The 49,016-nt window shown below is 73.1% G+C and carries 42 protein-coding genes and 1 pseudogene; 16 read left to right on the top strand and 27 right to left on the bottom strand.

Features of this window, described 5'->3' with window-relative positions:
- Positions 1-242: 242 nt before the first annotated feature.
- From AB0B40_RS32065 to AB0B40_RS32045, 5 genes are all read right to left on the bottom strand, one after another.
- Positions 243-1,202, bottom strand: coding sequence for a pyridoxal-phosphate dependent enzyme (locus AB0B40_RS32065; protein ID WP_345048621.1), 960 nt, complete (start codon positions 1,200-1,202; stop codon positions 243-245).
- Between the two features lie 99 nt (positions 1,203-1,301).
- Positions 1,302-2,324 (bottom strand): polyprenyl synthetase family protein, encoded by a 1,023-nt coding sequence (locus tag AB0B40_RS32060; RefSeq protein ID WP_362267013.1) that lies wholly within the window; start codon positions 2,322-2,324, stop codon positions 1,302-1,304.
- Positions 2,321-3,361 (bottom strand): tetratricopeptide repeat protein, encoded by a 1,041-nt coding sequence (locus tag AB0B40_RS32055; RefSeq protein WP_345048618.1) that lies wholly within the window; start codon positions 3,359-3,361, stop codon positions 2,321-2,323. Before AB0B40_RS32055 ends, AB0B40_RS32060 begins: the two co-directional genes overlap by 4 nt.
- Before the next feature lie 154 nt (positions 3,362-3,515).
- Complete coding sequence (locus AB0B40_RS32050; protein ID WP_362267011.1) at positions 3,516-4,193, bottom strand: AIM24 family protein; 678 nt, start codon at positions 4,191-4,193, stop codon at positions 3,516-3,518.
- A 97-nt stretch (positions 4,194-4,290) separates the two neighbouring features.
- Positions 4,291-5,454 (bottom strand): serine hydrolase domain-containing protein, encoded by a 1,164-nt coding sequence (locus AB0B40_RS32045; protein ID WP_362267009.1) that lies wholly within the window; start codon positions 5,452-5,454, stop codon positions 4,291-4,293.
- Between the two features lie 311 nt (positions 5,455-5,765).
- Between AB0B40_RS32045 and AB0B40_RS32040 the strand changes: the two genes are divergently transcribed.
- From AB0B40_RS32040 to AB0B40_RS32025, 4 genes are all read left to right on the top strand, one after another.
- Positions 5,766-7,559 (top strand): M4 family metallopeptidase, encoded by a 1,794-nt coding sequence (locus tag AB0B40_RS32040; protein ID WP_362267007.1) that lies wholly within the window; start codon positions 5,766-5,768, stop codon positions 7,557-7,559.
- A 169-nt stretch (positions 7,560-7,728) separates the two neighbouring features.
- Positions 7,729-9,534, top strand: coding sequence for a carbohydrate-binding protein (locus AB0B40_RS32035; protein WP_362267006.1), 1,806 nt, complete (start codon positions 7,729-7,731; stop codon positions 9,532-9,534).
- 12 nt (positions 9,535-9,546) lie between these two features.
- A complete protein-coding gene (locus AB0B40_RS32030) occupies positions 9,547-9,792 on the top strand; it encodes a hypothetical protein (protein WP_362267004.1) in 246 nt (81 codons plus the stop codon).
- Positions 9,789-11,003 carry an SGNH/GDSL hydrolase family protein gene (locus AB0B40_RS32025; RefSeq protein ID WP_345048611.1) on the top strand — a complete coding sequence of 405 codons (1,215 nt, stop codon included), beginning with the start codon at positions 9,789-9,791 and terminating at the stop codon, positions 11,001-11,003. Before AB0B40_RS32030 ends, AB0B40_RS32025 begins: the two co-directional genes overlap by 4 nt.
- Positions 11,004-11,043: 40 nt before the next feature.
- On the opposite strand, the gene AB0B40_RS32020 is transcribed toward AB0B40_RS32025, so the two are convergent.
- The 4 genes from AB0B40_RS32020 to AB0B40_RS32005 all read right to left on the bottom strand — a co-directional run bounded on the left by AB0B40_RS32020 (position 11,044) and on the right by AB0B40_RS32005 (position 17,606).
- Positions 11,044-14,049 carry an AAA family ATPase gene (locus AB0B40_RS32020; protein WP_362267002.1) on the bottom strand — a complete coding sequence of 1,002 codons (3,006 nt, stop codon included), beginning with the start codon at positions 14,047-14,049 and terminating at the stop codon, positions 11,044-11,046.
- An 85-nt stretch (positions 14,050-14,134) separates the two neighbouring features.
- Positions 14,135-14,485 (bottom strand): UBP-type zinc finger domain-containing protein, encoded by a 351-nt coding sequence (locus AB0B40_RS32015; protein WP_345048608.1) that lies wholly within the window; start codon positions 14,483-14,485, stop codon positions 14,135-14,137.
- On the bottom strand, positions 14,482-15,933 hold the full coding sequence (locus AB0B40_RS32010) for an ATP-binding protein (protein WP_345048606.1): 1,452 nt from the start codon (positions 15,931-15,933) through the stop codon (positions 14,482-14,484). The genes AB0B40_RS32015 and AB0B40_RS32010 overlap by 4 nt, the downstream gene beginning before the upstream one ends.
- Positions 15,930-17,606 (bottom strand): FAD-dependent oxidoreductase, encoded by a 1,677-nt coding sequence (locus AB0B40_RS32005; protein WP_362266999.1) that lies wholly within the window; start codon positions 17,604-17,606, stop codon positions 15,930-15,932. The genes AB0B40_RS32010 and AB0B40_RS32005 overlap by 4 nt, the downstream gene beginning before the upstream one ends.
- A gap of 306 nt (positions 17,607-17,912) precedes the next feature.
- On the opposite strand from AB0B40_RS32005, the gene AB0B40_RS32000 reads away from it, so the two are divergent.
- On the top strand, positions 17,913-18,779 hold the full coding sequence (locus AB0B40_RS32000; protein WP_362266997.1) for a universal stress protein: 867 nt from the start codon (positions 17,913-17,915) through the stop codon (positions 18,777-18,779).
- Positions 18,780-18,806: 27 nt separating this feature from the next.
- Here AB0B40_RS32000 and AB0B40_RS31995 read toward each other — a convergent pair.
- From AB0B40_RS31995 to AB0B40_RS31985, 3 genes and pseudogenes are all read right to left on the bottom strand, one after another.
- A pseudogene (locus AB0B40_RS31995) lies at positions 18,807-18,932 on the bottom strand (DUF4032 domain-containing protein); the annotation flags it as partial.
- 80 nt (positions 18,933-19,012) lie between these two features.
- A complete protein-coding gene (locus AB0B40_RS31990; protein ID WP_362266995.1) occupies positions 19,013-19,759 on the bottom strand; it encodes an MBL fold metallo-hydrolase in 747 nt (248 codons plus the stop codon).
- 224 nt (positions 19,760-19,983) lie between these two features.
- Positions 19,984-20,613, bottom strand: a complete 630-nt coding sequence (locus tag AB0B40_RS31985; RefSeq protein WP_345048600.1) for an alpha-ketoglutarate-dependent dioxygenase AlkB — start codon at positions 20,611-20,613, stop codon at positions 19,984-19,986.
- A gap of 135 nt (positions 20,614-20,748) precedes the next feature.
- Between AB0B40_RS31985 and AB0B40_RS31980 the strand changes: the two genes are divergently transcribed.
- Both AB0B40_RS31980 and AB0B40_RS31975 read left to right on the top strand, forming a co-directional pair.
- Positions 20,749-21,441: a TetR/AcrR family transcriptional regulator gene (locus tag AB0B40_RS31980; protein ID WP_362266993.1), complete on the top strand. Its 693-nt coding sequence runs from the start codon at positions 20,749-20,751 to the stop codon at positions 21,439-21,441.
- 47 nt (positions 21,442-21,488) lie between these two features.
- The gene (locus AB0B40_RS31975) at positions 21,489-23,162 is read left to right on the top strand and encodes an FAD-binding dehydrogenase (RefSeq protein WP_362266991.1); all 1,674 of its coding nucleotides are present in this window, start codon (positions 21,489-21,491) and stop codon (positions 23,160-23,162) included.
- 3 nt (positions 23,163-23,165) lie between these two features.
- Here the strand turns inward: AB0B40_RS31975 and AB0B40_RS31970 are convergent, their stop codons facing one another.
- The gene (locus AB0B40_RS31970) at positions 23,166-23,513 is read right to left on the bottom strand and encodes a DUF488 family protein (RefSeq protein WP_345048596.1); all 348 of its coding nucleotides are present in this window, start codon (positions 23,511-23,513) and stop codon (positions 23,166-23,168) included.
- Between the two features lie 183 nt (positions 23,514-23,696).
- On the opposite strand from AB0B40_RS31970, the gene AB0B40_RS31965 reads away from it, so the two are divergent.
- From AB0B40_RS31965 to AB0B40_RS31950, 4 genes are all read left to right on the top strand, one after another.
- The gene (locus AB0B40_RS31965) at positions 23,697-25,106 is read left to right on the top strand and encodes a M1 family metallopeptidase (RefSeq protein ID WP_362266990.1); all 1,410 of its coding nucleotides are present in this window, start codon (positions 23,697-23,699) and stop codon (positions 25,104-25,106) included.
- Between the two features lie 93 nt (positions 25,107-25,199).
- The gene (locus AB0B40_RS31960; protein WP_345048593.1) at positions 25,200-25,934 is read left to right on the top strand and encodes a L,D-transpeptidase family protein; all 735 of its coding nucleotides are present in this window, start codon (positions 25,200-25,202) and stop codon (positions 25,932-25,934) included.
- A gap of 20 nt (positions 25,935-25,954) precedes the next feature.
- On the top strand, positions 25,955-26,662 hold the full coding sequence (locus tag AB0B40_RS31955) for a response regulator transcription factor (protein WP_345048592.1): 708 nt from the start codon (positions 25,955-25,957) through the stop codon (positions 26,660-26,662).
- 73 nt (positions 26,663-26,735) lie between these two features.
- Positions 26,736-28,571, top strand: coding sequence for a HAMP domain-containing sensor histidine kinase (locus AB0B40_RS31950; protein WP_345048590.1), 1,836 nt, complete (start codon positions 26,736-26,738; stop codon positions 28,569-28,571).
- Between the two features lie 286 nt (positions 28,572-28,857).
- Here AB0B40_RS31950 and AB0B40_RS31945 read toward each other — a convergent pair whose 3' ends face one another.
- The gene (locus tag AB0B40_RS31945; RefSeq protein WP_345048589.1) at positions 28,858-29,109 is read right to left on the bottom strand and encodes a WhiB family transcriptional regulator; all 252 of its coding nucleotides are present in this window, start codon (positions 29,107-29,109) and stop codon (positions 28,858-28,860) included.
- Positions 29,110-29,407: 298 nt separating this feature from the next.
- Positions 29,408-30,295, bottom strand: coding sequence for a LysR family transcriptional regulator ArgP (locus AB0B40_RS31940; protein ID WP_345048587.1), 888 nt, complete (start codon positions 30,293-30,295; stop codon positions 29,408-29,410).
- A gap of 67 nt (positions 30,296-30,362) precedes the next feature.
- Between AB0B40_RS31940 and AB0B40_RS31935 the strand changes: the two genes are divergently transcribed.
- Together AB0B40_RS31935 and AB0B40_RS31930 are read left to right on the top strand one after the other, a co-directional pair.
- A complete protein-coding gene (locus AB0B40_RS31935; RefSeq protein WP_345048585.1) occupies positions 30,363-30,980 on the top strand; it encodes a LysE family transporter in 618 nt (205 codons plus the stop codon).
- An 81-nt stretch (positions 30,981-31,061) separates the two neighbouring features.
- Positions 31,062-32,363, top strand: coding sequence for an MFS transporter (locus AB0B40_RS31930; protein ID WP_345048584.1), 1,302 nt, complete (start codon positions 31,062-31,064; stop codon positions 32,361-32,363).
- 4 nt (positions 32,364-32,367) lie between these two features.
- Here AB0B40_RS31930 and AB0B40_RS31925 read toward each other — a convergent pair whose 3' ends face one another.
- The gene (locus AB0B40_RS31925; RefSeq protein WP_345048582.1) at positions 32,368-32,826 is read right to left on the bottom strand and encodes a cyclic nucleotide-binding domain-containing protein; all 459 of its coding nucleotides are present in this window, start codon (positions 32,824-32,826) and stop codon (positions 32,368-32,370) included.
- Positions 32,827-33,097: 271 nt separating this feature from the next.
- Positions 33,098-33,340, bottom strand: coding sequence for a hypothetical protein (locus AB0B40_RS31920; RefSeq protein WP_345048581.1), 243 nt, complete (start codon positions 33,338-33,340; stop codon positions 33,098-33,100).
- A 124-nt stretch (positions 33,341-33,464) separates the two neighbouring features.
- On the opposite strand from AB0B40_RS31920, the gene AB0B40_RS31915 reads away from it, so the two are divergent.
- Positions 33,465-33,902, top strand: coding sequence for an ATP-binding protein (locus AB0B40_RS31915; protein ID WP_345048579.1), 438 nt, complete (start codon positions 33,465-33,467; stop codon positions 33,900-33,902).
- Between the two features lie 235 nt (positions 33,903-34,137).
- Complete coding sequence (locus AB0B40_RS31910) at positions 34,138-35,004, top strand: RNA polymerase sigma factor SigF (protein WP_345048578.1); 867 nt, start codon at positions 34,138-34,140, stop codon at positions 35,002-35,004.
- A gap of 19 nt (positions 35,005-35,023) precedes the next feature.
- Here AB0B40_RS31910 and AB0B40_RS31905 read toward each other — a convergent pair whose 3' ends face one another.
- From AB0B40_RS31905 to AB0B40_RS31885, 5 genes are all read right to left on the bottom strand, one after another.
- Entirely contained in the window at positions 35,024-37,246 is a 2,223-nt protein-coding gene (locus AB0B40_RS31905) for an FUSC family protein (protein ID WP_362267014.1), read from the bottom strand.
- A 96-nt stretch (positions 37,247-37,342) separates the two neighbouring features.
- Positions 37,343-37,552, bottom strand: coding sequence for a DUF4287 domain-containing protein (locus AB0B40_RS31900; RefSeq protein ID WP_345048576.1), 210 nt, complete (start codon positions 37,550-37,552; stop codon positions 37,343-37,345).
- Between the two features lie 95 nt (positions 37,553-37,647).
- Positions 37,648-39,024 carry an NAD(P)/FAD-dependent oxidoreductase gene (locus AB0B40_RS31895; RefSeq protein WP_345048813.1) on the bottom strand — a complete coding sequence of 459 codons (1,377 nt, stop codon included), beginning with the start codon at positions 39,022-39,024 and terminating at the stop codon, positions 37,648-37,650.
- A gap of 207 nt (positions 39,025-39,231) precedes the next feature.
- Positions 39,232-39,666, bottom strand: a complete 435-nt coding sequence (locus tag AB0B40_RS31890; protein WP_345048575.1) for an ATP-binding protein — start codon at positions 39,664-39,666, stop codon at positions 39,232-39,234.
- A 151-nt stretch (positions 39,667-39,817) separates the two neighbouring features.
- Positions 39,818-41,716 (bottom strand): AMP-dependent synthetase/ligase, encoded by a 1,899-nt coding sequence (locus AB0B40_RS31885; protein ID WP_345048574.1) that lies wholly within the window; start codon positions 41,714-41,716, stop codon positions 39,818-39,820.
- A gap of 149 nt (positions 41,717-41,865) precedes the next feature.
- Here AB0B40_RS31885 and AB0B40_RS31880 point away from each other — a divergent pair, with 149 nt between their 5' ends.
- Positions 41,866-42,099: a DUF6480 family protein gene (locus tag AB0B40_RS31880; protein WP_345048572.1), complete on the top strand. Its 234-nt coding sequence runs from the start codon at positions 41,866-41,868 to the stop codon at positions 42,097-42,099.
- 19 nt (positions 42,100-42,118) lie between these two features.
- Here AB0B40_RS31880 and AB0B40_RS31875 read toward each other — a convergent pair whose 3' ends face one another.
- The 5 genes from AB0B40_RS31875 to AB0B40_RS31855 form a co-directional block, all read right to left on the bottom strand.
- On the bottom strand, positions 42,119-43,207 hold the full coding sequence (locus tag AB0B40_RS31875; protein WP_362266986.1) for a glutamate--cysteine ligase: 1,089 nt from the start codon (positions 43,205-43,207) through the stop codon (positions 42,119-42,121).
- Positions 43,208-43,299: 92 nt separating this feature from the next.
- Positions 43,300-45,501 carry a 1,4-alpha-glucan branching enzyme gene (glgB, locus tag AB0B40_RS31870; protein WP_362266985.1) on the bottom strand — a complete coding sequence of 734 codons (2,202 nt, stop codon included), beginning with the start codon at positions 45,499-45,501 and terminating at the stop codon, positions 43,300-43,302.
- Between the two features lie 3 nt (positions 45,502-45,504).
- Positions 45,505-46,869, bottom strand: a complete 1,365-nt coding sequence (locus tag AB0B40_RS31865) for a maltokinase (protein WP_345048567.1) — start codon at positions 46,867-46,869, stop codon at positions 45,505-45,507.
- A 32-nt stretch (positions 46,870-46,901) separates the two neighbouring features.
- Positions 46,902-48,620: a maltose alpha-D-glucosyltransferase gene (gene treS, locus AB0B40_RS31860; protein WP_362266983.1), complete on the bottom strand. Its 1,719-nt coding sequence runs from the start codon at positions 48,618-48,620 to the stop codon at positions 46,902-46,904.
- Positions 48,617-49,016 (bottom strand): DUF3459 domain-containing protein (locus AB0B40_RS31855; protein WP_362266982.1); only part of this gene is annotated, 400 nt, incomplete at its 5' end. The genes AB0B40_RS31855 and treS, both read right to left, overlap by 4 nt.

Raw genomic sequence — 49,016 nt, 5'->3', positions numbered from 1 at the left:
CGCGGCCCCCGCCCCGGGCTGTCGGGGCGGCCCGCCCCCGGGGCCGGGTGGGCGGCCGCGGGGGGGTGACCGCAACCCCGGCCGGCCCGCCGAGGATTGACCTCGGCGGGCCGCCCGACGGAACCGGTGGTCACCCGGTGTTCGTCGACGTGCTCACCCGGCACGGACGGTGTCCTCGTCACCCGGCCCCGGGCGCTGGAGTCGGACGCCGAAGTGCCGGCTGCCGGGCGCGCCGCCGTGGCTCACAGCAGCCCGAACCTGTCGGCCCAGCCGGTGAGTTCGCGGGGCGTCGTGTTGCCGCCGCACACCACGAGGCCGATCCGCGCGCCCGCGCCGGCCCGGGCCGCGACCTGCCGGGCAGCGGGCAGCAGACAGCCGGCGGCCGGCTCGGCCCACACCTTGGCGTGGTCGGCGAGGTCCAGGCAGCCCTGCACCGCATCCCGGTCCGGCACCACCAGGACCTCCTCGACCAGCGCGGACACATGGTCGTACGTCAGCCGTGACACCGAGGGCGCGCTCAACGTGGTGACCAGGGAGGACAGCGGTACCGGGACCGGGCCGCCGGACCTGAGCGCGCCGGACATCGCCTCCGCGCCCTCGGTCTCCACGCCCCACACGCGCACCCCCGGACGCCGGGCGCGCAGGGCCGCCGCGACGCCGGCGACCAGCCCTCCGCCGCCGACACTCACGACGACGTCCGTCAGTTCCTCCGCGTCCTCGGCCAACTCCAGCCCCACGGTGCCCTGTCCGGCGATCACCACCGGGTCGTCGAAGGGGTGGACCAGGGTGAGGCCCTCGTCCCGCAACCGCGTCACCAGCTGGAAGGCGCTGTCCATGCCGTCGGTCAGCCGCACCGACGCCCCGGCGTCCTCGGCGAGCGCGAGGGAGCGCGCGGGCGCGGTGCGCGGCATGACGACGGTGGCCTTCACGTCGAGGGCCGCCGCCATCACCGCGACCGCGATGCCGTGGTTGCCGCCGCTGACCGCGACCACACCCGCCGCCCGCTCGGCCTCGCTCAGCGACAGCAGCTTGGCCGTGGCCCCGCGGACCTTGAAGGAACCGGTGCGCTGGAGCAGTTCGAGTTTGGCGGTGACCGAAACGCCGAGCAGCGCGCTGAGGCCGGGGCTCGGCACCGTCGGCGTCCGTACGACGTGTCCGGCGATCCGCTGGGCGGTGGCTTCGATCTCCGAGATGTCGATCAACGTTCTGCGTCCTTCCGGCGCGGGGCGGGAGCCGCGCCCTTCGCACCTTGGCCCGCGGGGTGACCGGCGGTCAACGCCGTTCCGGATCTTGGAACCCGGTTACAGCGCGCGGCCCGCCAGGTGGTCCAGCAACCGGGTCAGCTCCTCGGCCGGCCCCGGAGCCAGCCGCGCGGTGCCGAGCAGCCGCCGGGCGGCGGCCGTGTGGGTGCGGGCCTCGGCCAGCGCCTCGGTACGGCCGCCCGCCGTCTCGATCAGCGCGGCGGCCCGGGCGTGCTCGCAGGAGCCGAGCAGCGCGGGCAGCCGCCGGGCCGCCGGGGAACCGAGCGCGGCCAGCACCGGGAAGGTCTTCTTGCCCTCCCGTAGATCGCCGCCCACGGGCTTGCCGGTGACGGCCGGGTCGCCCCAGATGCCGAGTACGTCGTCGACGAGCTGGAAGGCGACCCCGAGGTGCCGGCCGGCCCGGTCCAGCGCGTCGACCGTGTCCCGGGGTGCCCCGCCGAGCGTGGCGCCCAGTGCGAGGGCGCAGCCCAGCAGCGCGCCGGTCTTGCCTTCGGCCATCGTCCGGTACTCCCGCGGTGTCACCCGGTCCGGTCCGGTCCAGGGCCGGGTGGCGAACAGCAGGTCGTCGGCCTGCCCGCGCACCAGATCCGCGAGGGCCGAGGAGAGCAGCCGTACGGCGCCGGGGCCCTCCGGCGCGGCGGCGAGGGTGTCCACCGCCAGCGCGAACAGCGCGTCGCCGGCCAGTACGGCCGGGCCCGTTCCGTACGCCTGCCACACGGCGGGGCGGCGGCGCCGGGTCGCGTCGCCGTCCATGATGTCGTCGTGCAGCAGTGAGAAGGCGTGCACCAGTTCCACCGCGACCGCGGCCGGGACACCGGCGTGCCCGCCGGCACCGGCGGCCTCGGCGCCGAGGACCGCCAACGCCTGCCGCACGCCCTTGCCGCCCGGCGCGGCGGCGGGCGCCCCGCCGACCTCGCACCAGCCGAAGGAGTACGCGGCCATCTCGGCCATCCAGGGGTGCAGTCGCTCCACCGCTTCGCGCAGCCGAGGCCGCACCAGCTCCCGGCACCGGTCGAGGGTCCGGGGGGCGGACGGCCGCACCGGCGAGGTGACCGCCGTCACCGGACCACCTCCGCGTCGAGGCCGAACTCCCGTTGGGCCCGGGCCACCATCTCCCGTGCGTGCCGCAGCCCGCTGTGCTCCAGCGACCGGGCCAGGTCGGCGAGTTCGGCCGCGGTCTCGGCACGGTCGCGGCCGAGCCGGGCGAGGGACTTGGCCAGGCCCAGCCGGGACAGCGCCTCGCCGCGCGGTTCGCTCATCGCCCGGAACTCCGTCAGCGCCAGCTCGTACCGGTCGCGGGCCTCGGCGTGCCGGCCGGCCCGGTACAGGACGTTGCCCTGCATCTTGTGGTTGTAGGCGAGCGCGCTGGAGAGCTTCATCTCGCGGCAGGTCGCCTCCGCCTCGGCCAGCAGCTCCAGCGCCCGCTCGGTGGCGCCGTCGCGCACCGACAGGACGTCCGCGAGTCCGCGCAGCGCCCAGGCGTGCCCGCGCCGGTCGTCGGCCCGGCCGGCTATCTGTGCCGCCTCCTCGAACAGGGCGTACGCCCGGTCGTGGTCGCCGGTGTTGCGGTGCATCTGGGCGATGCCCTCCAGTGCCCAGACCGTGTGCCGGGCCTCGCCCCGCTTGCGCGCCTCGGCCAGCAACTGCTCGTGCAGCCGGCCGACCGCCGCGTAGTCGCCCTGGATCCGGCCGGTCTCCGCGAGGCCGGCCAGCGAGTAGCCGCGGACGACGACGTCCCCGCCCCGCTCGCCGAGTTCGGCCGCGAGCTTCAGCAGCCGCCAGGCCAGCGGGAACGCCCCGCGCTGCCGGGCCAGTGTGCCGCCGCTCCACAGTGCCCAGGCCATCGCGGCGGTGTCGTCGGCCTGCCGGGCGGCGCGGTAACTGGCCTTCCAGGCCCGGTCGGCCTCCCGCACGTCGCCGAGCCGCCGGTGCGCCTCGGCGACGGCGAGCCCGCAGCGTGCCGCCTCGCCGGAGTGCCCGGCGCGTTCGGCCTCGCGCAGTCGCTCGGTGGCCTCGGCCAGCACGTCGGCCAGCGAGGAGTTCACGGACAGGGTGGTGAGGGCGCCCTGGTACTCCGGGGCGGAAGCCTTGCCGTACATGCGTACCCTTCTATACACGAAGTGTATACATATCGTGTATAGCATCTCGAAGATATGCCCCGGCCCGTGAGGGGCCGGGGCCCGGTCTGTTGACGATCAAGACGCCGGTACGGCGGCGGGGGTTGCCCCTGAGGGGCGGATCACGTGTGAAGGTTCAGTGCTGCTGGGCCTTCTGGGGTGTCACCTCGCTCGGCCGGACGACGACGAACCCCTCGCCCTGGAGCATCAGTTGCACGGCCTCGCCGGAGCCGCCGCGCAGCATCGAGCCGACGGACTGCGAGCGGTGCAGCGAGGTCTGCAGGTGTGCGGTCCAGCCCACCACCGCGTCGGTGTCGACGTACACCGGCGTCTGCGCGGACACGGGGATGACCAGCGGGTTGCCCTCGCAGACCAGGCCGAGCCGGCCCTGCCCGCTGAAGACGCTGTTGAACAGGCCGCCGCCGGCGATGCCCGAGCCCTTCACCATCTTGATCTCGTACGCCAGCGAGGCGTCGAAACACAGGACGTTGCGGCCGTTGACGGTGAACTGGTCACCGGGCTCGACGTCGACGATGAAACAGTTCTGCGCCTCGTGCGCGAACCAGGCCTCGCCCCGCCCGCTCACCGTCATGAGGGGCAGTCCCTCACCCGTGACCGCACGCTTGAGCATGCCGCCGACGCCCTGCCCCTTGCGCTCGAACTTCAGGTCGCCGCGGTAGGCGACCATGGCGCCCTGCCGGGCGTACATCTCGCCGTCGACCGTGTACTTGAGGCACTTGGCGTTCTCGACGGACATCCCCGGCTGTACGGCCGGCTGCACCACGTGCTGACTGGAAAAGAGATCACCCTTCATACGGGGCATGGTGTCCCGGACGCCGGCATTCCGCCAAGATCACGCACCGTACCGGTCCGGCCACCGCGCAGCCGTGTCCCGCCCGCGCCCCCGGCCCCTACCGTTTCCCCGCCACCGGCTTCCCGCAGAACGCCGCCTCCAGGGTGCCCGCCAACGTGCGCAGCACCTTCCCGTTGTTCGAGGTGTTGGCGACCGCCGTAAGGCTGCGCCCCCCGTCCTTCGTGGCGAACGCGTACGAGTAGTACCCCTGCACCGCCCCCGTGTGCCCGTACACCGACACCCCGCAGGACAGGTCGCGCCGCCGCAGCCCGAGCCCGTACGCCGTCGTGCCGTCGACCTTGGTGAACCGCTCCATCTCCGCGAGCAGTGCGGGCGGCAGCAGTTTCCCCGCGAGCAGCGCGCTGTAGAAGACGTCGAGGTCCCGCGCGCTGGAGATGACGGCCCCGGCGCTCTGCGCCCAGGACACGGTCTGCGCGGTCGCGTCGACCAGAGGGGCGCCCGCGGTGTCCGGGGTCAGGTAGCCGCGGGCGTACCGGCCCGGGATCGCGGTGTCCGGATGCACGTAGAAGGTGTCCGTCAGCCCCAGCGGCTCGATGACGCGCTGCTGGTACGCGGTCCTCACGGACTGGCCGGTGAGCTTCTCGATGAGCAGACCGGCGACGACGAAGTTGGTGTTGGAGTACGAGTAGGCGGCGCCGGGCGCGTTGGTGCGGGGCTTCTTCAGCGAGAGGGCGACGAGCTGCCGGTAGGTGAAGACCTTGTTCCGGACCGCCTCGAAGCCCGAGACGCTGTCGGCGAACATGTCGTTCGTGTAGTCGTACAGGCCGCTGCGGTGGCTCAGCACCTGGCGGACCGTGATCCGGTCGTCCGGCAGCAGCTTCGGCAGGTAGCGGTTGACCGGGGCGTCGAGCGCCAGCCGGTGTTCGGCGACGAGCTGCAGCAGCACGACGGCCGAGAAGGTCTTGGTGATGCTGCCGACCCGGAACCGGTCGTCCGCGGAGACGGACCGCCCGGTGCCGCGGTCGGCGACGCCGTGGGTGACCCGGTAGGTCCGGCCGTGGTCGTCGATCCGGGCCAGTGCGCCGGGTGCCCCCTGGGACACCGCCGACCGCAGCACCGCGGCCAGGCCCACGGTGTCGGGCGCCGGGAGGGTCGTCGCCGGGGTGTCCGGCTCCCGGTTCGCGGCGTGCGCCGGGACCGCGAGGAGCGACAGAGCGACCGCTCCGAGAACCGCTCCCCGTCCTACCGTTGCTGCGACCATCCCCTGTCACTCCTGTCAGCTCGGCTTCTGATGCGATTTCAGTCACATTCCGTCCAGGGAACCTAGGGGATGCGGGCTACGTCTCCCCAGCCGACACACAGTTGGTCACCTCGCGATCACTCCATGGCTCCCATTCGTAAAGGATTGTCATAGAAGTTCGCGAAATGGATCATTCCGGCTTTACGTGTCCATGACTGATCAGCAAGGGTTGCCCCCCGGGGCCGGACCGGCCCCCGTGGCGCCCCAACGGCGCCGCGTCGCAAGGCGGTTGGAGATTCCTGCCGCCTTCGAACGAAGGAACCCTGATCAGATTGCGTAGACCGCACATACGCACCGTGGCGGTCGCCGTCGCGGTGACCACGGCTGCCACAGGCCTGGCCGGTACGGCCTTCGCGGGTCCCTCCACGAAGGTGGAGCGGCCCGCCGCGTCCGCCGCCCCGAACGCCACGGCCGTGGTGGAGGCGGCGCGCACCGCGGCCTTCGCGCACGCCTCGGCGACCGGCGTCTCGAAGGGCGATGCACTGCACGCCCAGGACGTCATGATCGACCCCGAGGGTGCCCGGCACGTCCGTTTCGTTCGCACCCACAACGACCTGCCGGTGCTCGGTGGCGACCTCATCGTCCACCTCGACCGGGGACTGGCCTACACGGGCGTGACCCGTGCGGCCGGCCACGCCGTCAAGCCGGCCGCCGCCGAGGCCAGGCTGACCCCGGCCCAGGCCGCCGCCAGGGCCGCCCAGGCCGCCAAGGGTGCCGCGAGCGGCGCCCGGCTCGTGGTGGACGCCCGTGGCGGCGCCGCCACCCTCGCCTACCAGGTGACGGTCACCCACAAGGACAGCCCCCGCACGGTCGTCGTCGACGCCGTCACCGGCGAGGTGCGCAGCAGCACGCCCGACCGGGACGAGTTCCTGTCGCCCAAGCTGCTCGACACCCTGCGCGAGCGCGGCGAGACCCTCGACCCGGAAACCGGCGTCGGCTCCGACGCCTCCGGCTCCGCTGTCTCCGGCCTGGCCGGCTCGGGCCTGTCCGGCGTCACGCGCTACCCGACGTCCGCCAGGGGTACCGGCAAGTCGCTCTTCGTCGGCAATGTCGCCCTCACCACCACGGCGACCTCGCGGGGCCACTACCAGCTCAAGGACCCGAGCCGGTACGGCACCGAGACGCGGGACGCCAAGGGTTCGGACACGGAGAAGTTCAGCGCCGGCTCGAAGTTCACCAGCACGACCAACGTGTGGGGCAACGGCAGGACCACCAGCCGGGTCAGTGCCGCGGCCGACGCGCAGTACGGCGTGACCAAGACGCTGGACTTCTACAAGAACACCCTCAAGCGCAAGGGCATCGCGGGCAACAGCACGGCCGCCCGGGCGATGGTCCACTGGGGCCAGAAGGTCGCCAACGCCTTCTGGGATCCGACCTGCAACTGCATGCTGTACGGCGACGGTGACGGCGTGTCGGCCAAGAAGCCGTTCGTCATGCTGGACGTCACCGGTCACGAGCTGACCCACGGTGTGGTCGAGGCGACCGCCAACCTCCAGCCGACCTTCGTCGACTCCGAGTACAACCAGTACGGTGAGCCGGGCTCGCTCAACGAGTCGCTCGCGGACATCTTCGGCTCGAACGTCGAGTTCTACGCCAAGAACGCGAAGGACCCGGCGGACTACCTCATCGGTGAGAACCTGGGCCTGTCGCAGAAGTTCCTGCGCCGCCTGGACCACCCGTCGCTGGACAAGATCGAGGGCACCGTCGACTACTGGTCGCCGCGGGTGTACTCCACCGAGGTGCACGCCGGTTCCGGTGTCTCCTCGCACGCCTACTACCTCCTCGCGGAGGGCAGCGGCAAGAAGAAGATCGGCAGTGTCACCTACAACTCGCCGACCTACCACAACATCGCGGTCAAGGGCATCGGCCGCACCAAGGCGACGGCCATCTACTACCGTGCGCTCACCCGCTACATGGTCTCCACGACCGACTTCCACCAGGCGCGCCTCGCGACCCTGAAGGCGGCCAAGGACCTGTACGGCGCGAACAGCACCGAGTACAAGACGGTCGACAGGTCATGGGCCGCGGTCAACGTCACCGCCGCCAACACGCCGCGCGCCCACTGACGTACGGCAGCGTGCACCAGCACGACCGGATGCCCCGCCTCGCGCGGGGCATCCGCATGTCCGGGTCCGGGCAGGGCTCTCCCGGGGGGCGCACGGGCCGCGACCGCCTCCGTAACAGCCGCTGTCGCATTTATTGACAGCGGAAAATAAGGCCCCTAGTTTCCCGGCCATGCGGTCACCCTCCTCACCTTCCGTCCTCCCCGCGCGCGGCCTCACCGCCGCCGTCGTCCTGACCCTCACGGCGGGCCTCGCCACAGCCGTCCCGGCCACCGCGCACGCCGGCACCGCGCCGGCCGTGGCCGCCAAGCCCTACATGGGCTGGTCCAGTTGGAGCATGCAGTCGTCCAAGTACCCCGGCCTCAACCCGGACGGCGACTACAGCTACCTCACCGAGGCGAACGTCCTGCGGCAGGCCGACGCGCTGGCCGCCCGGCTGAAGCGGTACGGCTACGAGTACGTCAACATCGACTCCGGCTGGTGGCGGGACAAGGACTGGAAGCCGCGCTACGACGGCCACGGACTCCAGCAGGCCGACCCGGTCCGCTTCCCGCACGGCATGAAGGCGGTCGCCGACCACATCCACCGACTCGGCCTCAAGGCCGGCATCTATCTGCCGGTCGGCCTGGAGAAGGAGGCGTACGGCAACGGCAAGGTGCCGGTGCGCGACGCCGACGGATGCACCACCGCCGACATCGTCCATGACGACCTGCGCACCACCAACGGCTGGGACAGCGCCTACAAACTGGACTTCTCCCGACCCTGCGCCCAGAAGTACGTCGATTCCCAGGCCCGGTTGCTCGCGGACTGGGGCTACGACTTCCTCAAGCTCGACGGCGTCGGCCCCGGCTCCTTCAAGAGCGGTGACAACTACGACAACACCGCCGACGTCGCCGCCTGGCAGCGGGCGATCGCCGCCACCGGCCGGCCGATCCACCTGGAACTGTCCTGGTCCCTGGACATCGGCCACGCCGCCGACTGGAAGAGGTACTCCCAGGGCTGGCGCGTCGACACCGACGTCGAGTGCTACTGCAACACCCTCGTCGGCTGGGAGAACTCCGTCGACGACCGCTTCACCGACACCCCCGGCTGGACGAGGCACGCCGGTCCCGGCGGCTGGAACGACCTGGACTCCCTCGACGTCGGCAACGGCGCCATGGACGGCCTGACCAAGGCCGAACGGCAGACCTACGCCACGCTGTGGGCCATCGCCAAGTCCCCGCTCTACACCGGCGACGACCTCACCCGGCTCGACGACTACGGCGTGCGGCTGCTCACCAACCGCGAGGTCATCGCCGTCGACCAGGGCGACACCCCGCCCGCCCGGCCGGTCACGCCCTCCGACCCCCAGCAGGTGTGGGCCGCGAAGAACCCGAACGGCACCTACACGGTCGCGCTGTTCAACCTCGCCGACGCCCCCGCCGCGGTCACCGCCGACTTCTCGTCCCTCGGCTTCACCGGCCGGGCCTCCGTCCGCGACCTGTGGAACCACGAGGACCTCGGCAGCCGCAGGAACGCGATCACCGAGGCGCTTCCCGCCCACGGCTCCCGCCTGTTCACCGTCACACCGCGCGGCGGCGCCCTCGCCACCACCGGCCACGAGGCCGAGGCCGGCGCCAACACCCTGGGCGGCCGGGCCTCGATCGCCGACTGCCCGGCCTGCTCCGGCGGCAAGAAGGTCGGCGACCTCTACACCGGCGGCTCGCTCCGCTTCAACGACATCGTCGTGAACCGCCCCGGCACCTATCTGATCAAGGTGGCCTACGTCAGCGGCGACCCCCGCCCTGTGACCATCGCCGCCAACTCCGGCGCCGGCACCCGCCACACCTTCCCCTCCACCGGCGACTGGGGCACCGTCGAGACGGTCAGCGTCCCCGTCACCCTCAAGGCCGGCCGCAACACCGTCACCTTCGACAGCGGTTCGGACTACGCCCCGGACATCGACCGCGTCGACGTCCCCTCGTCCCCCCGCCAGTGATCGGACCCCGCCATGGAGCACCCGCCCGCCAGGCCCGGCGAGAAGGCCGGCCGCCCCGCCCACCGCACCACCCGCCGCCGACGCCGGCCACCGGCCGCGGTGGCGGGCCGCCGCCCGCGGGCACTCGCCCGCGTCGCCACCCAGGTGCGGATCCGGGCCACGGGCCGCACCATGGCCACCGTGGGGCACGCAGGCACGTTCCGGACGGTCCCCGGGCAACCCGGCGAGACCCTCACGTTCCGGGAGGCCGCCCGGTGACCGGCCGGTTCGGGCGCCCCTGCCGCCTCGCCGCGGCCCTGCTCACCGCCGTCGCCTGCCAGTCCGCGCCCGCCGCCCGGGCCGCCGCCCCGCCCGCAGGCCGGGCCTCGGACGTGGTCACCTGGGCGGCGAGCGCCGACCGCATGGGCGAGGGCACGGCCGGCCAGGGCTACCGGCTGATCGTCCGCACCAGCGTCGGCGGCACCGGCGTGCGCGTCCGCTTCACCAACGCCTTCGGCGACCGGCCGCTGACCCTGGACGGGATGTACGCCGGCCTGCGCGACCGGGGTGCCGCCGTGCGGCCCGGCAGCAACCGGCCGCTCACCTTCGGCGGCACCCGCGCGGTCACCCTCCCGGCGGGAGCCGTCGCCTGGAGCGATCCGCTGCCCGGCGGCATCCCGGCCGGCACCGACCTGGTCGTCAGCCTGCACACCCCGGACGCGGCCGGACCGGCCACCGGCCACTGGATGGCGATGCAGACGTCGTACACCGGCCAGGGCGAGCACACCGCCGAGGACAGCGGCGCCGACTGGACACGGACGACCGGTTCCTGGTGGTACGTCGACGCCGTCTCCGTACGGGCCACCGGCGCGGCCGGCGGTGCCGTGGCCGCGCTCGGCGACTCCATCACCGACGGCTGGCAGTCGACCACCGACCTCGACCGCCGCTGGCCCGACTACCTCGCCCGCCGCCTGAGCACGGCCCGTACGGCCGTGCGGGGCGTGGCCAACGAGGGCATCTCGGGCAACAAGGTCCTCGCGGACGGCGCCGGGCAGGCCGCGCTGCACCGGCTCGACCGCGACGTCCTCACCCAGCCCGGAGTGCGGACCGTCTTCCTCTTCGAAGGCGTCAACGACCTCAAGGCGCACACCGGTGTCACCGCGGCCGGCCTCGTCGCCGGCTACCGGGAGATCGCGCGGCGGGCGCACGCGGCGGGCAAGTGCGTGGTCATCGCCACCGTCGGCCCGTTCAAGGGCTGGCCCGAATGGGACCCGGCCGCCGAGGCGGTACGCCAGGAGGTGAACCGGTACCTGCGCGGCAGCGCGGAGTTCGACGCCGTCACCGATTTCGACCACGTCCTGCGCAGCCCGTACGACCCCGAGCGCCTCCTGCCGTTCTTCGACGGCGGCGACCATCTGCACCCCAACGACAAGGGCATGCAGGCCCTGGCCGACGCCGTCGACCCGGCCGCTCTCGACTGCGCCCGCTGAATCCCCCACCGCCCGGGCCGACGGCCCTAGCCCGGGGCCGTCACCGGGGCCCGGCCGGCTCCGGTGCGATCAGGCCCCGGCGATGGGCGACCGCCACCGCCTCCGTGCGGCTCGCGGCGCCCAGCTTGGCCAGGATGTTCGAGACGTGCACGCTGGCCGTCTTGCCGGTGATGAACAGCTCCTCACCGATCTGCCGGTTGCTGCGGCCCCGGGCGAGGAGCCGTAGCACTTCCCGCTCCCGGGCGGTCAGCGGCGGCGCCTGCACACCGTCCGCCCCGGCCCCGGGACGGCCCCGGCGGGTCAGCGCGTCGATCTCCTCCAGCAGCGGCGCCGCGCCCAGCCCGGCCGCCGTCTCCCGCGCCAGCCGTGCCTGCTCCGCCGCCTGCGCCGGCCGCTCGGCGGCCAGCAACGCCCGCGCCCACCGCAGCCGACACCGCGCCTGCTCGTACACATCGCCGTACCCGAACGCGGCGACCGCCTTCTCCCAGGCCGCAGGATCCGGCCCGGACACGGCCGTCGCCCATTCCGCCTCGGCGCGGGCCAGCCACGCCTGGCCCTCCGGGCCCTGCACCCGGCCCTCCGCGCCCTGCTCGGCCGTGGCCCGCGCCGCCTCCACCAGCTCGTCGGCGGTCCGCGTCCAGCGGACCACATCCCCGTCGGCGCCACCCGTGGCGCGCAGCTCCACGGTCCGGTCGGCGACCGCCGTCAGGCAGAGCGCGGCCAGCCGGACCGTCACGCCCGGCCGGCGCGCCGTACCGTCGCCGAGGGACGCGACCACCTCCCACATCCGCTCCACGGCCCCCGCCGCGTCGCCGCGGCGGACGGCGGTGTCCGTGAGCACGATCCCGGCGACCAGCGTGCCCATCCAGTCGAACGGGCCCTCCAGCAGCGCGCGGGCCCGGCCGGCGGCACTCTCGTCGCCGCGGGCCAGCGCCACGAACAGGGCGGGGCTCGTCGCGAAGGCGCCGCCCACCGCCGGCACGGTGGGGGCCGCCTCGGCCGCCACGCGCAGGCACTCGTCCCACCGGCCCAGCGTGAACAGCGCCACCAGCTGCAGGTAGCGCATCTCCAGCGGATACGCCGAGGACAGCAGCCCGGCCCGGCGGGCCCGGTCGAGCCCCTCGGTCAGCACGGGCAGGCACTCCGCCAGATCACCGGCCTCGAAGGCGCCCATCGCCAGGCTGAACAGCGCGCGCAGCTCCACCGGGGCGTGCTTGGCGGCACGGGCCAGGTCCCGGGCCCGCCGCAGCCGCTCCCGGCCCTCCCGGGAGCGACGGCCGCCGCCCTCGGCGTTCGCCAGGGAGACCAGCAGATCGGCCTGAGCGGCGGGCATGTCCAGCTCCTCGGCGACCCGCAGGGCCTGCCGGCCGACCCGCAGCGCGGTCTCCTCCTCACCGACCTGCCGGGCCGCCGCGGCATGCGTGGCCGCCGCCCACACCCAGGTCCGCGACGGCGGTTCGGCCGGGATCATCGCCAGCGCCTCACTGCTGTAGCGGAAGGCGGCCGTCAGGCTGTCCACGGTCAGCAGGTTCCCGGCCAGCGTGTACCGGACCCGGGCGGCCAGTTCGTCGTCGGCGTCCTGGCCGACCCCGGCGAGCGCGGCCCGGGTCAGCGAGACCGCGCGGTGGAACTCTCCGGCGTGGGCCGCGGCGGCCGAGGCGCGCAGGGTCAGCGTGACCCGGTCCAGCTCCCGCCCGGCGGGCCGGGCGGACGCCGGCACCGACGGCCACAGGTCCAGGGCGGCCTCCAGGTGCCGCAGCTCCTCGGCCGGTGCGCCCAGCCGACGGGCGTGGTCGGCGGCCTCCAGACGGGCCGCGAGCGCCTCGGGCAGGTCATGGCTCTCGCGGGAGTGGTGGGCGCGCTCCGCCGCGGTCTCCGGCGCCCGGCCACGGGCCACGAGCAGCCGGGCGTACCCCCCGTGCAGCCGGGACCGCTCGCCGGGCAGCAGGTCGGCGTAGACCGCCTCGCGCGTCAGAGCGTGCCGGAAGGTGTACGTCCCGTCGTCCTGGGCGAGGAGGAGCTGATGGCCCACGGCCTCCCGCAGAGCCGCCTCCAGGGTGTCCTCGGGCAGGCCGGCCGCCTTACGCAGCAGCGCGTGCTCCACGCGCCGCCCGGCCACCGCGGCGGTCCGCAGCACCTGCTGGGCGGTCTCGGACAGCTGCTCGACCCGGATGAGCAGCAGGTCGGCCAGGCCGCTGGGCACCCCGTCGGCGTCCCCCGCGAGGCTCCCGGCACCGCCCGGGCAGAGCGGACCCCGGTCGGCCGCCGCGAGCAGCTCCTGCGCGTAGAACGCGTTGCCCTCGGCGCGGGCGACGATGCCGTGCACGACGGCGTCGGGCAGCGGCCGGTCCTCCAGGGCCCGCACCAGCCGCGCGACCTCGGGATCCGGCAGCGGCCGCAGCTCCAGGCGCTCCACCCCCGGCAGCCGGACCAGCTCGGCGAGCAGGGGCCGCAGCGGATGGCGGCGGTGCAGATCGTCGGCGCGGTAGGAGGCGAGGACCGCGAGCCGGCGGCCCGGGGCGCCGCCGCCCGGCCGGTGCAGCACGCCCCGGCTGAGCAGGAAGCGCAGCAGGTCCCGGGAGGACTGGTCGGCCCAGTGCAGGTCCTCCAGGACGAGCAGCAGCGGGGCCACGGCGGCCAGGTCGGCCAGCAGCCCGGCGACGTCCTCGAAGAGCCTGAGCCGGCCGTCCGGGCCTCCGGCCGCGTCCGGGCCGGCGCCCAGCAGCCGGTCCACCGCCGGATGCGCGGCCAGTACGGGCGCGAACCGCTCGTCGGCGGCGAGCAGTCCCAGGATCTCGGTGAACGGCAGGTACGGCAGACCGACGTCCCCGAGGTCCACGCAGTGCCCGGTGACCACGGTCGTCCCGGCCCGCGCCGCCCGCCCGGCGACCTCCCCGAGCAGCCGCGTCTTGCCGACCCCGGCGTCCCCGGCGAGCAGCACGGCGCCGGGCGCACCGCCCCGGGCGCGCTCCAGCACGCCCGTGAGACGGGCGAGTTCCTCGTCCCGGCCGATCAACGGCGCTGCGGTGAAGGCGGTCTGTGACACGGCCCCATCCTGACATGCGCCACCGACAACGCCCCCGGGACCGGCGCCCGGGCACAACACGCCCGCCGTCGGCGACCGCCGGGTCTCAGCGCAGGGTGCGCGCCCAGTCCTGCGGGACCCGGCCCGCCGGACCCGGCACCGGCTGGTCGGCGGGATGGCTGACCGGGGGAGCGAGCGCGGGACCGGAGGTGTACAACTCGTCGGTGGCGTAGTTCCAGAACCAGTCCTCGCCCGGCTCGAAGCTGCGGATCACCGGGTGTCCCGTCGCCCGGTGGTGGGCGGTGGCGTGCTTCGCGGGGGAGTCGTCACAGCACCCGATGTGCCCGCACTGCGCGCAGCGGCGCAGATGGAACCACCAGCCGCCCGCCGCCTCGCACTCCACGCAGCCCGTGCCGCTGGGCGGGACGTGCGGATCGATACCGTCGGCGTCGTTCATACCGGCTCCTCGTCGGGGATCTCGGCGGTCAGGGGCAGCAGCACCTGGAAGCGGGTGTCGCCCGGCACCGAATCGACCCGCAGGGTGCCGTGGTGCTTGTTGACGACGATGCGCCAGGAGATGTCCAGGCCGAGGCCGGTGCCCTCGCCGACCGGCTTGGTGGTGAAGAACGGGTCGAAGATCCGGTCCTTGATCTCCGGCGGGACGCCGGGCCCGGTGTCCTGGAACTCCACCAGCAGTTGCTCGCGGTCGAGGGCCGTCCGCAAGGTCAGCGTGCCCTGGCCGCCGGCGCCGTTCATGGCCGAGACGGCGTTGTCGACGAGGTTGGTCCACACCTGGTTCAGCTCCGCCGGGTAGGCGGGGACCGGCGGGAGCGTGCGGTCGTACTCCTTGACGACCCGGATGCCCGGTCCGATCTTCCCGGACAGCATCAGCAGCGTGCTGTCGAGGAGTTCGTGCACGTCCACCACCCGGTACGGCGCCCGGTCCAGCTGCGAGTACTGCTTGGCCGCGTCGACCAGCTGCGAGACGCGGGTGGTGGAGTCCTCGATCTCGTTCATCAACAGCTCGGTCTCGACGGTGTAGTTGAGCCAGCCCACCGCGTTGGGCAGGATCTCCTCGCCCACCGCGGCCGCGACGTGCTCCAGCCAGTCGACGTCCAGCCCGGCCTGCACGAAGGTGGGGGCCAACTGCCAGCCGTGGTCGATGCCGTGGTCCTCCAGCCAGTCGGTGAGCGTGTCCTCCCGGTCGGTGGCCTCCAGCGGGCTGAGCACCGGGGCCTTCGCCACCCGCTCCGCGGTGCGTTCCTGGATCTCGACCAGGCTCGCCAGCACCTCGCGGGAGAAGGGGCCCTCGGCGATCAGGGCGAGCTTGTGCCGCATCTTCGCGATCCGCTCGCGCAGGGTCGAGGTGGCCCGCACCGCCGCCGCCGCGGGGTTGTTCAGTTCGTGCGTGAGTCCCGCCGACAACGAGCCCAGCGCCAGCAGCCGTTCCCGCTGCCCGACCGCCGCTTGCGTGCTCTTCGAGCCGAAGAACAGGCCCTCCAGCAGGTGCACGGCCATCGGGAACCACTCGCGCATGACGTCCGCGAAGATGTCCGCCGGCAGCACGAAGAAGCGGCTCGGCGCGGTGACCCGCATGGAGTTGTTGTAGACCTGCCGCACCCGGTCGCCGAGGTAGGACTGCATCGCGCCCGCGTACACCCCGCGCTGCGAGGTCCGGATGACCTCCACGTCGTCGCCGCCGACCCGCCGGGACAGCACGACCGTCCCCTCGATCAACGTGTAGAAGCAGGTCGCGGGGTCACCCTCGGTGTACACCGGGCCGGGCTGGAACAGCTCCACCCGCCCCTCGGCGCACAGCCGGCCCAACTGCTCGGGGGTCAGCTTCTCGAAGAGGAAGAGCGAGCCGACCTCCGTGGGGCTGCACGGCATGACCTGCCCGCTCATGACTGCTCCAGGTACCGGTGGACGAGCATCACGGCCATGGCTCCCTCTCCGACGGCGGACGCGACACGCTTGGCGGACTCGGCGCGCGCGTCGCCCGCCACGAACACGCCGGGAATGCTGGTCTCCAGGTGGTACGGCGGCCGGTCGAGCTCCCATCCGGCGGGCGGCCGTCCGTCGGCGGTCAGGTCGGGTCCGGCCAGGATGAAACCGCGCCCGTCGCGCAGCACGGTCTCGCCCAGCCAGTCGGTCAGCGGGGCCGCGCCGATGAACACGAACATCCACTGCGCGTCGACCCGCTCGGTCTCGCCGGACGCCATATGGCGCAGCGTCAGCTGCTCCAGGCGGCCGGAGCCGTGCGCGGCGTCGACCACCGTGTGGCTGCGCACGGAGATGTTCGGGGCGTCGTTCAGCTGCTGGATCAGGTAGTACGACATCGACTCCGACAGGTCGGAGCCGCGCACCAGGAGTGTCACCGACTTGGCGAACCGGGACAGGTACATCGCCGCCTGGCCCGCCGAGTTGGCACCGCCGACGATGTACACGTCGTGCCCCTGGCAGGAGGACGCCTCGGTCAGCGCCGAGCCGTAGAACACCCCGCAGCCGGTCAGGTCGGTGCACCCGGCGGCCTCCAGCTGCCGGTACTGCACCCCGGTCGCGAGGATCACACTGTGCGCGCCGATCGAGGAGCCGTCCGCGAACCGTACGATCCGCGCGGCGCCGTTGACCTCGAGTCCCGTCACCTCACGGGCGGTGAGCATCTCGGCTCCGAACTTGGCCGCCTGCCGCCGGGCCCGTTCGGTGAGCTGGGCGCCGGAGACGCCGTCGGGGAAGCCGAGGTAGTTCTCGATCCGGGAGCTCTGCCCCGCCTGGCCACCGGTCGCCGACCGCTCCACGAGCACGGTCCTCAGCCCCTCCGAGGCCCCGTACACCGCGGCACCCAGCCCGGCCGGACCGCCGCCGATCACGACGAGGTCGTAGAAGTCGGCGGTCGGCGTCGTGGCGAGGCCGACCCGCGCGGCCAGTTCGGGCGCCTCGGGCTCGACCAGCACGGTGCAGTCCGGGGTGATCACGAGCGGCAGCCGCCGGCCGTCCTGCCCGGCCGCCGCCAGCAGCCGCTGCCCTTCGGGCTCCTCCACCGAGTACCAGCGGTAGGGCACCTGGTTGCGGGCCAGGAACTCGCGCACGTCCGACGACCGCGCCGACCAGCGGTGACCCACGACCTTGGTGCTGGGCACCGGCTTGTAGGCGCTGTTGCGCCATGCGTCCAGCAGGTCGTCCAGCACCGGGTAGAGCTTCTCCTCCGGCGGGTCCCAGGGCTTGAGCAGATAGTGGTCCAGGTCGACCACGTTGATCGCGTCGATGGCCGCGCTGGTGTCCGCGTACGCGGTGAGCAGCACGCGCCGCGCCCCCGGGTACACGTCGAGCGCCTGCTCCAGGAACTCGATGCCGTTCATCTGCGGCATCCGGTAGTCGGCCAGGATCACCGCCACCAGGTCACCGCGCAGCTTCAGCTCGCGCAGCGCGTCCAGCGCGGACTCGCCGGACTCCGCGCGCACGATCCGGTAGGACTCGCCGTAGCGCCGCCTGAGATCGCGGGCGACGGCACGGGAGACCCCCGGATCGTCGTCCACCGTCAGGATGACGGTCCGCGCTGCGTCGGCGGCCTGTGCCATACCTCTCCCCACCCGAGACGTCGGATCCCCCGGAACGGTGTCGTGGGGACCACCGCACCGATTCCAGACCATCGTATGTTCGGTCGCCCGGGCCCGCTCCGGGACGGGGCGACCGGCCCCGATCCCGCCGAGGCCGTGCCGGCAAGCCTGCCACGGCGGGGGCGACGGGGCCGTGCCTGTGCGTGCACAACCGCCCGGGGGTCGGTGCGACCGCGTACGGAAGAGATCATCATTGCCGTGCGCACGCGGTGTCCGACAGCGGGCACCGGTACCACGCGGACGCGGCTACGACGAGGAGGCCCACGGATGACACGCCCGATCACGGCAGGGGTGGACGGTACGGAGGAGAGTCTGGCCGCGCTGGACTGGGCGGCGCGGGAGGCCGTACGCCGGGGACTTCCGCTGCGGGTGGTGCACGCCTGGCGGTACGCGGAGGCGCTCGCCGCCGCCGACCGGGACACCCAGAAGCGATGGGTGTCGGAGGGAGTGGCGGAGGCCGTGCGCACCACCGCCGAGCGGCATCCGGGGCTGACGGTGACCACCGACGTGCTGGAGGGCGCCCCCGCGCACGCCCTGGCGGAGGCGGCGGCCGGGGCCGAGATGCTGGTGCTCGGCTCGCGCGGGCACGGGCCCGTCGTCGGGTTCCTGCTGGGCTCGGTCGGCCAGCAGGTGATCGCGGAAGCGGCCCGGCCCGTCGTCGCGGTGCGCGCCGGGGACGATCCCACGACGGAGGCGGCCGGCCGGGACGTCGTGGTCGGCCAGCACGGCGACCCCGAGGACAGCGCGGCCACGCTGCGGTTCGCGTTCGAGACGGCCGCGGCCCGCGGCGCGGCCGTCCGGGCCGTCCGGGCGTGGACCCTGCCGCCGGTCTTCGCCTACAGCCCCGGTTCGCTCAGGCTGCTGGACGACGCCGGCGGTCTCGAACCCCACGAGCAGCAGGCGCTTGCCGAGGCTCTGGAGCCCTGGCGCGAGCGGTTCCCCGAGGTGCCCGTCGCCGAGCACGTGGAGATGGGCAGCGCGGGCCAGGTACTGCTGTCGCTGTCCGCGCGGGCCCAGCTGATGGCCGTCGGGCGCCGCGCGCGCCGGACGGCCGTCGGCGCCCGGATCGGCTCGGTCGCGCACGGGGTGCTGCACCACGCCGACTGCCCGGTGGCGGTGGTCCCGCACGAGTGAACCGCCCGCACCGGTCATGCGCCGCCGCAGCCGTCGCGCCTGGTTCTCCTCGGTGTCGAGGCCGGTCAGCCGCAGCAGCCGGCGCTGGTGGTGGCCGGCGTCGACGACCTTCGGCGCGAAGGTGACGGTGTCGCCGCCCGAGGAGTGCTCGATCTACGCCCGGCGCGCCGAGAGCACGCACCTGACACCGCGAGGCCGCCCTCCGGGCGACGACGGGAAGTGTCGGACAGGCCCTAGGAGGCCCGCTCCCTGGCCAGGTCCGCCGCGGCCCGCACCGAGCCGTGGTGGACCGGCCCGTGACCGGGCAGCAGGGTGTCGCCGTCGAGCGCGCCGATCAGCTCCAGGGAGTCCAGCGCCCGGAGGCGGTCGTGGTGGAAGAAGTCGCGCAGCATCTGCGGGCCCTGGACCCGGGAGACGGCGTGCCCGCTGACCAGGGCGTCCCCGGAGATCACGATGCCCGCGTCGGGCAGGTGGTAGACGCAGTGGCCGTCCGTGTGACCGGGGGTGTGCACGGGGACCGGACGGCCGGGCAGGTCGAGCGGCCCCCCGGACGGGAACGGCTCCGGGGACGTGACGGGGTAGCTCGTCAAGCCGTCCACGCGCTTGACGTGCAGTGCCCAGGACAGGACACCGGGGCGCCAGGCGTTGCGGATCACGTCGGAGACGGCGGCCTGCTGAAGGAACTCGCGGCGGGCGTGCGGGACTTCGGCCGGATGCAGATAGACCGGGGTGCCGTGGGCGGCGCGCAGGTACTCGGCGGAGCCCAGGTGGTCGTTGTGCGCGTGGGTGATCAGGACGGCGGCGACGGCCTCCGGCGAACTGCCCACCGCCGCGAGGGACTCCAGCAGCCCCGGCCGGTCCCCGGGGTAACCGGTGTCCACCAGTGTGACGGCGTCGCCGTCCTTGAGGATCACCCAGTTGGTGTTGTGCCCGTGCACCAGGTAGGTGCCCTCGGCGACTTGGACTACGTCAGCCCGCATGATCTCTCCAGGCCCTGAGCGGCGAATCGTCGGGGACAGCCAATCAGACGGGACGCCGTCCCGCACAAGGGGGCACGGCGGTGACGTGGCCGGTCCTGCCCGGCCGGACCACCGGTCGCCCATGGTGACGCGCCGGAACCGGCCGGGGTCGTGCCCGACGGCGGGGGCGGCGGTGCGACCCCGAGGGGGGCCGGCTCCAGTGCCCCGCCGCACGCGGTGCGAGGTCAGTGCACGCCGTGCGGCCGGAACTGGATGCTGATGCGCGGGCCCGTGGCCCGGCTGGTCTTCGGGACGCAGTGTTCCCAGGTCCGCTGGCAGGAGCCGCCCATCACGATGAGGTCGCCGTGGCCGAGGGGCCGGCGCAGCGTGTCGCCGCCACCGCCGGCCGGGCGCAGCAGCAGGTCGCGGGGTGCGCCGACGGAGAGGATCGCGACCATGGTGTCCTGGCGAGCGCCCCGGCCGATGCGGTCCCCGTGCCAGGCCACGCTGTCCCGGCCGTCCCGGTAGAAGCACAGCCCGGCGGTGGTGAACGGCTCGCCCAGCTCCTCGGCGTAGTGCCGGGTCAGGGCGGCGCGCGCCTCGTCCAGCACCGGGTGGGGGAGCGGGTCGCGTGCCCCGTAGAAGGCCAGCAGCCGGGGTACGGCGACCACGTTGTCGTACATCTTGCGGCGCTCCGCCCGCCACGGCACGTCCGCCGCCAGCCGCTCGAACAGTGCGTCGGCCCCGCTCAGCCAGCCCGGCAGGACGTCGATCCAGGCGCCCGGGGACAGCCCGGTCCGGCGCAGCCTGTGCAGCGGGCCGAGCCGCAGCTCGTCGGTCTGGTCGAACAGGGAGCCCTGGAGGTGCGTGGCCATGAGGCCAGCGTACTCCTTAATCGAAAATGTGTTCCATTCGGATGCCGAGGGATCCCCACCGACTCCGCCCGGGTATTTCGATACACCGGTGTATCCGATACATTCGCGTATCCGACGAGGGAGAGGCCGGTGCCGGTGGACCAGACACCCAAGCGCGTCACCCGGCGCCGGGTCCGCACCCGGGCCAGGCTGCTCGACGCCGCGTTCGCCGTGTTCGCGGCCAAGGGCTACGGGCACGTCTCCATCGAGGAGGTCTGCGAGGCGGCCGGATTCAGCCGCGGCGCCTTCTACTCGAACTTCGCCACCCTGGACGAGCTGTTCTTCGCCCTCTACCAGGAGCGCGCCGACCTCATCGCGGACCAGGTGAGCGACGCCCTCGCCCAGGACGGCCCCGACCTGGACGTGCCCGCCGCCGTGGACCGGGTCACCGAGGTGCTGCTGCTGGACGTGGACTGGCTGCTGGTGAAGACCGACTTCCTGGTGCACGCCGCCCGTGACCCCGCCGTCGCGCGCACCCTCCTCGACCACCGGGCACGGCTCAGGGCGGCCATCGCCGACCGGCTCTTCCGGGCCCGGGGGCACACGGCCCTGCCCGCCGTCCTCGGCGGCGCGGGCGGCGCCGCACACGCCGTGGTCGCCGCGTACGACGGGGTCACCACCCAACTGCTGCTGGACCGGGACGTCGAGTCCGCCCGGGCCTGGCTCGAACAGCTGCTCACCGCGCTGCTGACGGACGGCAGCCGCATCCCTCACAGCCCCGCAACGGGGTCACAGCCCCACGGCGGGTCACAGCCCCACGGCGGGTCACAGCCCCGCAAAGGGTCGTAGCCCGCAACGGGCCAGTCACGAGCACCGACAGGAAGGACACGGACGCCATGGACGCGGACGTCATCGTCGTCGGAGCGGGCCTCGCCGGCCTGGTCGCGGCACACGAACTCACCAGCCGGGGCCGCCGGGTCGCCCTGGTCGACCAGGAGAACGCCGCCAACCTCGGCGGACAGGCGTTCTGGTCCTTCGGCGGGCTCTTCCTCGTCGACACCCCCGAGCAGCGCCGCCTCGGCATCAAGGACTCCCTCGGCCTGGCCTGGAACGACTGGCAGGGCAGCGCGGCGTTCGACCGGCTGGAGGACGAGGACTCCTGGGCCGTGCGCTGGGCCCGCGCCTATGTCGAGTTCGCGGCCGGCGAGAAGCGGTCCTGGCTCCAGGGGCACGGCATCGAGCTGCTCCCCACCGTCGGCTGGGCCGAACGCGGCGACCTGCGGGCGGACGGGCACGGCAACTCCGTACCCCGCTTCCACATCGCCTGGGGCACCGGCACCGGCGTGGTCGAGCCCTTCGTCCGGTACGCCCGGCAGGCCGCCCGCGACGGACTGCTGACCTTCCACCACCGCCACCAGGTGGACGAGCTGGTCATCGAGGACGGCACCGCACGCGGTGTGCGCGGCACCGTCCTCGTCCCCGACGACTCCCCGCGCGGCGTCGCCTCCAGCCGTGACCGCGCCGGCGACTTCGAACTGACCGCCCAGGCCGTCATCGTGACCACCGGAGGCATCGGCGCCGACCACGACATCGTCCGCCGCCACTGGCCCGAGCGGCTCGGCACGCCCCCCGCCGAGATGGTCACCGGCGTCCCGGCCTACGTCGACGGCCGCATGCTCGACATCGGTGCCGAGGCCGGCATACGCCTCGTCAACCGCGACCGCATGTGGCACTACACCGAGGGGCTGCAGAACTGGGACCCCGTCTGGCCCGGCCACGGCATCCGCATCCTGCCCGGACCGTCGTCCATCTGGCTGGACGCCCGGGGCCGCCGGCTGCCCGACCCCTGCCTGCCCGGCTACGACACCCTCAACACGCTCAAGTACCTGCGCACCACCGAGGACATCGCGGGCTACGACCACTCCTGGTTCGTCCTCACCCGGAAGATCATCGAGAAGGAGTTCGCGCTCTCCGGGTCCGAGCAGAACCCCGACATCACCGCCCGGGACCGCAAGGCCGTACTGCGCGACCGGCTGCTCGGCAAGGGCGCCCCGGCACCCGTGCAGGCCTTCCTCGACAAGGGCGCGGACTTCGTCACCGCGGACGGTCTGGAGGAACTGGTCGAGAAGATGAACGCCCTGACCGGCGAACCGCTGCTGGACGCGGCCGGGGTGCGCCGCCAGATCGAGGCCCGTGACCTGCAGATGGCCAACCCCTACAGCAAGGACTCCCAGGTCCAGGGCATTCGCACCGCCCGCCGCTACATCGGCGACCGGCTCGGCCGGGTCGCCGCCCCGCACCGCATCCTCGACCCGGCCGCCGGTCCCCTCATCGGGGTCCGGCTGCACGTGCTGACCCGCAAGACCCTCGGCGGCATCCAGACCGACCTGGACTCCCGCGCCCTGGGCACCGACGGCACCCCGGTCGAGGGGCTGTACGCGGCGGGCGAGGTGGCCGGGTTCGGCGGCGGCGGTGTGCACGGCTACAACGCCCTGGAGGGCACCTTCCTCGGCGGCTGCCTGTTCTCGGGCCGGGCCGCGGGCCGTGCGGCGGCGCGGCAGACCGCCTGATCCTCAGCCGTCCAGCAGTTCCGCCAGCACGGTCGCGTGATTCTGGTCCGGCTTCTTCGAGGCCGTCAGCAGCGTCACCCGCCCCTCACGGGCCGACCTGCGAAGAGCGTCGAGCAGTTCCGCCTGCCGGGGCGCGTCGAGTTCGGCCTCGTACCGGCGGCGGAACTCCTCGTACGAGCCACCGCCGTGGTACCACGTGCGCAGCTCGGCGGACGGGGTCAGCTCCTTGGGCCACTCGTCGATCCGCGCCTCGTCCTTGGCGAGCCCGCGCGGCCACAGCCGGTCGACCAGCACACGCAGGCCGTCGTCCGGCTCGGGCGGTTCGTAGATCCGGCGCACGCGCACGCTCACGGTCGCAGCCCTTCGGGGTCGGGGACGGTTCCGCGAGCGTACTGCGCTCCGCCTCGCCCACCGGGCGGCGACGCGACGGGACTTGACCGGAACACTTGACCGGAACGAGGGGGAGCGCAGGGCGCCGCCCCGCCTACGCTGACGGCCGGTCGACCAGCGGCCACCCCCTTCCCAGGAGCCCACGTGAACCCACTGCGCAGACAGCCGGCCCGGCGCCGTACCGCCACCCTCGCCACGGTCCCCGTCGCCGTGGCGGCGCTCCTCGGCGCCACCGGACCCGCGGCGCCGGACGGCACCGGCGGGCCCGGCGCGGGCGACCCGTACTTCCCGCTCAGCGGCAACGGCGGCTACCACGTCCGCCACTACGGCCTGACGCTGCGCTACGACACCGGCTCCCGCCGCCTGGACGCCACGGCGGTGCTCACCGCCCGGGCCACCCAGCGGCTCACCCGTTTCGACCTCGACCTGAAGGGGCTGACGGTCACCGCCGTCACCGTCGACCACCGGGCGGCGGCCTTCCGGCGCGACGGCCAGGAACTCGTCATCACCCCGCGCCGGGCCCCGCGCGCGGGACAGCGGTTCCGCGTCGAGGTCGCCTACCACGGCACCCCCCGGCCGGTCACCGACCCCGACGGCTCGCCCGACGGCTGGATCCCCACGGACGACGGCGCGTTCGTCGCGGGCGAGCCACAGGGGGCGATGACCTGGTTCCCCGCCGACAACCACCCCAAGGACAAGGCGTCCTACGACTTCACCATCACCGTGCCGCGGGGACGCACCGCCGTCGCCAACGGCGTTCTGCTCGGACAGCGCACCGCCCACGGACGGACCACCTTCCGCTGGCGCGAGTCCCGGCCCATGGCCGCCTACCTGGCCACCGCCACCATCGGCACCTTCCGGACCGAGCGGTACACCACCCATGACGGCATCCAGGTGTACAACGCCGTCGACGCCCGCGAGGCGCGCGCCGCCGCACCCGTCCTCAAGCAGCTGCCCGCCGTACTGAAGTGGGAGAGCGGGCTGTTCGGGCCGTACCCCTTCCGGGCCGCCGGCTCGATCGTCGACCACGCCCCGGACGTCGGCTACGCCCTGGAGACCCAGACCCGGCCGCTCTACGACTCCGCGCCCGGCCTCGAGACCCTCGTCCACGAGACGGCCCACCAGTGGTTCGGCGACTCCGTCTCGCTCACCTCCTGGAAGGACATCTGGCTCAACGAGGGCTTCGCCACCTACGCGGAGTGGCTCTACGCCGAGCAGCACGGCGGCGACAGCGCCCAGCGGACCTTCGCCGCCCTCTACGCCCGGCCCGCGAGCGACGGCCTGTGGGCCTACCCGCCGGGCGACCCGGGCAGCGGCGCCCGGATCTTCGGTACGCCCGTCTACGCGCGCGGCGCGATGGCCCTGCACGAGCTGCGCCGGGCCGTGGGCGACCGCGACTTCTTCCGGATCCTGCGCGCCTGGGCGACCGTGCACCGCGGCGGGCACGGTACGACCGCGCAGTTCGTCAGGCTTGCCGAGGAGAAGTCGGGGAAGCAGCTGCAAGGGCTCTTCCACACCTGGCTGTACGCGGCGGGCAAGCCGAACAGCCTCTGAGTCCCGGCCCGTTACGACACCAGTGAGCACCGACCCTTTCCGAACGGCATGATCCCTGACCACTTCCAAACAACTGTCGGCCAAGGTCGACCCATGATCCAACGCAGAACCGCCGTCGCACTCCTCGCCTCCCCGCTGCTGCTCACCGGCTGCGGCGGCGGAGCCGAGGCGACCGAGCGCCGCACGCCGACCCGGCCTGCGGCGCCGGCGCCCGCCCCCGGGACGTCCACGGAGCCGGCAGCGCGGGGCATACCCGGGCTCGGCCGCGAGCGGCTGGCGGCGATACCCGAGCGCTGCGGGCAGGCCGTCGTGGTCACCGGGCGCGGCAAGGACTCCCCGCTCTGCACGGTCGTCCTGCACGAGCGCACCACCACCGGCTGGCAGGCGGGCGCGGCCTGGCCCGCCCACAACGCGCTGCACGGCTGGAGCGCCCACCACATGAACGGGGACCTGCGCTCCCCGCTCGGCGTCTACACCCTCTCCGACGCCGGCGGACTGCTCGCGGACCCCGGCAGCAGGCTCCCGTACCACCACTCCGGCGGCTTCCACTCGCCCGGCACCGGCTTCGAGGGCGAACCGCTGGAAGGTTCCTTCGACTACGTCATCGCCATCGACTACAACCGCCGGCCCGGCACCTCGCCCCTGGACTGGACCCGCCCGCTCGGCCCGGAGCGCGGCGGGGGAGTGTGGCTGCACGTCGACCACGGCGGCCCCACCCACGGCTGCGTCAGCGTCGCCAAGGCCCACATGAGGGATCTCCTGCGCACCCTGGACCCCGGCCGGCATCCGGTCGTCGTGATGGGGTACGCCGACTGGCTCGCCCGCTGAGGGGCTTAGGATCCGAACCCGTGTGCGCACATGTACTGGTGGCCGAGGACGACGAGAAGCAGGCCGAGCTGATCCGCCGGTCGCTGCTGGCCGAGGGGCACTCGGCGACGGTGGTGCACGACGGCGCGGCGGCGCTCGACGCGGCGCGCCGGCTCGGTCCCGACCTCGTCGTCCTCGACCTCATGCTCCCGGTCGTCGACGGCTTCGGCGTGTGCCGGGCGCTGCGCGGCAGCGCGGACCAGCCCGACATCCCGGTGGTGATGCTCACCGCCCGCTCCGCCGAGGACGACGTGCTGCTCGGCCTGGAACTCGGCGCCGACGACTACATGACCAAGCCGTACAGCCCGCGTGAGCTGATGGCCCGCATCCGGACGGTCCTCAGGCGCAGCGGGCGGGGCGTCGGCGCCCGGGACGACGACCCCGTCGTACGCGCCGCCGGGATCAGTGTCGACCCGGTACGGCACGAGGTGTGCTGCGACGGTACACCCGTGGAGTGCACGCCCGCCGAGTTCCAGATCCTGCTGGCCATGGCGAGCGAGCCGGAACGGGTGTTCAGCCGGCGGCAGCTGCTGCACTGCACGCGCGGTTTCGACCGGGCCTCCACCGAGCGGGCCGTCGACGTGCACATCATGAACCTGCGCCGCAAGATCGAGGCCGACCCGCGGCGGCCGGTGCGGCTGCTGACCGTGTTCGGCGTCGGCTACAAGCTGAGCGGCCCCCGGCCGTGAGGCGCCGTCAGCCACGGCCCGGCGGGCGCCGGCCGGCCGGCGCAGCAGCCCACGCTCCGGCCGGCCGACGCCCGTGAAACGCCGGATACCGCTGCGCAAACGGCTGCTCGTACGGCTGCTGTCCGTCTCCGCGCTGATCGCCGTCTGCTCGGTGGCGGCCACCGCGTGGCTCGCGGTGACCACCACCACCAGCGCCCTGAAGGAGGAACAGGGCCAGGACCTGGCCGCCGACAACCGCATCCTCGCCGAACTCAGCGGTTACGCCGCCACGCACGCCGACTGGACGGGCGTCCGCGGCGCCGTCCGGGACCTCGCGGTCCGCACCGGCCGCCGGATCGCCCTCACCACCACGGACCGCACCCTGGTCGCCGACTCCGCGCCCCGGGGCACGCCGTTGCCGCCCCGGGCCGCCGCCACCGTCGACCCGCTGCGCACCGACACCTACACCGAGAGCGGTGCCCAGCTCAGCGGCATCGACCCGCGCGTGGTGGGCCCCTACCGGCTCCCCGGGAAGGAACGGACCCGGCTGGACGCGCTCGCCGCCAAGCGCGAACAGTGCTACGAGCGCTTCGGTCTCCAGCCCACCGTCGTACGGACCGCGAGCGGGCGGCCTGTCGTCACCACGCCGGACGGCACCGACCCGGCCCGGTACGGCGCGCAGGAGTGCGAGGACGGACAGCTCCCCACCCCCACGCCGACGGAACGCAAGGCACTGGACGCGCTGGGGGAGATCGCGCAGCCCTGCCTGAGACGGGCCGGCCTGGGCCGCGGCGGGCGGCTGTTCCTCACCTTCGACCCCAACGGCAAGGACCCCTTCGCCGGCGCCGGCCTGTTCGTCAAGTACGCCGATCCGGGCACCGGCCAGGCAGGCCGGGCGGTCCGGAGCTGCGTCCAGACCGCCCGCCGCACCCAGCTGGAGCCGTACGTCGCGCCCGTGGCCGAGCTCTTCCTCGGCATCGGCGACCAGAGCCCGGCCCGGTTCGACATGTCACCGGACAACAAGGCCAAGGTCGTCGGCGTGGCCGGCCTGGTCCTCGCCGTGACCGTCGCCGTCACCGCCGTCGTCGCCGTCCGGCTGGTACGGCCGCTGCGCGCGCTCACCCTGGCGGCACAGCAGCCGCCCGAACTGCACGTGCGCGTGCCGGTGACCACCCGGGACGAGACCGGCATCCTCGCCGAGGCGTTCAACGACCTGACCGAGCGGCGTGAGCGTCTGGAGGCCCAGCGCAAGGCCATGGTCAGCGACATCGCGCACGAACTGCGCAGCCCGCTCACCAACATCCGGGGCTGGCTGGAGGTCGTCCGGGACGGTGTCGTCGACCCCGACCCGGCACTGCTGGACTCGCTGCACGAGGAGGCGCTCGTCCTCCAGCGGATCATCGACGACCTCCAGGACCTCGCCGCGGCCGACGCCGGCACGCTGCGTCTGCACCGCGAGCCGCTGCGCACCGGCGAGCTGCTCGACCAGGTCGCGGCCGCCCACCGGGTCGCCGCCGACGCCGCCGGGGTCGCCCTGCGCACCGAGACCGGTGCCGCCGCCTGGCTGGACGCCGACCCGGTCCGGATGCGGCAGGCCCTCGGCAACCTGGTCTCCAACGCGCTGCGGCACACCCCCGCCGACGGCACGGTCACGCTCGCCGCACACCAGGACGGCGACGACGTCGTCCTCACCGTCACCGACACCGGCTCGGGCATCGCCGCCGACGACCTGCCGCACGTCTTCGAGCGGTTCTGGCGAGCGGAGAAGTCCCGCAGCCGCCGCACCGGCGGCAGCGGCCTGGGCCTGCCGATCGTCCGCCACCTGATCGCAGCCCACGGCGGTACGGCCGCGGCGGCGAGCCGGCCCGGGGCGGGTGCCGTTTTCACCCTGCGGCTGCCGGCCATGCCGCCGCCCCCGGACGAGCCCTGAGCGGACAGTGCCCCCCGAACTCGCCCTGAGCGGACAGTGCCCCGCGGACGAGCCCTGAGCTGACAGTGCTCCACGGGCGGGGACCGGTCGGCCGAGCCGGGGGCCGCGCGCCGCCGGGACGACCACGCCCCCCGGACGACCACGCCCCACCGCACGACACGGGCCCCGGCGCGCGACCCTGGCTCCTGTGGAGCCGGGAGGCGGGCCGGGGCCCGGACGACGAGCCGCGCTCGACCGACGTCGAGCCACTGCCCCGGACCGGCCGCCGGGCCGGACCGCGGGCCGGTCAGCCGGAGCGTGGCCGGGAGCGCGCCCGGCGCCGCAGCGCGCGACGCTCCAGCTCCGTCGTACCACCCCAGACACCGATGCTCTGGCCCGTGTCCAGCGCCCAGTCGAGGCACTGCTCCCGGACCGGGCACCCCCCGCACACCGCCTTGGCCTGCTGGGCCTGCACCTGCGCGGGCCCGGTGGTGCCGATGGGGAAGAACAGATCGGGGTCCTCGTGACGGCACGCGGCATGTTCGCGCCAGTTCTCCATGAAAGTCTCCTGGATCGGATCGAAGTCGTCGTGCCTGTCGCATGCATTGCGCACGCGCTCTCTGGTTCGGGTGACCGGTCGGGGCGACGTGAAACGGCACAACCGCGGGCGATCGGCCGACGATCACAGATCGCCCACCGCGGGGCGCCGGGTCGCCTCGCGGTCCGTGGGCGGTCAACAGGCCGGAAGGCGGCGGGCGCAGGGCGCAGATGCGCCCTACGCGGTACCGCGGAGAGGGAGTTCGGACCGGCGGCTCGACCGGGCACCCGTGGCGGCACCGGTGGCCGCCATGAGCGGCTCAGCGGCGCAGTGTCTCGGCCGCGGTCGTGATCACCGCGTCGGCCAGGGCCGCCAGCGCGGGGGAGTCGAGCCTCCACTGCTGCCAGTGGAGGACGACGTCCATGTGCTCACCGGGGGCGAGGAGCGCCAGCCGGCCCCGGTCCAGGAGCGGCCCGGCCTGCACCTCGGGGACCATGCCCCAGCCGAGCCCCGCGGCGACCGCGTCCAGGAACCCCTCCGAGGTGGGCACATGGTGCCGGAACGGGCCGGCGGATCCTCGGCCGAGGCGGCGCGCGAAGCCGTCCTGGAAGTCGTCCTTGCGGTCGAAGGCCACGACCGGCGCCCGGGACAGCGCCTCCGGCAGGGGCCGTCCCTGCAGGTGGGCCGCGACGAACTCGGGCGCGGCCACCGGCAGGTAGCGCATCCGGCCGAGCGGCCGGACCGTGCAGCCCGGCACCGGGTCGGGCGAGGAGGTCACCGCCGCCATCACCAGTCCCTCCCGCAGCAGCGCCGCCGTGTGGTCCTCGTCCTCCCGGCGCAGTTCGAAACAGAGGCCCGCGACCCGGGTGAGGGCCGGCAGGAACCAGGTCGCCAGCGAGTCGGCGTTCACCGCGACCGACACCCGCGTCGGCTCCCCGGTGCCGCTCAGCCCCAGCTCCCCCCAGGCGTCCCGCTCCAGCCGGGCGAGCTGCCGGGCGAAGCGCACCAGCACGGCGCCGGACTCGGTGGGCCGCACCGGTTTCGTGCGCTGGAGCAGCACCCGGCCGGTGCGCTGTTCGAGGGCCTTGACCCGCTGGCTGACCGCCGACGGCGTCACGTGCAGCGCGGCGGCGGCCGCGTCGAAGGTGCCCTCGTCCACGACGGCCAGGAGGGTGCGCACCTGTTCCAGGGGGAGGTCGCTCATCACAACCGCTAAGGGTACGTAAAAATCTTTAGCTGTACTTGTCACCGGGGGTTCCCTAGCGTCGGAGCACATGAACCACGCCCTGACCGCCGCGGCCGCCGGATTCGGCACCGGCCTCTCCCTGATCGTCGCCATCGGCGCCCAGAACGCCTTCGTCCTGCGGCAGGGGGTGCGCCGGGACGCGGTCCTCGCCGTGGTCGGCATCTGCGCGCTGTCCGACGCCGTGCTCATCGCGCTCGGCGTCGGCGGGGTCGGCGCGGTCGTGGTGGCCTGGCCGGGCGCGCTCCGGACGATCGGGATCGTCGGCGGTGCCTTCCTGCTCTGCTACGGCGCCCTCGCCGCCCGCCGGGTGCTCAGGCCGGCCACTGCCGGACTGAGCACCGAGGGGGAGGCGGCCGGTTCCCGGCGCCGGGCGGTGCTCACCTGCCTGGCGATGACCTGGCTGAACCCGCACGTCTATCTGGACACCGTGTTCCTGCTCGGCTCCCTGGCCGCGGACCGGGGCCCGCTGCGCTGGACCTTCGGGCTCGGTGCCGCGCTCGCCAGCCTGAGCTGGTTCACCGCGCTCGGCTTCGGCGCCCGGCTGCTCGGCCGGTACCTGTCCCGGCCGGGCGCGTGGCGGGTCCTGGACGGCCTGGTCGCGCTCACCATGCTGGTCCTGGGGGCGGCCCTGGTCGCCGGTTCCTGAGGAATCGGTCAGATCCCACGGATGTTGCTGCGATAGTTAGCCTTGCGAACTGAAAAGATGTAACAAGCAACCAGGACATTCGTGAACACCAGCGAGAGCAGCAGCACCGAGACCGGCACCGACGCGCCGACGGACGAGGCCCCGCCCCGGCACGGCTGGCGCCGCTGGGCGATGGACACCCGGCCCCTGAGCGTTCCCGCCTACCGGCGCCTGTGGTCGTCGACCATCGTCACAGCCGTGGGCAGCCAGCTCACCGCCGTCGCCGTACCCAAGCAGATCTACGACATCACCCACTCCTCGGCCTGGGTCGGCTACGCGAGCCTGGCCGGGCTGGTACCCATGGTCGCCTTCGCGCTGTGGGGCGGCGCGGTCGCCGACACCGTGGACCGCCGCAGGCTGCTGCTGGTCACCAACAGCGGTATCGCGGTGACCTCGCTGCTGTTCTGGGCGCAGGCCGTCACCGGTCTGGACTCGGTCGTCGTCCTGATGGTGCTGCTCGCGCTGCAGCAGGCGTTCTTCGGGCTGAACGCGCCCGCCCGCACCGCCTCCATCGCCCGCCTGGTACCGGCGGAGCAGCTGCCCGCGGCCAACGCGCTCGGCTCGACGGTGATGCAGACCGGCCTGGTCGCCGGCCCGCTGCTGGCCGGCGTGCTCATCCCGGTGATCGGGCTGCCCGAGCTGTATCTGGTCGACGCGCTGGCCCTGTGCGTGACCGTGTGGGCCGTCCACCGGCTGCCCGCGCTGCCGCCGCTCGGCGGGGCCCTCGCCCGCCGGGCCGGGCTGCGCGAGATAGCGGCCGGGTTCCGGTACATATCCCGGCACAAGGTGCTGCTGCTGTCCTTCCTCGCCGACATCGTCGCCATGGTGTTCGGCATGCCCCGCGCCCTCTTCCCGCAGCTGGCGGCGCAGACGTACGGCTCCGGCGGCGAGGGCTTCGCGCTCGGGGTGCTGTTCGCCGGCATCCCTGTGGGCGCGGTGCTCGGCGGTCTGTTCTCCGGTGTGTTCTCGCGGGCCCGCCGGCACGGCTGGATGGTCATCGGGTCGGTCGTCGCCTGGGGTCTGGCCATCGCCGGGTTCGGGCTGACCGGGAATCTCTGGATCGCCCTGGTGTTCCTCGCCGCGGCCGGCGTCGCCGACATGGTCTCGATGGTGTTCCGCGGCGCGATCCTGCTGTCGGCCGCGACCGACGAGATGCGCGGCCGGATGCAGGGGGTCTTCACGGTGGTCGTCGCGGGCGGGCCGCGCCTGGCCGACGTCCTGCACGGCACCGCCGGCGCGGCGTTCGGCCCCCGTGCCGCCGTCGCGGGCGGTGGCGCCCTGGTCGTCGTGGTGATGCTGGCCCTGGCCTGTGCCGTCCCGGCCCTGCGCCGCTACCGCGTCTGACGGCCTACAGGGGCCCTCGCGCCCTGCGCATCGTGTACTGGTCCATCAGTTTCCCGCGGGTCGTCTCCAGCCGGTGGGCGAGGATCTCGGCCACCGTGCGCACCACCGAGAGCCCGAGCAGCGGATCCTCCACGCACAGCGCGAGCACGGACGGCCCGTCGAACTGGTAGGCCCGTACGTTGCTGAAGGCCACCGCGCCGAAGTCCCACTTGTACGGCGGGAACAGCCAGGACCAGCCGAGCAGGTCGCCCGCCCCGAGCGTGGCCACGGTCACCTGCTGCCGGGAGGTGACCTGCTGGTCCAGATGGACCGCGCCCGAGCGGATCACCCAGAAACGGTCGGCCGTGCCGCCCGCCTCGAAGATGCGGGTGTCCTCCGGGAAGGAGACCTCCTCGGCCACCTCCATCAGGCGCTCGCGCTGCGCCTGGGGCAGGGCGGTGAGCAGTTTGATCGCTTTGGTCATGGCGCGGGGCTCCTCGCCGGCGGCGGTTGCGGGTGGGGTGCTCAAGCCCATTTCAGCCGCTGCCGCCTCCCCGGGCACCTCGAAGGCAGCGGCTTTCCGCCGGCGTGTCGCCTCCAGGGCAGCAAAAAGCCCTGGCTGGACGGGGGAAACCAGCCAGGGCCGTATGCGGTGACGCGGGGGAGGGGGGAAGGACGGTTCCGCGCCGCTCCCGCGCATCACGTATGGATGAAGAATAAACCATCTACTCCATCCGCCGGTAACCCGAAGCGGGTCAGGTGACCTGTTTCACTTCGCCCGCCCGCGCCGCGGCCTCGCCCGGACGGACGATCTCCTCCAGCACCCGCAGTACCACCTCGTACGCCCTCGCCCGGTCCGCCGCCTCCCGCGCGCCCTCCGGATCCGTCGCCGTCAGGCTCTGGGCCCGCTCCCGCCAGGCCCGCTCCTCCTCGGCCGCATGCTCCAGGCCCCGCCGGATCCGCCGCAACAGTTCGTCCGCGTCCACCACATCGGTCATGCCGGGCGGATACCCGCCGCAGCCCAGGTGATGGCACACGGCGCCGACGGTGTTTGACAACGGCTTCGAGGGTCAGCCGGAAGGGGGAGAGCAACGCAACCCGGGCCCGTAGAGGGAGGACAGGATGCTCGACAAGCACCGGACCGACTCCTCCGCCACCACCCTGCCGGCCGCGCGCCGCCGGGTGCCGGGCCGACCGGCCGAGGCGCGCAGAACGGTGGAACGCGTGATGACCGAACGGTGCCGCGCCCGTGCCCTGCCCTGCCCGCCCGAGGCCGTGGAGGACGCCCTGCTGGTCACCTCGGAACTCACCACCAACGCCCTGCTGCACGGCGGCGGGATCACCGGCTTCGACGTCGATGTCGACTCCGGCGGTGTGCGGGTCTCGGTCAGCGACCGCAGTGACGCACTCCCGGTGACCCCCAAAGCCATGGACGACAGCGGTCGCACCCTGCCCGGCGGGCGCGGCTGGCCCATCGTGTGCCGGCTGGCCCGGGACGTCCGGGTCGCGGAGCTGCCCTGCGGCGGCAAGCGCATCACCGCCGTCGTACCCCTGAACTGAAGCGGTTTCCCGAAGTTCCGCGCAGCGGCGTTTGTCCGCATGGCCGGGGGGCAGACGGAACCTCGTGCTTCGGACCGGAGGCGCGCGCCCAGCGGGGACACGACCGCTGCCCGGGCCCGCTCTCTGGCGAGCCCGGCGGTTTCCCCGCGGCGACCCCCTGACACCACCGTTCGGGCCTGGACCGGTAACCGCAGTTCCGGCCGTGCCCTGAAACCACGTTCAGGAGCGATTCCGCATGCTGACCGACATGTCGACAAGCCGTCCCGGCGCGTCCGCCCCCGCTGGCGTTCCCGCCGGTGCCACCCCGGCGCCCAGCCGGCGGAACCATGATGACGCCCCCGACACCGCGGAGAGCTTCGCCCGGCTGGCGGAACTGGAGGACGGCCCCGAGCGGGACGCCGTACGCGATGAACTCGTCACCGCCTGGCTGCCCATGGCCCACCGGATCGCCGGCCGGTTCCGCGACCGCGGCGAGTCCGTCGAGGATCTGCGGCAGGTGGCCGCGCTCGGACTGGTCAAGGCCATCGACCGATTCGACCCCTCCCGCGGCGCCTTCGAGAGCTATGCCGTGCCGACGATCACCGGAGAGGTCAAGCGGCACTTCCGCGACCGGATGTGGGCCCTGCGCGTGCCGCGCCGGGTGCAGGAGCTGCGCAACCGGGTCCGCGTGGCCCGGCGGGAACTCACCCAGAACCCCGGCAGCCCCGAACCCACCGTGGCCGACGTCGCCGCCCACACCGGGCTCTCCGAGGACGAGGTGAACGCCGGCATGGAGGCGCTGGAGAGCTTCAGCACCCTCTCGCTGGACGCCGAGCTGTCCGCCGGCGACGACGGTTACAGCCTCGCCGACACCCTCGGTGAGGCGGAGACCTCCTACGACGTCGTGGTCGACCGCGAGGCCGCCAAGGAGGGGCTGCGCCGGCTGCCCGAGCGCGAGCGGGCGATTCTCTACATGCGCTTCTTCGAGGACATGACGCAGAGCCGCATCGCCGACCGGCTCGGCATCTCCCAGATGCACGTCTCCCGGCTGATCAGCCGCAGTTGCGCCCGCGTCCGCGACGAGGTGCTCGGCAGCCGCCGGCCCGGCACCGGGCAGCCGTGAGCGGCGGACGCCCGGGCGCTCACGTCCGTGGCTGTGCGGGGCCGCCCGCGGCGCCCAGCGGACGGGCCAGCCCGGAGACAGCCTCGTCCAGCCGCTGCAGATGACGCAGCACCCGGTCCGTCACCCGGCCGTACCGCGGGGTGCGCAGGGTTCCCGGCTCCAGCATCGACGCGATGCTGGGGCCGGTTTCGATCTGCACGGTGGAGCGCGGGTCCGCCACGTGCGCGGCGATCGCCTCGATGTTGTGCACGATCCGGCGGCCCGCCCCGCGCAGCCGCGGATCCGCCGCGATCGCCGGATGCGTCGGCAGCAGCTCGGCCGTCGCCGCGAGTGAACGCGCGTGGTAGGCGCAGGTCTCCAGCAGCGCCACCACATACCGGACCGTTTCCCGGCGTGCGCGCAGCGGAGTGATCGGATGGGTCAGCGGCTGGGTGGCCGCCCGCAGGTCGGCCAGCGCCTGGTCCAGCTCGCGCGCCCGCTCCACCAGGTCGCCGCCGGCGCCGCCGCTGAGCTGGTCGACGGCGCCCCGTGTGACGTCGGCGAGCCGCTCCAGAGCCGCCACCAGCAGCTCGTCGGTACGGCGGTGGGTGTGGATCGGCAGCACCACCGCCGCCGCGATCACCCCGCAGGCCGCGCCGAGCGCCGTCTCCTCGATCCGCAGCACCAGCACCGACATGCTGTACGTGTTCAGCAGGGTGTACAGCAGGCCCAGCATCGCCGTCACGAAGAACGACATCAGGGTGTACGACAGGGGCGCGGTGTAGAACATCGCGAAGACGAACAGCAGCACCAGTGCGAACGCCGTCCAGGTGTGGTGCCCGACCAGCCCGGCGAGCCCGATGCCGGCCACCACCCCCAGGACCGTGCCCACCAGCCGCCGGTAGCCCTTCACCAGGATCTCGCCGGTGGAGGCGGTGTTGATGAAGACGATCCAGCAGGTCAGCACCGCCCAGTACCAGCGCTGGCTGGACAGCAGCTCGCCGCCGACGATGGCCAGTGAGGAACCGGCGGCCACCTGCAGCGCGGCCCGGGTGGTGGGCCGCTTCAGACCGGCAGGCTCCGCCTTCTCCGGTTCGCTCTCCTCGCTGATCCCGATCGCGGCGTCCTCCGCGTCCAGCTCCTCGCGCGAGCGGGCGGTGGCGGGGGAGTCGTCGGACTCGTCCTGCGGGCCGTCCAGCGCGAGCCGCAGGCCGAGCGCGGCCCGCGCGACCTCACCGAGACCCCGGAAGACGTCCTGGACGGCCGGGGCGGCCTCGGGCAGGTTCTCCTCCTCGCGATAGCCCAGCAGCCGGTTGCGCACCTGGGCGAGTCCGATCCCCGACACCTCGCCGGCCGGCCGCAGCATCAGCAGCCGCAGCGCGTTCAGGTCCCGGCGGAGCGCGGCCGTCGCCTCGTCCCGCACCGGCAGCTCACCCCCGGAGGGCAGCGGGGCGCCCGGCAGGTGCATGGTCAGCGTGTCGGTGCGCTCGGCGCTGCGCGCGGTGAGCAGCAGCAGCCCGAGCCGCTCCGCGGCGATCTCGGCCTCCGCGATCCGGCGCTGGAGCAGCCGGGCCACGGCCGGGTCCGAGGTGCCGTCCTCCAGCCGGCCCTGGATCATCAGCGCCGTCTCGTGCAGCCGCGCGGTGCCGGTGCGCAGATCCTCCAGCACCTTCTCGGCCTCGTCGGGCCCGGCGTCCAGCAATTCGGCCTGAGTGGCGAGCAACTGCGCGAGCCGGGCGCGGAAGGCCCGCAGCAGTCGGTCCAGGGTGCCGGCCGGGGTCTGCGGCAGCAGCACGAAGCGGGCGACGGCGCTGCACGCGAACGCCACGCTGATGACGCCGTACAGCGCGGGCAGCCCGGAGACCGTCGCGCGCACGAACAGGGAGAGGAAGTAGACCTGGAAGCCGATCATCCCCAGCGCCGTGCCGCGGTCGCCGAACCGGCGGCTGTAGACGGCGCAGAAGATGAGGACGACGAAGAACAGGTCTCCGGCCACGACCTGTTGGCTGAGCAGGGAGCCCAGCGAGACCGAGGCCAGCGCCACCGGCAGGCCGAGTGCGAGCGTGACGGCCTGCGCGCCCCGCTGCTTCTCCCGGATCGCGAAGGTGGCGACCATCGCCGCCATGGCCCCGGCGACCAGTCGGGGCACCGGGAGGCGCAGCACGGCGAGCACGGCGAGGGTCAGGGCGATCGCGGTGACCGTGCGCAGCCCCGCGGTGAGCCGGAGCAGTCCCGGGTCCGACGCCGCGAGCCGGTCCCACATCCGTACCCGTCCCGACCGTCCCGCTGCCTTCACGCCGCCGTGCTCTCTCCCGTGCCGGAAATGGATCTCCGACCCAGCATCGCACGCGGGCCCGGGCTAACGGCCTTCGGCCAGCGTGGCGGCCACCAGGGCGTTGGCGTGCCCGTGACCGAGACCGTGCTCCGACTTCAGCCAGCCGACCAGCTCCATGTGCTTCGTCAGCGGCGAGGAGCGGATCAGCTCCTGCCACTCGGCGACCGGGCGGCCGTACTTCTTCTCGATCGAGGGGAAGTAGCTCGCGGGGCCCTTCGCGGTCTTCTCGGTCATGTGGTGTGTCCCTTCGTGCGACGTATGCCGGTCACATGAGAAGACCGCCGGTCCGGTGCGGAATGATCGGCGGCCTCTCGGTGATTCACGTCACATCAGGGCTGGTCGAGCGCCTCGCCGGCCACGCGCGCCCGGACCTGTTCCGGCGTCAGGTACGTGTCGGTGAACTCGAAGTCCTTCAGTGTCGCCGGCTTGCGGGCCTGGAAGCCGGTGCGCACGAAGTCGTCGCCCGCGACCGCGTTCAGCAGCCAGTTGGTCATCACCCGGGTCTTGGCGACGTTCGTGCGCAGCGCCGACCAGTGGTAGCCGCGCGCCACCGCCTGCGCGGGCAACCCGCGCAGCTCGACACCGAGCGGCTTGGACACCGCGTCCTTGCCGCCCAGGTCCACCACCAGCCCCAGGTCCTTGTGCTTGTACGGCTGCAGCGGCTGACCCCGCAGTGCCGCCATGACGTTGTCGGCGACCTTCCTGCCCTGCCGCATGGCGTGCTGCGCGGTGGGCGGGCACACCGCTCCCTCCTGACCCTTCGCCAGGTCCGGCACCGCCGCCGAGTCGCCGAGCGCGAACACCCCGTCGTGCCCCGGCAGGCACATCTCGGCGGTGACCGCCAGCCGTCCCTTGACCGTCTCCGCGCCGAGCGTGCCGATCAGCGGGCTGGCGACCACACCGGCCGTCCAGATCAGGGTGTGCGTCGGCACCACCCGGCCGTCGGTGAAGGTGACCTCCTCCGGGCCGGCCTTGTCGATCGACACGCCCAGCGAGACGTCGACGCCACGCCGCTTCAGGATCTCCTGCGCGCTGCGGCCGAGCTTCTCGCCCAGCTCCGGCATGAGCCTCGGCGCGATGTCGATCAGATGCCACTTGATCAGACCCGGGTCCAGACGCGGATAGCGCTGCACGGCGGCGTGCGTCAGCCGCTGGAGGCAGGCCGCGGTCTCGGTGCCCGCGTAGCCGCCCCCGACCACCACGAACTGCAGCCGCGCCGCCCGCTCCGCCGGGTCGTCGCTGGCGTCCGCCAGGTCGAGCTGCGAGATGACGTGGTCGCGGATGTAGGCGGCCTCGGCGAGCGTCTTCATCCCGAAGGCGTTGTCGGTCAGGCCGGGGATGTCGAAGGTGCGGGTCACGCTGCCCGGTGCCAGCACGATGTAGTCGTAGTGCTCGTTGACGATCTTGTCGGTGATGGTGCGCACCACGCACACCTTGGCCTTCAGGTCCACACCGATCGCGCCGCCCGGCAGGATCCGGGTGCGGTACTTCCGGCTCCGGCGCAGGCTGATGGCGATCGACTGCGGCGTGAGCACACCGGAGGCGACCTGGGGCAGCAGTGGAAGGTACAGCTGGTAGGCGAACGGCGTCACCAAGGTGACGTCGGCCTCGTCGGGGGCGAGTTTGCGCTCCAGGCGTTGGACGCACTCGACTCCGGCGAAGCCGGCGCCAACCACCAGGATCCTGGGTCGTGTCACGGTGTTCATCCCTTTCTGCGGCTCCAGGCGGTCCGACTCGACGCCGTTCGCCTGCCCCGGATCGCCGCGCACCAACTCCGACTCCGATCCCACCGTGCCTCCAGCCGTTCCGCCAGCTGGGCGCGGCAGGCAGACGAACGCGTGGGGACAGGCATGCCCCCACCGGAGAGTGGAGTAACCGGATGACGCACACCTACACGTCGAACCGAACCCCCCTCACCAGGGCAGGAACGCGTGGATGTCCTTGCCGCCGTCGTGCACGACGACGCTGACCTGGGTGCACAGCGTGTGCACCAGGTGCCAGCCGATGCCGCCGCCGCCCGTACGCGGGTGGAAGGGCCGCGGTTCCGGCGCCGCCCGGTTCGTGTCCCGCATCGTCACGTGCACCCCGTCGAAGGTGCGGCGCAGCCGCAGATCGAAGGGGCCGGGCGCGTACTGGATCGCGTTCGCGGCCAGCTCCGTGACGACCAGCAGGATGTCGTCCCAGTACTCGTGCGCCCGCGGCGGCGCGTGGCGGGCGAGGGAGCGGAGGAACTCCTCCGCCGCCAGCCGCGCGCCCGTCACATTGCGCAGCTCACCCGGGAAGGAGAACGTGCGCTCGTAGCTCTCCTCCGAAGGCGGTGTGTCGTCCCAGCGCGGCTCCGTCACCATCTCGCATTCCCCGGTCCCGGCCCACAGGGTCCGGCTCGGCCCCTTCGACCAGGACGGTCGTCGTTGCTGATCTCTCGCTCCGCTGCGGGTTCCCACAGCCGTGCGGACTATCCGTCCCCCCTCGGCCCGGCGGCATCCCGGGTGTGTCTCCTCAACGGAAGACGTCGTCCGCCTCGTCCCACTCGGCCGGCTCCTGAACCACCGGCCGCGACCGCGAACGCGCCTGGTACATCGCCTCGATCTCGGCCGCGTAGTGCCGCACGACGGCGTCCCGCCGCAACTTCAGGGACGGCGTGAGCAGCCCGTCGTCCGCCGCGAACGGATCCTGCAGGACGCGGTAGACCCTGATGGACTCCGCGCGGGACACCGCGCTGTTGGCGCAGGCCACGGCCCGCGCGATCTCCTCCCGCAGCGCGTTCTCCTCCCGGGCCTCGCGGCCCGGATGATCGCCCGGCAGTGCCAGGGCGGCCCGCCAGTGCGTGAGGAAGTCGGGGTCCAGGGTGATCAGGGCGCCGACACAGGGCCGGTCGTCGCCGATCACCACCGCCTGGTGGACCAGCGGATGCATGCGCAGCCGCTGCTCCAGCAGGGCCGGCGCCACGCTCGTGCCGCCGCTGGTGACGATGATGTCCTTCTTGCGCCCGGTGATCGTCAGATAGCCCTCGGAGTCCAGCCGGCCGATGTCCCCGGTGGCCAGCCAGCCGCCGCGCAGCGCGGCCCGGGTCGCCGTCTCGTCGCTGATGTAGCCCTGGAACACCGACGGCCCGCGCACCAGGATCTCCCCGTCGTCGGCCACCTGGACCTGGGTGCCCGGCAGCGGCAGCCCCACGGTTCCGGACTTCTCCCGGCCGAGCGGCTGCATGGTGATCCCGCCGGCGGCCTCGGTGAGCCCGTAGCCGTCGTGGAGGAAGACGCCCATGCCCTCGTAGAACATGGCCAGTTCGCGGCCGAGCGCCGAGCCGCCCGAGGTGCCCCGCACCACCCGGCCGCCGAGCGAGGCCCGGAGCCTGCGGTACACCGTCCGCTCGTACAGGGCGTGCTGCAGCCTCAGCTCGAGTCCCGGCCCGGGCCCGGTGCCCAGCCTCCGGCGTTCCTCGGCCGCCGCGAAGTCCCGTGCGGTCTGCGCGGCCCGCTCGAACAGCGCACCCCGGCCCGCCTGTTGCGCGGTGCGCAGGAACGTCTTGTACAGCCGCTCGAACACCGACGGCACGCCGTACAGGTACGTCGGCCGGAAGGTGCTCAGGGCCGACGCCAGCGCCGCCTCCGTCACCTCCGGCTCGTGCGCCATCAGTACCCCGCCGCGGACACACGTGAGCATGATCATCATGCCGTAGACGTGCGAGAACGGCAGGAAGGCCAGCACGGACGGCTGTTCGCCCGGGGGAGCCGCGGTGTGCGCCCAGCCCGCCAGCAGGGTGTCGCACGGGTAGGCCAGGCCCCGGTGGCTGAGGGCACAGCCCATCGGCCGGCCCGAGGTACCGGAGGTGTAGACCACGGCCGCCGTGGAGTCCGGCAGCACGATCCGGCGCAGCGACTCCACCGTGGTGTACGGGACCACCGCCCCCCGCTCGACCAGGTCGGGCAGAGCACCGGAGTCCAGCTGCCAGACGTGCCGCAGCCGCGGCAGCCGGGCGCACACCGTGCCGACGGTCATCACACCCTGCTCGTCCTCCGCGACCACGGCCACGCAGCCCGCGTCCCGCAGGATCCATTCGACCTGCTCGCGCGAGGACGCCGGGTGGACCGGCACGACCTCGGCGCCCACGGCCCACAGCGCGTGGGCCAGCACCGTCCACTCGTAGCGGGTACGGGCCATCAGGGCCACCCGGTGCCCGGGGGAGATCCCCGAGGCGATCAGGCCCTTGGCCAGCCCGACCACCTCGTCCCGCAGCTCGACCGCCGTCGTCGTCTCCCATCCGGCGGGACCGGGGCCCGCGCGGCGCGCCAGCACCGGCAGCGTGGGATCCCGGTCCGCCGTCGCGAAGACACTGTCGGCGAGGCCGCCGGTCAGCGGCGGGGTGGATGCCGGAGCGAGGGCGACGTCGCGCATGCGCTGCTCCCGGTGTACGGAGGGTCACTCCGCCGATCGGCTCGGTGTCGGCGGTGCTCGAATGTAGCTCAGGGAGGAGCGTTCGGTGACGGGATCGGGGAAGTCGTGATCGGCTGATGATGTGGGCGCGTCCTGGGGACTCGGGGGGCATGAGCCATGTGAACCCCGATCCGGAACCCGAGCGCACGACCGGACTGGAGCCAGGTGGGGGAGTTCCGCCCGGTGAGACACCGCCCGCCGAGAGCAGCATGCCCGAGGCAGGGCCCCGGGAGCCGCAAGCCCAGAACAGAGGCTGGGCCAAGGCACCGCTGACCGTGATCCTGCTCCTGGTCGCGCTGGTCGCGGCCTTCTTCCTGGTCTACGCCCTGATCCTGATCCTCTGAACGCCGCCGGGCGGCCCGCTCAGCCCTGCGTACGCCGCGCGCACTCGGTGACGACGTCGCGCAGGCTGCCGGTGCGCTCCAGCAGCAGGCGCTGCTCCCGTGCGCCGTTGCCCCGGCGCAGCAGCTCCTCGACGGCCCCTGCCGCGCGGTCCGCGTCGCCGCTCGCCGCGAGCGCGTCCCCGGCGTGCTCCAGCAGGGACGCCAGCACCTGCCGGGCGGGCCGGGGCCGCAGGGTGACCGGATCGAGGAGGTCCTCCTCCAGCCCGAACCGGGCGGCCTGCCAGTCGGCCAGCCTGAGCACGCTCACACCGGGATCGGCCACCGGCCGGCCCGCCCGCCAGTCGCGCGCGGCCGTCTCCACCAGAGCGCGGCAGAGCGTGGCGATCAGCACCGCGGTGTCCGCGCACAGACAGACGTCCGCCACCCGGAACTCCACCGTCGGATAGCGGGCCGACAGCCGGGCGTCGAAATAGACCATCCCCTCGTCGAGGATGACCCCGGTGGCCACCATGTCGGCCACCCGCCGGTGGTACCCCTCGGCGGACCCGAACAGCTCGGTCGGCCCGGCCGACGGCCAGCGGTTCCACACCCGGCTGCGATAGCTGGCGTAGCCCGTGTCGCGGCCCTGCCAGAACGGGGAGTTCGCGCTGATCGCCCGCAGCACCGACAGCCACGGGCGGACCCGGTCGAGGACCGCGATGCCCTCCTCGTCGGACTCCACCGACACATGGACATGGCAGCCGCACACGAGCTGCTCCCAGGTGGGCACCCCGTACCGCTCGGCCAGCCACTGGTACCGCTCGTTCACGCTGAGCGCGGGACTGACCGGCAGGGGAGAGGTGGCCAGCGCGGCGACGGTGCAACCGATCTCCCCGGCGTGCCGGGCCGCCTCCTTGCGGCAGCGGACGATCTCGTCACCGAGGTCCGCCATGTCCGACTGCGGATGCGTGGCGAACTCCAGCATCTGGCCGAACAGCTCCTTCTCGAAGACGTCCTGACCGGGATCGTCCTGAGCCGCGTGGGCCAGGACGGCCGACGCGAGCGCCTTCGGGTCGCCGCTGTCCGGATCCACCAGGAGGAGTTCCTCCTCCACTCCGACGGTGCGCACCTGGTGCCGCCCTTCTGTCCGTGCCGCTGAGGGCAGTCGACGGTCTGTACGACCTCGACTGCCCCCCGGACGGCCGCCGACACCTGCGGCTCTCAGCGCTCCGGCGTCAGCCAGACCGTGGCGAGCGGCGGCAGTGTCAGACCGAGGAACCCGTCCTCGGGCTTGACCGGCCCCGCGGTGCCGACCCCGCTGCCGCCGTAGCGGACGTCGTCGGTGTTCAGTGCCTCGTGCCAGACGGGGACGTCGTCCGGTACCCACAGGCGGTAGTCCGCCCGGACGACGGGGGAGAAGTTCGAGACCGCCAGCAGCGGGCTGCCGTCCGCGGCGAACCGCAGGAACGCCAGGACGTTGTCGTCCGCCGCGTCGCACAGCACCCACCGGAAGCCGCCCGGGTCGGTGTCCCGCTGCCACAGCGCCGGCGTCGCCCGGTACACCGCGTTCAGGTCCCGGACCAGACCCTGGACGCCCCGGTGGTCACCGGCGGAGTGGTAGTCGTCGCCGAGCAGCCACCACTCCGGGCCGTGCGCCTCGGACCACTCCGCCCCCTGCGCGAACTCCTGCCCCATGAACAACAGCTGCTTGCCCGGGTGGGCCCACATGAAGCCCAGGTAGGCACGGTGATTGGCGCGCCGCTGCCACCAGTCGCCGGGCATCTTCGACACCAGCGCCTGCTTGCCGTGGACCACCTCGTCGTGCGAGATGGGCAGGACGTAGTTCTCGCTGTAGGCGTACACCATCGAGAAGGTCATCTCGTCGTGGTGGTACTTGCGGTGCACCGGCTCCTTCTGGATGTACTCCAGCGAGTCGTGCATCCAGCCCATGTTCCACTTCAGGCCGAACCCGAGGCCGCCGCCGTCCGTCGGCCGGGTCACCCCGTCCCAGGCCGTGGACTCCTCGGCGATGGTCACCACCCCCGGGCAGCGCCGGTACACGGTGGCGTTCATCTCCTGCAGGAAGGCGACCGCGTCGAGGTCCTCCCGCCCGCCGAACACGTTCGGCTCCCACTGGCCGGAGTCCCGCGAGTAGTCCAGGTAGAGCATCGAGGCGACGGCGTCCACGCGCAGCCCGTCGATGTGGAACTCCTCGCACCAGTACACCGCGTTGGCGACGAGGAAGTTGCGCACCTCGGTGCGGCCGTAGTCGAACACGTACGTGCCCCAGTCCGGATGCTCCGCCCGCGTCGCGTTGCCGGGCTCGTACAGCGGGTCCCCGTCGAACCGGGCCAGCGCCCAGTCGTCCTTCGGGAAGTGCGCCGGCACCCAGTCCATGATCACACCGAGTCCGGCCCGGTGACAGGCGTCCACGAAGTACCGCAGGTCGTCGGGGGAGCCGAGCCGCGGTGTGGGCGCGTAGTAGGACGTGACCTGGTAACCCCAGGAGCCGCTGAAGGGGTGCCCGGCCACGGGCATCAGCTCCACATGCGTGAAGCCCATCTCCTTGGCGTAGACGGGGAGTTCCTCGGCGAGCTGACGGTACGACAGACCGGGCCGCCAGGAGGGGAGATGCACCTCGTACACCGAGAACGGCGCCTGGTGCACGGGGACGTCGCCGCGATGCGCCATCCACTCGCCGTCGCCCCACTCGTAACGCGAGGCCGTCACGACCGACGCAGTGTCCGGCGGCACCTCCGCGCACCGGGCCATCGGGTCGGCCTTCAGGAACCGGTGGCCGTGCCGGGACGTGATCTCGAACTTGTACCGGGTGCCCTCGCCGATCCCGGGCAGGAACAGCTCCCAGACCCCGGACGCGCCGAGCGACCGCATCGGGTACTGGGTGCCGTCCCAGTAGGTGAAGTCCCCCGCCACCCGCACCCCCTGGGCGTTCGGCGCCCACACGGTGAAGCGGGTGCCGGCCACGCCCTGGTGGACCATCGGCTCGGCGCCGAGCGCCCGCCACAGCTGCTCGTGGCGGCCCTCCCGGATCAGATGCAGGTCCAGCTCGCCGAGGGCGGGCAGGAAGCGGTACGGGTCGTGCACCTCCTGCTCGGCGTCGCCGTACGCCACCAGCAGGGTGTACGCCGGGATCTCCGTACAGGGCAGGACGGTGGCGAACAGACCGTCGCCCTCCGACCACATCTCGGTGCGCTTCCCGTCGGTCAGGACGCTCATCGACCGGGCGTTCGGGCGCAGTGCCCGGAACTGAACGCCGCCGGGCACCGGGTGGGCGCCCAGCAGGGCGTGCGGATCGTGGTGCGCGCCGGCCAGCAGCCGGCCCCGGTCGGCCGTGTCCAGGGCTACGGCCGCGGGCGGCACCGGCCCCGCGGCCTCGGGTCGCGTGGTGTCACGCAGTGCCATGAGTCAGCCTCCCCATACGGCGAGCCGCTTGATCGCCGCCATCGGAACCGGCAGCCAGTCCGGCCGGTGTCTTGCCTCGTACAGCACCTCGTAGACCGCCCTGTCCGTCTCGTGCGCGCGCAGCAGCGCGTGCTTCTTGCGTGGATCCCAGCCCGCGCGGGCCGCGTAGCCCGCGCAGAACGCCTCCCGGCAGCGGCGCGCCCACTCGGGTCGCCACGGGCGGCGCTGCCGGGCCGCGTAGTCGAAGGAGCGCAGCATCCCGGCGACGTCGCGCACCGGGGACTGCGGGGCCCGCCGTTCGGCGAGCGGACGCGAGGGTTCGCCCTCGAAGTCGATGACGAACCAGTCGCGGCCGGCCCGCAGCACCTGTCCGAGGTGCAGGTCGCCGTGGATGCGCTGGGCGGGCGGTCCGGTGTCGCACGTGGCCAGCGCCCCGAACGCGGCCTTCAGGCCGGGCACGAAGGGCAGCAGGCCGGGTACGGCGTGCGCGGCGGCGTCCAGCCGCGCGCACATCGCCTCGGCCGTACGGCCGTTCTCCCCGGGCCCGGCCGGCGGGAAGGCCTCGGCCAGCGCCAGGTGCACCTCGGCCATGGCCCGGCCCAGCGCGCGGGCCTCGGCGGTGAAGTCGTCGCCGGCGGCGAGTGCGCTGAGCGCCAGCGACCAGCCGTCGGTGGCGTCCGGCAGGAACGGCTGGAGCACCCCGAGGGTGGCCCGGCGCGGGGCGGTCGTGGTGAACCACGCCACCGGCGCGGGCACCCGGGCGCAGCCCTGGGCGGCCAGCGCCGCCGGCACCTCCAGGTCCGGGTTGACGCCCGGCTGGATCCGCCGGAACACCTTCAGGATGTACGCGTCGCCGTACACGATCGAGGAGTTGGACTGCTCGGCGTCCAGCAGCCGCGGCGGCAGGCCGCCGGGCAGACGGGCACCCGGGGCCGCCTCGAAGCGCAGCGGCCCCGCCGCGCCGGGCTGCCGCAGCCGCTCCAGCAGCAGATCGGCCGAGCGCGGATCCTGCAGCGCGTCGTACACCGCGAGCCCGGCGAGCGGGCCCTCCTGGGCGCGCCCGATGAACGCCCGTTCCAGGCGCGGGGCGAGGTGCCGGCGCAGCCCCAGCAGCAGCTGGTAGCAGTCCCCGGGCGGCGCAGTGCCGCCGGGGGTGGGCACCGGTACGTGCGAGGCGTGTACCAGCAGGTGCAGACACCCCGGGAACAGCTCGGTCACGGACAGCACCGACAGATCGGTGACCGGCCGGTCCTTGCCCGCGAACCAGCGTTGCCTCGGCAGCCATTCGCGCAGCAGACCGCCCAGTGAGGCCAGTGGCCCGTCGATGCCGGTCGCGGTACGCGGCCGGGGGGTGATGGTCTTCGGCATGGTGACGCGTCCTTTCCTCGGCGCCGGACGGGTCAGCGGCGGCGGCCGATGCGGGATGCGACTCGGGTGAGCCGGAACCAGTAGAAGCCGTGGCCTTGCAGGGTCAGCAGGTAGGGCAGTTCACCGATGGCGGGGAAGCGCACTCCGCCGATCAGCTCGACGGGGTGCCGTCCGTCGTAGGCCCGCAGATCGAGTTCGGTGGGCTGGGCGAAGCGCGAGAAGTTGTTCACGCACAGCACCAGGTCGTCGCCGTACTCGCGCAGGAACGCCAGGACCGCCGGGTTGGAGGACTGCAGTTCCGTGAACGAGCCGAGTCCGAAGGCGGGGTTCTGCTTGCGGATCTCGATCATGCGCCGGGTCCAGTGCAGCAGACTGGACGGGGAGGACATGGAGGCTTCCACGTTGGTGACCTGGTAGCCGTAGACCGGGTCCATGATGGTGGGCAGGTACAGCCGTCCCGGGTCGCAGGTCGAGAAGCCCGCGTTGCGGTCGGGTGTCCACTGCATGGGGGTGCGTACGGCGTCGCGGTCGCCGAGCCAGATGTTGTCGCCCATGCCGATCTCGTCGCCGTAGTAGAGGATCGGTGAGCCGGGCAGGGACAGCAGCAGGGCGGTGAACAGCTCGATCTGGTTGCGGTCGTTGTCGAGCAGGGGTGCGAGGCGGCGGCGGATGCCGATGTTGGCGCGCATCCGCGGGTCCTTGGCGTACTCGGCCCACATGTAGTCGCGTTCCTCGTCGGTGACCATTTCGAGGGTCAGCTCGTCGTGGTTGCGCAGGAAGATGCCCCACTGGCAGCCGGACGGGATCGCGGGGGTCTTGGCGAGGATCTCGGATACCGGGTAGCGGGACTCCCGCCGTACGGCCATGAAGATGCGCGGCATGACGGGGAAGTGGAAGGCCATGTGGCACTCGTCGCCGCCGGCGGAGTAGTCGCCGAAGTAGTCGACGACGTCCTCGGGCCACTGGTTCGCCTCCGCCAGCAGCACGGTGTCCGGGTACATCGCGTCGATGTCCCGGCGGACCCGTCGGAGGAAGTCGTGGGTGGCGGGCAGGTTCTCGCAGTTGGTGCCCTCTTCCGCGTACAGGTAGGGCACCGCGTCCAGGCGGTAGCCGTCGATGCCCAGGTCCAGCCAGAAGCGCAGGGCGGCCAGGATCTCCTCCTGGACGGCCGGGTTCTCGTAGTTCAGGTCCGGCTGGTGCGAGAAGAAGCGGTGGAAGTAGTACTGGCCGCGGACCGGATCGAAGGTCCAGTTGGACGCCTCGGTGTCGACGAAGATGATGCGGGCGTCCTCGTACTGCTTGTCGTCGTCGGCCCACATGTAGTAATCGCCGTAGGGGCCGTCGGGGTTCTTGCGGGACTCCTGGAACCACGGGTGCTGGTCGCTGGTGTGGTTCATGACGAAGTCGATGATCACGCGCATGCCGCGCTGGTGGGCGGCGTCCACGAACTCCACGAAGTCGGCGAGGTCACCGAACTCCGGAAGCACGGCGGTGTAGTCGGAGACGTCGTAACCGCCGTCCCGCAACGGTGACTTGAAGAACGGCGGCAGCCAGAGACAGTCGACCCCCAGCCACTGCAGGTAGTCGAGCTTGGCGGTCAGGCCCTTCAGGTCGCCGACGCCGTCGCCGTTGCTGTCCTGGAAGGAGCGGACCAGGACCTCGTAGAAGACGGCGCGCTTGAACCACTCGGGGTCCCGGTCACCCGCGGGAGTGTCCTCGAAGGTGTCCGGTACGGGGTCGTTGACGGTCATGACGCTGCGGGCCCTCCGATCTGGGGCGTCGATCGCCCGACGTGGAGCACGTGCGCCGGCGTCCGGCCGGGTGTGAGACGCACGTAGTTGGTCCTGCCCCAGTGGTACGTCTCGCCCGTCAGTTCGTCGTGCACCGACAGGGCGGCGTCCCAGTCCAGGCCGAGTTGCGGCATGTCCAACGAGACCGTGGCCTCCTGGGCGTGATGCGGGTCGAGGTTGACGACCACGACGACCGTGTCCGTGCCGGTGCTCTTGCTGTAGGCGAGCACGGCATCGTTGTCGGTCCGATGGAAGCGGAGATTGCGCAGGCGCTGTAGCGCGGGGTGCTCTCGCCGGATGGTGTTGAGCCTGGTGATGAGCGGGGCGATGGTGCGGCCCTCGCGTTCGGCGGCTTCC

Origin of the sequence: Streptomyces sp. NPDC042638 (assembly GCF_040647235.1) — a bacterium.
Classification (GTDB): domain Bacteria; phylum Actinomycetota; class Actinomycetes; order Streptomycetales; family Streptomycetaceae; genus Streptomyces; species Streptomyces rameus.
This window is presented reverse-complemented; position numbering and strand designations above follow the sequence as displayed.

Excerpts from the sequence above, each read along its gene's own strand:
- AB0B40_RS31990 (WP_362266995.1), bottom strand. The coding sequence starts at position 19,759 with ATGCGGGCTGACGTAGTCCAAGTCGCCGAGGGCACCTACCTGGTGCAC.
- AB0B40_RS32015 (WP_345048608.1), bottom strand. The coding sequence starts at position 14,485 with ATGAACGACGCCGACGGTATCGATCCGCACGTCCCGCCCAGCGGCACG.
- AB0B40_RS31905 (WP_362267014.1), bottom strand. The coding sequence starts at position 37,246 with ATGTGGGACCGGCTCGCGGCGTCGGACCCGGGACTGCTCCGGCTCACC.
- AB0B40_RS31885 (WP_345048574.1), bottom strand. The coding sequence starts at position 41,716 with ATGCGCGACGTCGCCCTCGCTCCGGCATCCACCCCGCCGCTGACCGGC.
- AB0B40_RS31925 (WP_345048582.1), bottom strand. The coding sequence starts at position 32,826 with ATGACCAAAGCGATCAAACTGCTCACCGCCCTGCCCCAGGCGCAGCGC.
- AB0B40_RS32030 (WP_362267004.1), top strand. The coding sequence starts at position 9,547 with ATGGAGCACCCGCCCGCCAGGCCCGGCGAGAAGGCCGGCCGCCCCGCC.
- AB0B40_RS31865 (WP_345048567.1), bottom strand. The coding sequence starts at position 46,869 with ATGCCGAAGACCATCACCCCCCGGCCGCGTACCGCGACCGGCATCGAC.
- AB0B40_RS31920 (WP_345048581.1), bottom strand. The coding sequence starts at position 33,340 with ATGACCGATGTGGTGGACGCGGACGAACTGTTGCGGCGGATCCGGCGG.
- AB0B40_RS31975 (WP_362266991.1), top strand. The coding sequence starts at position 21,489 with ATGGACGCGGACGTCATCGTCGTCGGAGCGGGCCTCGCCGGCCTGGTC.
- AB0B40_RS32050 (WP_362267011.1), bottom strand. The coding sequence starts at position 4,193 with ATGAAGGGTGATCTCTTTTCCAGTCAGCACGTGGTGCAGCCGGCCGTA.
- AB0B40_RS31935 (WP_345048585.1), top strand. The coding sequence starts at position 30,363 with ATGAACCACGCCCTGACCGCCGCGGCCGCCGGATTCGGCACCGGCCTC.
- AB0B40_RS31900 (WP_345048576.1), bottom strand. The coding sequence starts at position 37,552 with ATGACCGAGAAGACCGCGAAGGGCCCCGCGAGCTACTTCCCCTCGATC.
- AB0B40_RS32000 (WP_362266997.1), top strand. The coding sequence starts at position 17,913 with ATGACACGCCCGATCACGGCAGGGGTGGACGGTACGGAGGAGAGTCTG.
- AB0B40_RS31945 (WP_345048589.1), bottom strand. The coding sequence starts at position 29,109 with ATGGAGAACTGGCGCGAACATGCCGCGTGCCGTCACGAGGACCCCGAT.
- AB0B40_RS31895 (WP_345048813.1), bottom strand. The coding sequence starts at position 39,024 with ATGAACACCGTGACACGACCCAGGATCCTGGTGGTTGGCGCCGGCTTC.
- AB0B40_RS31985 (WP_345048600.1), bottom strand. The coding sequence starts at position 20,613 with ATGGCCACGCACCTCCAGGGCTCCCTGTTCGACCAGACCGACGAGCTG.
- AB0B40_RS32045 (WP_362267009.1), bottom strand. The coding sequence starts at position 5,454 with ATGGTCGCAGCAACGGTAGGACGGGGAGCGGTTCTCGGAGCGGTCGCT.
- AB0B40_RS31960 (WP_345048593.1), top strand. The coding sequence starts at position 25,200 with ATGATCCAACGCAGAACCGCCGTCGCACTCCTCGCCTCCCCGCTGCTG.
- AB0B40_RS31910 (WP_345048578.1), top strand. The coding sequence starts at position 34,138 with ATGCTGACCGACATGTCGACAAGCCGTCCCGGCGCGTCCGCCCCCGCT.
- AB0B40_RS31915 (WP_345048579.1), top strand. The coding sequence starts at position 33,465 with ATGCTCGACAAGCACCGGACCGACTCCTCCGCCACCACCCTGCCGGCC.
- AB0B40_RS32010 (WP_345048606.1), bottom strand. The coding sequence starts at position 15,933 with ATGAGCGGGCAGGTCATGCCGTGCAGCCCCACGGAGGTCGGCTCGCTC.
- AB0B40_RS32055 (WP_345048618.1), bottom strand. The coding sequence starts at position 3,361 with ATGTACGGCAAGGCTTCCGCCCCGGAGTACCAGGGCGCCCTCACCACC.
- AB0B40_RS31880 (WP_345048572.1), top strand. The coding sequence starts at position 41,866 with ATGAGCCATGTGAACCCCGATCCGGAACCCGAGCGCACGACCGGACTG.
- treS (WP_362266983.1), bottom strand. The coding sequence starts at position 48,620 with ATGACCGTCAACGACCCCGTACCGGACACCTTCGAGGACACTCCCGCG.
- glgB (WP_362266985.1), bottom strand. The coding sequence starts at position 45,501 with ATGGCACTGCGTGACACCACGCGACCCGAGGCCGCGGGGCCGGTGCCG.
- AB0B40_RS32035 (WP_362267006.1), top strand. The coding sequence starts at position 7,729 with ATGCGGTCACCCTCCTCACCTTCCGTCCTCCCCGCGCGCGGCCTCACC.
- AB0B40_RS31890 (WP_345048575.1), bottom strand. The coding sequence starts at position 39,666 with ATGGTGACGGAGCCGCGCTGGGACGACACACCGCCTTCGGAGGAGAGC.
- AB0B40_RS32005 (WP_362266999.1), bottom strand. The coding sequence starts at position 17,606 with ATGGCACAGGCCGCCGACGCAGCGCGGACCGTCATCCTGACGGTGGAC.